The organism is Sphingobium sp. S6 (genome assembly GCF_905120495.1).
GTDB classification, from domain to species: domain Bacteria; phylum Pseudomonadota; class Alphaproteobacteria; order Sphingomonadales; family Sphingomonadaceae; genus Sphingobium; species Sphingobium agri.
In genome coordinates this window covers 1-55881 of record NZ_CAJHOG010000012.1, presented here as the reverse complement: position 1 = coordinate 55881, position 55881 = coordinate 1, and the positions used below count along the sequence as shown (strand labels likewise).

The following is a 55881-nucleotide window of genomic DNA, read 5'->3' as shown; positions in this document are numbered from 1 at the left end:
CGTCAGCGCAGCACGGATCGGTCCTGCGTGCGTGAGGATGAGGGTGGGCTCCCCTACGTCGCCCAGTGCCGCGCTAACACGGTGGCAGAGGCCGGACCAGCTTTCGCCGCCTGGCGGAGGATAGTCGTCGGGAGACGACCAGAAGCGGGCAGTGTCGCCGGCTGGAAGCGTGGTGGGGTCCATGCCCTCCCATTCGCCAAAGTTCAGTTCGCGCCAGCGCGGGTCGATCCGGTGGGCGGCTTGACGATCGATGGCGATCAGCGTGGCGGGCGTGCTGGCGCGTGCCAGGCCGGAGCTGGTCAGACAGTCGAATGTGAGCGCGCGTGATCGATCGATGCACAGCTGCATGGCGGCTGGATCAGGCGGCATGTCCGTGTGACCGAGCAGAAGTCCGGGCGTTTGTGGTGCTCCATGCCGCATCAGGTGGAGCGTCAACGGGCTCATAGCGCGCCCGCGACGGCGGCTTGCGCGAAGGTCGCCATATGCGCATGCGCCGCGAGGGCCGAGCGGACGAGCTGTGCCGCGACGGCCGCGCCGCTTCCCTCGCCCAAGCGCATGCCGAGGTGCAGCAGCGGGTCAAGGCCCAGCTTTTCGAGCAACCGGGCATGGCCTGCTTCGGCTGAGCAGTGGGCGGCCAGGCAATGTTGAGTGATGGCGGGATTGTCGCGCGCGAGGGGAGCGATCGCGGCGCCGCAGATAAAGCCGTCGAGCAGCACCGGCACGCGCATCATCCGCGCGGCTAGGATCGCACCTGCCATGGCGGCGATCTCCCGACCGCCGAGGCGGCGAAGCGTTTCGAAGGCGTCGGTGCAATGGGATGCGTGCAGGGCGAGCGCGACGCGGACGGCTTCCGTCTTGCGGGCGAGGGCTGCTTCGTCGATGCCCGTTCCCCTCCCCGTCCAGTCCTGCGCCTCGCCGCCGAAGGCGTGAAGGCACAGCGCGGCGGCGGGGGTGGTGTTGGCGATGCCCATCTCTCCGGCGAAGAGCAGTTCGCAATCTTCAGGCACCACGGCAGCGCCTGCGTTCAGGGCTTCGAGGCACTCGGCCTCCGTCATGGCGGGGGCTTCGCATATGTCGGCGGTGGGCTGTTCAAGGGAAAGCGGGACGATCACCAGATCGGCTCCGCAAGCGCCCGCAAGCGCATTGATCGCCGCGCCGCCAGATTGGAAGTTAGCGACCATCTGCGCAGTGACGGACGCCGGAAAGGCGCTGACGCCACGCGCGGCAACGCCGTGATTGCCGGCGAAGATGGCGGCGCGGATACGGTCGGCGCGCGGACACTCGCGGCTCTGCCAGCCCGCCATGAAGAGGGCAATTTCCTCCAGGCGGCCTAGTGATCCGGCGGGCTTCGTCAAAGAAGCCTGCCGCGCCGCCGCAGCGTCGATCGCCGTCGCGTCGCTGCCAGGAAGTGTGGCGAGCGCGGCCTGAAAACCGTCGCGGTCCTCAAAACGGATCATGTGCAGACAAAGCCCTCGGGCGGCGTCCGGACGATGAAGTGCCCCTTCACCCCTTGCGGCCATTCGGCGTAGCGCACGACGCCCTCTTCGCTGGCGCCATGGCGCAGGGCATAGTCAAGGATGGCGCGCGCGGCATCCGCGTCCGGGGTGAAGTCGCCCAGCACATAGCCGACCTTGCCAGGGCCGCGCACATGGACGGTGCAATGCCGCTGGCAGGCGAAGAGGCAGGGCATTTCCTGCACGGCGATCGCTTCATAGGCAGGCTCCTGCGCCTGAAGCCCGCGCATGGCATCGACCAGCAGCGCACCGCCGCGCCGCCCTTCGCTGTCTTCCCGTTGGTCTGCGGACAGGCGGCAGGTCGAGCAGACGACCACCGACGCGCTGTTTTCGACGGCACGCAGCATCAGCGGCACGCTTTTATAATCATCTGAACATGAAAGACCGGCATCATGGCCCTCCCTGCAAAATCGAACCGCAACGGCCCTGACCGGCCAGTGGCGGGCAAGGCGATGGCTGTCGTCCGCGGGGAACCCCGTTCGTCCGGCACACCCTGTCCGGTCGAAGAACGACTGCGGCAGGCAGGTCTCCTGGCTCACGGGTCGATGCGCATCGGCCGCCTTCTCGGGAGATACTCCCCCAATGGCTGCGTGGCCGGTCCACTCACCGCTTACAGTTGCAGGGGCAGCGCGGGCATTGCACCCGACTTCCCTTTTGATCCCCAAACGGGGAACCTGTCGCGGCGCTGCTGATAATGAGGCAGGACCAAGCCCGCAAGCGGTAGATGAAGCGGCGCCTCGTCAGCCGGGCAGCCCGCCTGCCGCCAGCATGGCGTCTGCCCGGGCCAGCACGATGATCGGCAACCCGGCGCTGGCGGCGCGTTCGGCAGCGAGGCGGGTGGGGGCGGATATGGTGACAAGCAGCGGGCAATTAGCGAGCGCGGCCTTCTCCACCAGCTCATAGGAACAGCGCGAGGACAGTAGCGCAAAGCCGCCATCCCATGACAATTGCCGCCGCCGCATCGCCCCGATCAGCTTGTCGAACGCGTTGTGGCGGCCCACATCCTCATAGGCGAGGCGGATTGCGCCATCTGCCCCCGCCAGGGCAGCGGCATGGACAGCACCGGTTTGCCGATTGAGCGGTTGATGCGCGGCAAGATCGCCCAACGCCCGGAAGATAGCCGCCCGGCCTGCGGTCGAGCGGGCTGTCACGGCGGGCAGGGGCCGCAGCGCCTGCTCCAGATTTTCGACGCCGCATAAGCCGCAGGAGGAATCGGAGACGCGGTGACGGACGCGGCCGAGCAGTCCCTCCACCCGCTCCGGCGGCAGCGTGGCGCGGGCGACCAGGCCCTGCTCCGTTACATGGACGTCAACGTCGAGCGGCGCGTCCGATGGCAGGACCAGCCGCTCGGCAAGCGCGAAGCCCTGAACCAGTTCGGCCACGTCCCCTGGCGTCGCCATCAGCACCGCATAGCCGATGCCGTTGAACTCGATCGCGACGGGCATCTCCTCCGCCAGATCGCGCTCCACGAACGATGCGTCGCCCTTTGGGCTAATGCGGGTGAAGGAGAAGGGAAATGGCATAGCGCCGGTCTAGGCGGGCGGGATGCGCCCTGCAATATGACGCAACCATGCAACTGCCGCTTTCCTTTGCCGGTCAAGCCATCTATGCACAGCCCCGATCGCGCCGGTGCCCGAACGGGCTTCAAAGGGAATGCGGTGCGGGCTGCCGGTCAGGCGCCCAAATCCGCGGCTGTCCCTGCAACTGTAAGCGGTGAGCGAGACGCATAGCGACTTTCCGTTACCGCCGGAGGGTCAGCCACTGGGCCGGACGCTAAATCATGCGAGGCCTGGGAAGGCCATGTGTCGAGCGATGACCCGCAAGCCAGGAGACCTGCCGGCGTCTGGTCGCTCTTGCTTTGGCCCAGGGGATGGCCGGGGCACGGTATTCCGTCTGAGCGACGCGTGCGGCGGGACCGCACCGGCATGCGTGCCGGGCGCTAAGATGCGTCCGTCCGGCGCGTCGTGCTGGCCGCATAGCGGAGGTCCCGTCCAGTCTCGCTGACGCAGACGGGAGCCAAGCCGTCCGATGGTTATGCAAGTTCCGGCGCTGCGCCGCCGCGCGACATGGATGTTCGCGCTGCTGATCGCCGCCAATATCGGCCTTTGGATATGCGCCCTGATGATCTTCTCGGGCGATACGATGATGCTGGGCACCGCCCTGCTCGCCTGGAGCCTGGGCCTGCGTCATGCGGTGGACGCCGACCATATCGCCGCCATCGACAATGTGACCCGCAAACTGATGCAGGACGGGCAGCAGCCGCTGACCGTGGGCCTGTGGTTCGCGATCGGGCATAGCGCGATCGTGCTGATCGCGGCGGTCCTCATCGCCTTTGCCGCCAGTGCCCTCAGCCGCGTCGAGGCGGCGGGGGAGATCGGCGGCACGATTGCCACGATCATCTCCGCAAGCTTCCTCTTTGCTATCGCGGCGATGAACCTCATCATCCTGCGATCTGTCCTGAAGACGTTCAATCATGTTCGCAACGGCGGAACCTATGTCGATGAGGACATGGACATTCTGCTGGGCAATCGGGGCATGTTGTCGCGCCTGTTCCGGCCGCTGTTCCGCCTCGTCACGCGTAGCTGGCACATGGCGCCGCTCGGATTTCTCTTTGGCCTGGGGTTCGACACGGCGACGGAGGTGGCCATCCTCGGCCTGTCGGCGGGTCAGGCGGCGAGCGGCCTTTCGATCGCAACGGTACTGATCTTCCCCTTGCTGTTCGCGGCGGGCATGGCGCTCATCGACACGGCGGACGGCGCGCTGATGATGGGCGCCTATCAATGGGCGTTCGTGAAGCCGATCCGCAAGCTTTACTATAACATCACCATCACGCTGGTGTCGGCGCTGGTCGCCATCGTCATCGGCGGGATCGAGGCGGCGGCGCTGCTGGGCGACAAGCTGGGCCTGACCGGCGGCATCTGGTCGATCGCCGCCCGCATGGGCGAGCATTTCAACAGCCTCGGCTTTTTCATCATAGGCCTGTTCGCCGCCTGCTGGCTGGTGAGCTGGATCATCTACCGCTGGAAGCGCTTCGACGAGATCGACGTGCTCATCCCCAAAAAAGGACAGACATTATGAGCAAGGTTCCCGCCACGGTCATCACGGGCTTTCTGGGTGCCGGAAAGACGACGCTGATCCGCCACCTGATCGAAAATGCGGGCGGGCGTCGGCTCGCCCTCATCATCAACGAATTTGGCGATGTCGGCGTAGACGGTTCGCTGGTGAAGGGCTGCGGCGACGAAGCCTGCCCGGACGAGGATATAATCGAGCTTGCCAATGGCTGCATCTGTTGCACCGTGGCGGACGATTTCCTGCCCACCATGCAGCGGCTGCTGGACCGGGACGTGCCGCCCGATCACATCATTATCGAAACCTCAGGGCTCGCACTGCCCAAGCCACTGGTGAAAGCGTTTCAGTGGCCCGATATCCGGACGCGGGCGACCGTGGACGGCGTCATTGCACTCATCGATGCGGATGCGCTCGCAGCCGGGCGCTTTGCCCATGATGAGGCCGCGCTCGCTGCGGCGCGGGCGGCCGACCCGACGTTGGACCATGACAGCCCCATCGAGGAGCTGTTCGAAGACCAGCTGGCCTGCGCCGACCTGGTGCTGCTGAACAAGACCGACCTGGTCGCGCCTGAAAAGCTGGCGGAACTGGAGCAGCAGCTGGGCGGGGAAGTGCGGCCGGGCGTCCGCCTCCTGCGCACTGCGCGTGGCGAGATCGACCCCGCCGTCCTGCTCGGCCTTGGCGCGGGCGTCGAGGATCAGATCGACGCGCGCCCGTCCCATCATGATGATGAGGAGGATCATGATCATGAGGATTTCGACAGCTTCGTCCTGCAACTGGAGGAAATCGGCAACCCTGCGCCGCTGCTGGCGGCTTTGGAGGAGGTCATCACCGGTCATGACATCCTGCGCGTGAAGGGCTTTATCGCCATCGCGGGGCGCCCCGCGCGGCTGGTCATCCAGGCGGTGGGGCCGCGCATCCAACATCATTTCGACCGGCAGTGGCAGGCGGACGAGGTGCGCACGTCGCGGCTGGTGGTGATCGGTCAGGCCGGATTGGATCGCGCCGCCATCGAAGATGCGCTGTCAGGACAGCTGGCAGACGCCTGATGCATTTGCTGACCGCCACGCCCGGCACCGTTTCGAACGGGGATGAAGCCATCGATCTTGGCCAGTCGCCGGGCGACATCGTGCTGCTGACCGTGGCGGACAGCGACCTTGCCTGCTTTGCGAGCGCGGCGGCGATGCTGGGCGATGGCGCGCCTTCCATCCGGCTCGCCAACCTTCTGCAATTGAAGCATCCCTATTCGGTCGATCTCTATGTCGAAAAGGTGATTTCCCACGCGAAGTTTGTCTGCGTCGTGTTGCTGGGGGGCAAGAGCTACTGGCCCTATGGCATTGAGGAAATTGCCAATGTCACGCGCGAGAAGGGCGTAGCGTTCGCCGCGATCGCCGATGGGCGGGAGGATGATCCGGAACTGCGCCTCGCGTCCACCCTGCCACCCGAAACATGCGATCTGCTGCGGGATTATCTACGGCAGGGAGGCGTCGCCAATGCGATCGCCTTCTTGAAGACGGCCGCGGGGATCGCGGGACTGGATGCGGGCTATGCCGACCCGCCGGTGCCGGTCGCCGACGCGGGGCTGTATTTGCCGGGTGTCGAGCGTCCCGTGCTGGATCAGGTGAAGGCGGGCTGGACGGATAGGCAGCCTGTAGTGCTGTTCCTATTCTACCGTGCGCTGCTGATCGCCGGCACGCTGGAGGCGGTGGACGCAATGATCGCCGGGCTGCGAGCGGCGGGGCTGAATGTGCTGGCGGTGCATGTGCGGGCGCTGCGCGAACCCTTTGCGCGGGATTTCCTGGAAGGGGTGATGGCGTCGGTGGGTCCTGATGTCATCCTGAACGCGACCGCCTTTGCTGCATCCGCGCCGGGCGAGCCGCGCACGCCGTCGATATTGGAGCAGGCGGACTGCCCTGTCCTCCAGACGATGTTCGCCAGCGCCGAACAGGCGGCATGGCAGGACAGCGCGGGGGGACTGGGACCGCGCGATCTGGCGATGCATATCGCCTTGCCCGAGGTGGACGGGCGGATTTTCACGCGGGCGGTCGCTTTCAAGGCGGCGGCGCGATTCGACGCGCGCACCGAATGCAGCATCATCGTGCCGCAGGTGCTGGCGAACAGAGTGAGCTTCGTCGCGCAACTGGCTGGAAATTGGGCACGGTTGAGGCGCACGCCCGCAGCGGAGCGGCGCGTGGCGCTGGTGCTAGCCAATTACCCGAACCGGGACGGCCGGATCGGCAATGGCGTCGGACTCGACACGCCGGAAAGCGCGGCGGCGATCCTGCGGGCGCTGGGAGAGGCTGGCTATGCCATTGGCGGTGCGCCCGCGGAGGGCGCGGCGCTGATGCAGCTGATGACGGGTAGCGAGACAACGTGCGCGCTGCCCCTTGCGGATTATCGTGCTGCGTTCGCAGGCCTGCCTGGAAGCGTTCGCCAGCTGGTGACGGACCGATGGGGAGAGCCGGAGGATGATCCATTCTGCAAGGATGGCGCGTTTCGCCTGCGCGTGCATCGCTTCGGCCATGTCGCGGTCGCCGTGCAACCCTCACGCGGCTATGATGTCGATCCCAAGAGCAGCTATCATGATCCAGCGCTGCCGCCGCCGCATGCCTATCTCGCCTTCCACATCTGGCTGGCCCAAGAATTTGGCGTCCACGCAGTGGTGCATGTGGGCAAGCATGGTAATCTAGAATGGCTGCCCGGCAAGGCGATCGCGCTTTCGGAAAACTGCTTCCCCGAAATCTGCGCCGGGCCGATCCCGCAAATCTATCCCTTCATTGTCAATGATCCGGGCGAAGGCACGCAGGCGAAGCGCCGGATCGGCGCATGCATCATCGACCATCTGACGCCGCCACTGACACGGGCAGAGACCTATGGGCCGCTCAAGGAATTGGAGGCGCTGGTCGACGAATATTATCTGGCGGCTGGTATGGACCCGCGCCGGCTGGAGACGCTGCGGCGGGACATATTGGCGCTGGCTGCGGCGCAGGGGCTGGACAAGGATGCAGGGGCTCAGGGCAGCGGTGATGATGCACTGGCGGCGATCGACAATTATCTGTGTGAGTTAAAAGAAATGCAGATCCGCGATGGTCTGCATGTCTTCACCCTATCGCCCGAGCGGGCATTGCGCCGCGACTTGCTGATCGCCTTGGCTCGCTGCCCCAGGGGATTGGACGGAGGGCAGCAATCGCTGCTGCGGGCGTTGGCTGATGATCTGGCGCTTGGGTTCGATCCGATCGACTGCGGCATGGGCATGCCGTGGACGGGACCGAGACCGCAGATTCTGGCGGATACGACGCCGGGCATTTGGCGCAGCATCGGCGATACGGTCGAGCGACTCGAGCTCTATGCCATGCAGCTACTCGATACGGGAGAAGCCGGTCCCGGGCCTGCAAGTGCGCAGGTTCTAGAGACGATCCGCAATGACCTCGCGCCCCGCGTCGACGCTTGCGGAGAGGCGGAGAAGACGGCACTGCTTCAGGCGCTCGACGGAAGGTTCGTGGCGCCCGGTCCCTCCGGGGCACCGACACGGGGACGGCCCGATGTATTGCCGACGGGACGGAATTTCTATTCGGTCGATACGCGCGCGGTGCCGACCGTCGCGGCGTGGAACCTGGGCCAGAAATCGGCAGAGCTGGTCGTGCAGGACTATCTCCAGCGCGAGGGCGATTATCCGCGCTCCATCGCCCTGTCCGCCTGGGGTACGGCAAACATGCGCACCGGCGGCGACGACATCGCGCAGGCGCTCGCGCTGATGGGAGTGCGGCCGCGGTGGGACTGGGGATCGGGACGGGTGGTCGGGTTTGAGGTGATGACGATCGCCGAACTCAACCGGCCCCGCGTGGACGTGACGTTGCGCGTGTCCGGATTCTTCCGCGACGCCTTTCCCGAACAGATCGACCTGGTCGACAGCGCCGCCCGCGCCGTCATGGGACTGGACGAGCCGGAAGAGGATAATCCCGCCGCCGCGCGTCACCGGGCGGAAGCAGCGGCACTCATAGCCGAGGGCGCAGCTGAAAAGGCAGCGCTGCGCCGTGCTGGGACGCGTGTCTTCGGATCGAAACCGGGCGCCTATGGCGCGGGATTGCAGGCGATGATCGACGAGCGGCTGTGGCATGATCGTTCGGACCTGGCGAACATCTATCTCGATTGGGGAAGCCACGCCTATGGCGGCGGCGTCGAGGGCGATGCGGAACGCGACCTGTTCGCCCGGCGGCTGGGCGAGGCTGATGCTCTCATCCAGAATCAGGATAATCGCGAGCATGACCTGCTCGACAGCGATGATTATTATCAGTTCGAAGGCGGGATCGCAGCGGCGGTCGAGCATCTGTCGGGCCGCCAGCCACTCAGCTATCATAATGACCATAGCAGGCCCGAACGGCCGGTCATCCGGACGCTGGAGGACGAGATCGGCCGGGTGGTGCGGGCGCGCGTCACCAATCCCAAATGGATCGCGGGCATGATGCGCCACGGCTACAAGGGCGCGTTCGAGATCGCTGCCTCCGTCGATTATCTCTTCGCCTTCGCCGCGACGACGCATGGCGTCAAAGACCATCATTTCGACGCCGTCCACGCCGCCTTCATCGAGGACGAAGCCGTGCGCGCCTTCATGGCCGAAGCCAACCCCGCCGCGCTGCGCGAAACCGCGGCACGCCTCCACGAAGCGCTGGACCGGGGGCTGTGGCGCCCACGTTCGAACAGCGCCGCCATGATCCTTGCCCAACTGAAGGAAGATCGCCCATGATCGAACGCACGCCGGAACAGCATGCCGAAAAGATGAAGAAGAAGCAGGCCGCCCATGACAAGATCATGGCGACCAAGACGCAGGAAAAGGGCCTGCTGATCGTCCATACCGGCAAGGGTAAGGGCAAGACGACCGCCGCGCTCGGCATGGTCATCCGCGCCATCGGCCATGGCAAGCGGGTCGGCGTCGTCCAGTTCGTAAAGGGCGCGATGACCACCGGAGAAAAAGCGGTGTTCGATGCGTTTCCCGATAATGTCACATTCAAGCCGATGGGCGAAGGCTTCACCTGGAACACGCAGGACAAGACCCGCGACATCGCCCTTGCCCGCGAAGCATGGGATGAGGTCAAGCGGATGATTGCCGATCCGGCCTATGATATGGTGCTGGCGGACGAACTGAATATCGTCCTGCGCTACGATTATCTGCCGGTGGAAGAGGTGCTGGAAGCCGTGACGAACAGGGACGAGATGAAGCATGTCCTCATCACAGGCCGCAACGCGCCCGAACCCCTGATCGAGGCGGCGGACCTCGTCACCGAAATGACACTGATCAAGCACCCCTTCCGCAGCGGCGTGAAGGCGCAGGCGGGGATCGAATTCTGACATGAGCGGTCCCGCCATCATCCCGATCGACAGCGCGCAGTTCGAGGCGTTGGTAAGGGCGCGGCGGGACATTCGCCATTTCAGGACGGACCCGATCGATGAGACGGACGTCGAATGGCTGCTCAGCATGGCGCATCGCGCGCCGTCAGTGGGCTTGTCGCAGCCGTGGCGTTTCGTGCGTGTGGAAACCGTGGAGCTACGCGAGCGGCTGGCCTGTCATGTCGACCGGCAGGTCAAGGAAGCGGGCAAGGAATATGATGGCGATCAGGACAAGCTCTATCGCAGCCTGAAGCTGCATGGCTTGCGCGAGGCGCCGGTCCTGTTCGCCGTCTATTGCGACGATGGGACGGAGACGGGCCATCATCTGGGCGCCGTCACCATGCCCGAGGCGCGGCGCTACAGCTGCGTCATGGCGGTGCATACGCTATGGCTGGCGGCGCAGACACGGCGCATCGGCATGGGTTGGGTGTCGATCATGGAGCCCGAAGGCGTGAACGCGATGCTCGATATTCCCGCAAGCTGGGAATGCCTGGGGCTGCTCTGCCTTGGCCGGGCTGTCAGTGAAGAGGATGTGCCGGAACTGGAACGGCGGGGCTGGGAGCAGCGGACCGACTGGCATTCCGTGGTGGTGCGGCGTTAGTTCCGCATCCGCATCCGCTCCCCCGTTCGGACCGAGATCAGCTATTCACCCCGGAGGAAATCCAGCGCCAGCGTTTCGAAACGGTCCTTGTGCTCGATCATCGTCCAATGGCCGCAGCGCGGGAAGACGTGCAGTTCGGCATTGGGGATGATGCGCATGGGCAGCAGCGCGCCGTCGAGCGGACTGACCTTGTCATCGCGGCCCCACATGATGAGCGTCGGCGCCTGGATTTTGCCGAGATAGTCGATACGTTGGGATACGCCCGGCCCGCTCATCGACTGCGCGATGAAGCCGAGGGCGGCGCGCGTGTACATCTTGCGGCTGCTTTCCATCGTCACCGGTTCCAGCGCCGCCTTGTAGCGCATGTCGATCAATTCATCGGTGATGATCGATTTGTCGTACACCATGGATTCGAGCCAGGCGATGATGTTCTCCCGCGTCGGGTCTTCGATGAAATCGACCAGGCGGGTCAGCCCCTCATTGGGGAAGGTCGAGGTGATGTTGAAACCGATGCCGCCGATCGTGATGTAGCGCAGCACGCGGTCGGGATGAGAGGCCGCCAGATGTCCGCCGACAATCCCCCCATAGCTGTTGCCAACAATATGGGCACGGTCGATGCCAAGGCCGTCCATCAGCGCGACGACTGCGTCGCGGGCTACTCCTACCGGGTCGCCATCCACGGGATCGCTCTTCCCATATCCCGGTGCGTCCAGGATGATGGTGCGGAAATATTGGGAGAAGAAGGGCAGATTGCCCCGAAAATTCGCCCAGCCGGTGACGCCGGGGCCGGACCCATGGAGCAGCAACAGCGCAGGGCCGGATCCCGCTTCATGATAATGAAGCCGCCCCTTGTCCGTTTCCAGGAAGCGGCTGGTGCCTTCGAAGCTGAAATCGCCCATCTTTTCCTCTCCATTTTTGCACTATTTGGCGAGGGCGTAGCGGCGATGCGCGATGGACGCAAGGAAGCGGGCGTTGACTACTTCCCTTTCGCTCGCATCGCCATTATGAAGCGCGTCGAGCCGGTTCGCCCGGTTCATCGATCGCGCCGGTGCCCCGGTATAGGGGCTTAAATGGGAATGCGGTGCGGGAGGCTCTCTCCCAAATCCGTGGCTGTCCCTGCAACTGTGAGCGGCGAGCGAAGCATGGACCGGCCAGTTCTGACAATGGGACGGCCAGCCACTGGAGCGATCCGGGAAGGCCCCATGCCAAGCTGTGACCCGCAAGCCAGGAGACCTGCCGGAGCAAAGGTCGCTCTTGCCATGATCCAGGGGATGGTCACGGCTCGGTTCTCCGTTTGAGCGACGAATTTGGTGCGGCTGCGGCCGTGCAGGCGAGCGGCTTGGCCGCCTTCCTGCGCGCGCCGTCCGCTGGTCGTGGCGCAAGTGCTGGAGGGCTGAAGCAATGCAGGAGCAGATGCGGCGGGATACCGCCAGCACCGGCACGCGCCACGGTGTACGCGGCTGGTGCCCGACGGCATGGCGGCCGATGATGGCGGGCGACGGGCTGCTGGTGCGGGTGCGTCCGTCGCTTGGCCGGATGAGCCGGGAACAGGCGATAGGATTTTGCGAGGCGGCGCTTACCCTTGGCAGTGGCCATATCGACGTCACGAACCGCGCCGCCTTTCAGATCAGGGGCGTGCCGGAGGCTGACCATCGTGCGCTGATGGAGCGATTGATCGCTATTGGGCTCGCGCATGCCGATGAGGAGCGAGACGCTCACGTTCCTATACTGATCAACCCGGATTGGCATGAGGGCGATGATAGCGCGCTGATTGCGACGGAACTGACGGCGCGCCTGCGCGAACTACCGGACCTTCCCGCGAAGGTCGGCTTCGCGATCGACGCTGGCCCTGCCCCGGTGCTGAGCGACGCGTCGGCCGATTTCAGGGTGGAACGGGCCGCGAGCGGCGCGCTCATCCTGCGGGCGGACGGGCGCATAAAAGGTACTCCGGTCAACACGGCAGACGCGGCGGAAGGGTTGATCCGCATGGCCCATCGGTTCGTGGCAAGCGGCGGCGTTCAGGCTGGCCGCATGGCGCGGCACAATGTCCCGCTGTTTGAAGAGGCGATCGAGGCGCCTGCCCCGGCACGTTCCCGCGCCACGGCTTTGGCGGATGCACCCGGCCCCTTTCATGCCGCGCCCTTCGGCCGGATCGAGGCGGCGGAACTCCTCGCCATCATCGCCGATGACGCGCGTGCGGTGCGGGTCACGCCATGGCGAGGGTTGGTGCTGGAGGGCAGCGGCGCACCTGCCGACGATCCGTCCGACCCGCGCCTTGCCGCCGATGCCTGTCCGGGCGCTCCCGCCTGCCCGCAATCGAGCGTCGCCACCCGTGAACTTGCCGCCCGTCTCGCGCCCTATGTGCCGGGGCTGCACGTGTCCGGTTGCGCCAAGGGTTGCGCCCGGTCTTCACAAGCAGCGGTCGTCCTGACCGGGCGAGAGGGCGTCTTCGACCTTGCCTTCAATGCGCGCGCGGGTGCGCCGCCGCTGCACGCGGGCCTGTCACCTGATCAGATATTCGCCCATTTCGGAGCCCATTGATGCCGCATCTTTATGAAACAGACGGCGCTGAAATCTATCGCCAGTCCTTCCGCATGATCCGCTCGGAATCGGCGCTGGACCGCTTCTCCACCGAGGAAGAGCGGGTTGCCGTGCGGATGATCCATGCGGCGGGCATGGTGGGTCTGGCGTCGCATATTCGCTTCTCACCGGGATTTGCCAAAGTCGCGATCGCCGCGCTGGAGGCTGGCGCGCCGATCCTGTGTGATGCGCGAATGGTGTCGGAAGGGATCACGCGCGCCCGCCTGCCTAATGGCAACGCGATCATCTGCACCCTGAACGATCCACAAGTTCCAGACCTCGCCCGGTCGATGGCGAACACCCGGTCGGCGGCCGCGCTCGAATTGTGGCGCCCCCGTCTGGCCGGAGCGGTTGTCGCGATCGGCAACGCTCCTACCGCGCTATTCCACCTGCTCAACATGCTGGAAGACCCTGCATGTCCGCGTCCGGCGGCGATCGTCGGCTGTCCTGTCGGTTTCGTCGGCGCGGCGGAATCGAAACAGGCGCTATGGGAAAGCCAACCCGTGCCCTGCTGCATCGTGGAAGGACGGCTAGGCGGCAGCGCGATCACGGTCGCGGCGGTCAACGCTCTCGCGAGTGCGGCGGAATGAGCGGGACGATCCATGGCGTGGGGCTCGGTCCCGGTGCACAGGACCTGATGAGCGTACGCGCGGACCGGCTGATCCGCGAGGCGCGCCACATCGCCTATTTCCGCAAGCCCGGCCGTCACGGCCATGCTCGGAAAATCGTGGATGGGCTGTTGCGCCCGGATGCGGTCGAATATGCGATGGAATATCCGGTGACGACCGAAATTCCGGTAAGCGATCCGCGCTATAATCAATGCCTGTCGGCCTTTTACGCCGAATGCACCGCACATCTGCACGGCTTGGTGGAGGCGGGCGAGGATGTGGTCGTGCTCTGCGAAGGCGATCCCTTTTTTTACGGCAGCTTCATGCATTTGCACAGCCGCCTCTCTCCGCTCGCGCCTGTCCGGATCGTGCCCGGCATCACCGGCATGTCGGGCGCCTGGACCGCGAGCGGCACGCCGATCAGCTGGGGCGACGATGTATTGACGGTGCTGATGGCGACCTTGCCGGAAGAGGAGCTGGCGCGGCGCATCCGTGACAGCAATGCGTTGGTCGTCATGAAGATCGGCCGCAACCTCGCCAAGCTGCGCCGCGCGGTGGAGGCGGCGGGCAAGGACGACTGCGCCTGGCTGGTCGAATATGCGACCATGGCGGATCAGAAGATCACGCCATTGGGGCAAGCGCAGGCGGTCACAAGCTATTTTTCCATCCTGTTGATCCATGGTCAGGGACGGCGGCCATGAGCGGATGGGTAGCGGTGGCGGGCCTTGGTCCGGGCGCTGGCGCACTGGTGACGCCGGAGGTGACGGAAGCATTGGCCGAGGCAACCGATCTGGTCGGCTATGCGCCTTATGTCGCGCGGGTGGCGGATCGCGCGGATCTGGTGCGCCATGCATCGGACAATCGGGTTGAGCTGGACCGGGCAGCGCATGCGCTGGAACTGGCGGCGGCGGGGCGGCGCGTGGTGGTGGCGTCCTCTGGCGATCCCGGCGTGTTCGCCATGGCGTCCGCGTTGTTTGAGGCGCTGGAGGCCGGGCCGCGAGCATGGCGCGCGATCGACGTTCGTGTGCTGCCGGGCATCACCGCCATGCTCGCCGCCGCCGCGCGGGCGGGCGCGCCGCTGGGCCATGATTTCTGCGCAATCAACCTATCGGATAATCTGAAACCATGGGCGCTGATCGAACGGCGGCTGCGCCTTGCCGCGCAGGCCGATTTCGCCATGGCATTTTACAACCCCCGGTCGAAGGCGCGGCCTGATGGCTTTGCGCGCGTGCTCGATCTGTTGCGGGAGGAATGCGGCGGGGATCGGCTGATCCTCTTCGCTCGCGCGGTATCGACGGCGGAGGAGCAGTTGCGCGTCGTGACACTGGCCGAGGCGGCCCCTGAAATGGCGGATATGCGCACGATGGTGATCGTCGGGTCAAGCCGGACGCGCTTTATCGAAGGAGCGCCTCGCCCGATCCTCTACACGCCACGATGGGCCGAATGATCGATCCACGCCAGCACATCGCCGATGTCATGGACGGCTCGCGCCTGCGGCATGGGCGGGCGATCGATCATGATGACCGGCAGGCCGAGCGCTCGGGCGGCGTCGATCTTGGCGCGGGCACCCTCCCCTCCCGCATTCTTTGCGACGACCAGATCGATGCCGTGATCCCTCATAAGGGCAAGGTCACCCGCTGGTGTGAAAGGGCCACGATCCACCAGCAAATGGTGGCGCAGCAATGTGGGCGGCGCATCAGGCGCATCTACGAACCTCAACAGATATTGATGCTGTGGCTGCGCGGCGAAGGCTTCGACATGCATCCGACCCAGAGCGAGCATCACGCGCCGGGGCGGGCCATCGAGCGCGCGGACGGCGCTGGCGATATCAGGGACGTGGGTCCAGCGGTCGCCGTCCACTGCCTGCCATTCCGGACGGGTGAGCATCAGATGGGCGACATCAGAAGCACGCGCGGCGGCGGCGGCATTGGCGCTGATCGCAGCGGCGAAGGGATGGGTGGCGTCGACAAGGTGGGTGAAAGCCCCCGCCTTCAGGAACGCCGCCAAGCCGTCAGCGCCGCCAAAGCCGCCGACGCGGATCGGCACCGGCTGTGCACGGGGATTGCCGGTGCGCCCGGCATAGCTCAGCGTCGCCTGTTCGCCGCGCTCGGCCAAGGCTCTGGCGAGCGCGCTCGCTTCCATGGTGCCGCCAAGGATCAGGATGTTGCGCATGGCGGCTGAAGTTCCCTGGCTGACGATCATCGGCATAGGCGAGGACGGGGCGGAAGGCTTGTCCGACATCGCGCGCGCGGCGCTGGAACAAGCGCGCGTCATCATGGGCGCTCCGCGCCAGCTGGCGCTGCTGCCACCCCTTAAAGCGGAACGGCTTAGCTGGCCAGTGCCATTCGAGGATGGGGTAGAGGCCCTGCTTGCCCGGCGTGGGGAGCCGACGGTGATGCTGGCGTCGGGCGATCCCTTCTGGTTCGGCGCTGGCACGAGCGTCACGCGGCATCTGACGCCCGGCGAGTGGATTGCGCATCCCGCGCCGTCGACCTTCTCGCTGGCGGCTTCCCGTTTGGGCTGGGCGTTGCAGGATGTGACCTGCCATGGCCTCCACGCCACGCCGCTCGATCGGTTGAGACCAGTGCTTGCGCCGGGACGCCGCGCGCTGGTGCTGCTGCGCGACGGGGCAGCGGTGCAGGCACTTGCGGCCTATTTGGCAGCGACGGGTTTTGGCGCGTCAAAGCTGCACATCATGGAAGCGCTCGGTGGACCGCGCGAGCGTATCCGGTCGGAGGAGGCTGACAAGCTGGCCTTCGAAGATATCGCGCATCCCGTGGCGGTGGGCATTGAAATTTCGGGCGACGGCGAGGCGATGCCCCGCGCCAACGGACTTGCCGACAGCTGGTTCGAACATGACGGACAGATCAGCAAGCGGCCAGCCCGTGCCCTGACGCTATCATCACTCGCGCCGCGCCCCGGTGAGACATTATGGGATATCGGGGCGGGATCAGGATCAATCGCAATTGAATGGCTGCTGAGCCATGCGTCCACGCAGGCGCTGGCTTTCGAGGCTGACCCAGTACGCGCCAAGCGAGCGGCGGCCAATGCACGGCGGCTGGGCGTGGATCGGCTCCTGCTGGTCGAGGGACGCGCTCCGGCGGCGCTGGCAGGACGGGTCCGGCCCAACGCGATCTTCATCGGCGGCGGTCTGAGCGATGCACTGATCGAAACGATCATCGCCTTGCCAGGCGAGCGCACAAGGCTGGTCGCCAATGCGGTGACGTTGGAATCGGAAGCGCTGCTGGCGCGATGGCATGAACGACTGGGCGGCGAGCTGCTGCGGATCGAAATGGCACGTGCCGCGCCCATCGGCACGCGGCGCGGGTGGAAGGCCACCTATCCGCTGGTGCAGTGGAGCGTCATGCTATGATCGTCGCAGGTTTCGGTTGCCGCAGCGGGGCTAGCAAAGAATCCTTGCAAGCGGCGCTCGGCGCGCATCGCGAAGCCGTCGCGGCGCTGGCGACGCTGACGCATAGGCAAGCGCTGCTCGCTCCCCTCGCCGCCGCCTTGGGTCTACCACTAATCCTTGTCGATCCGGCGGCGGTCGCGGCGGTGAACACGCCAACCCAATCCGCCGCCAGCCTCGCCGCCCATGGCACCGGCAGCGTCGCCGAAGCGGTCGCCCTGATCGCCGCAGGCCCCGGCGCACAATTGGCCGCATCCCGCATCATTTCGCCCGATGGCCAAGCCACCTGCGCGCTTGCCCGAGGAGTATCGTCATGACCGTCCATTTTATCGGCGCTGGCCCCGGCGCGCCCGACCTCTTGACGCTACGTGGCCGCGACCTGATCGCGGCCTCCCCCGTCTGCCTCTATGCCGGGTCGCTCATACCCCGGGCGCTGCTCGACCACTGCCCGGCGGGCGCGCGGATCGTCAACAGCGCGCCGCTGACACTGGACGAGATCATCGCCCTCATCGCTGAGGCGGATGCGGCGGGCCAGGATGTCGCCCGGCTGCATTCAGGCGACCTGTCAGTGTGGTCGGCGATGGGCGAGCAGATCCGCCGTCTCAAAGCGCTGGGCATCAGCTATACGGTGACGCCGGGCGTCCCATCCTTCGCCGCCGCCGCGGCCGCTCTGGAGGCGGAGCTGACCCTGCCGGGGCTAGGCCAGTCGCTGATCCTCACGCGCACGCCAGGCCGGGCAAGCGCCATGCCGCCGGGCGAAACGCTGGCGGCCTTCGGCGCGACGGGAGCGACGCTGGCGATCCATCTTTCGATCCATAATCTGGCGCAGGTGGTGGCAGACCTCATACCGCTCCATGGCCCAGACTGCCCGGCGGCGATCATATGGCGAGCGAGCTGGCCCGATCAACGCGTGGTTCAAGGAACACTCGCCACCATCGAGAGTCTGGCGGCCGGCGGGCCAGAGCGGACGGCCATCATTCTTGTCGGGCCGGTGCTGGGCGACACCGATTTCGCAGAAAGCCAGCTTTACGCGCCCGGTTACGACCGGCGATTTCGGCCAGCGACGGCGGACTCGCCCTTCGCCGGATCGGACGAATGACGCCCGGCATCCTCATCGCCGCACCGCGATCGGGCTCCGGCAAGACGGTCATCACACTGGGGCTGCTGCGATCACTCAGACGCCAAGGCGTGGCCGTCCAGCCCTACAAATGTGGTCCGGATTATATCGACACGGGATTTCACCGGCTGGCGAGTGGGCGATCTTCCCTCAATCTCGACAGCTGGGCAATGGATGCGGCTATGCTCCACGGTCTCTCCGGTGAAGCGGCGGAAGCAGAGCTGATCGTCGCGGAAGGCGTGATGGGGCTGTTCGACGGCGCGCCAGCACGGGGGGCGAGCGGCAATGGCAGCAGCGCCGACATAGCCGCCTTGCTGGGCTGGCCTGTCATCCTGATCATCGACGCGTCGGGGCAGAGCCAGTCGGCAGCCGCCATCGCCCAGGGATTCCGCACGCTCCGCCCCGATGTCGGCGTGGCAAGCGTCATCATCAACCGTGTCGCCAGCCCGCGCCACGAAGCGATGATCCGGCAGGCGATGGAGGACATCGCCGTGCCAGTGCTTGGCGCTATCCCAAGGTCGCCTGCCCTCGCCATTCCCGAACGGCATCTGGGGCTTGTTCAACCGAGTGAGCAGGGAGAGGCGGACCGGATGATCGACGCCATCGCAGACCTGATCGAAGCGCATATCGATGTTGCAGCTCTCCAGGCGGCGGCGCACGCCCTCCCGACCCTGCCTCCTGCCGCATATCAATGTCCGCCGCCGGGGCAGCGTATCGCGCTGGCCCAGGACGCGGCCTTTTCCTTCACCTATGCCCATATGCTGACTGGCTGGCGCGCAGCCGGGGCGGAGATCATCCCCTTCTCCCCCCTCGCAGACGAAGCGCCCGATCCTGTGGCCGACGCCGTCTGGCTGCCCGGCGGCTACCCCGAACTGCATGCGCCAAGGCTTGCGCGGGCGAGCCGCTTTCTGAACGGCCTGCGCAGCCATGCAGAGGGTCGGCCGATCCATGGCGAATGCGGCGGCTATATGGTGCTGGGGCAGGCGATCATCGATGCGCAGGGGCAATCCCACGCCATGGCGGGACTGCTCGGCCTGGTTTCCAGCTTTGCAGAGCGGCGCTTGCACCTGGGCTATCGTCAGGCGCGGCTGCTGGCGCCGATGGGCGGTCATAATTCAGGCGCGCCACTGCGCGGGCATGAATTTCATTATTCGACCGTCGTCGAACAACCGGACGAGCCGCTCGCTCATGTGACTGACGCGATGGGCGTGCCGGTGGCGAGCAGCGGTTCGCGCAGAGCCCGGGTGACGGGCAGCTTCTTCCACTTGATCGCGAGTGCCACATGATCCACCTGTCGCTAATTGGTATCGGGACAGGTAATCCCGATCATCTGACACGCGCCGCCATCCGCGCGATGAACGCGGCGGACCTCATCCTGCTGCCGCACAAGGGTGAAGCAAAGTCCGACCTTCTCGACCTGCGCCGCGCCATATGTGCGGAGGTGCTGACCCGGCCCGTGCGCATCGCAGAGTTCGACATGCCCAGCAGAGAGGAGCAGGGCATATATGTCGATGTGGTTATGGAATGGCATGACGCGATCGCCGCGATCTGGATGGAGCAGATCGCCCGGAACCTGCCCGATGGCGGCACCGTGGCGCTGCTCGTCTGGGGCGACCCTTCGCTGTACGACAGCAGCCTGCGCATCGCCGAGCGGCTAGGTCCCTCCGTCGAGATAAGCGTCGTTCCAGGCATCACCAGTATTCAGGCGCTGACGGCCGCGCATGGCATTTGCCTCAACCGCCTGGCCGGTCCGGTGCTGATCACCACAGGCAGGCAGTTGCGCGATCACGGCTGGCCGAACGGCGTGCGCGACATCGTCGTCATGCTGGACGGACATTGCGCCTTTCAAACGCTGGAACCGGAGCATCTCATGATCTGGTGGGGCGCCTATCTCGGCATGGAACATCAGGCGTTGGCAAAGGGGCCACTCGCGCTGGCGGGACCAAAGATCATCGAGCGCCGCGCAGCATTGCGGCAGAAGCATGGATGGATCATGGACGTCTATCTGCTGCGGCAGGACGCCTGACGATTCAGGATCAGGCGGCCGGAACTCTCAACTCGATCATTGGCTTGCTGATCATCGGTCCACTACCGTCGATCGAACCCATCGCAGCGCGGCGGCGAAATTCGGCGGCCATGGCCTGATGCATGGTTCGCGCTGACGCGTCGGCGGTCGTCGCCGCCAATTGCTCATGCATCCGCGCTCTTTCCAGGCATTCCTGTGCATTGAGGGCATGTGTCATGAAAATGCTCTCCTGCTAAAGCTTCGAGCTAATCCCAAGCGGCGCAGGGTGCGGCCAGCCAAGGAAGCCACTTACGAAACCCGGCGGAATTTACGCCTTTCCGCAGAGCTTTGGAAATGGAATCTTCTTGTCGCCGTTGGGCCTGCCGCCGCCGCGCACCGCTTCAGCCGATCCATCCCTGCTGCGGCTGGCAACGATGGCTTTTCAACTCCTTGCGGCTCTCGCCATGAACCTCGCTCAAGGCGACTTCATAGCCCCACAGATTGGCCAGGCTTTGCAGCACCATCGTCGCGTCCGAAGCGTCCAGCACCACACCGTCATTCACCACATGCTCCAGCATCAGCGTACGGTCGCCAGCCAGATCGACATCGACCACCTGGATGTCGGGCTCCTGCCGGGCAATGTCATATTCGCGGGCGAGCGCGCGGCGAATGCGCCTGTAGCCGCGCTCGTCATGAATGGCATCGACGCGCAGTTCCGACTCGCCTTCATGGTCGAGGAGCTTGAAGAGCCGCCACTGGCGTATGAGATGGGGGCTGAGAAACTGTGAGACGAAGCTTTCGTCGCGATAGTTGATCCAGATGTCCTTCAGCACCTCTACCGGATCGCGTGACCCGGCAATGTCGCTGAACCACTCGCGATCCTCCGCAGTCGGGTCCATGCAGATCCGCTCGATGTCGGACATGATGCCAAAGCCCAAAGAATAGGGATTGAAGCCGCCGAAATGGCCGGAATCGAATGTCGGCTGATAGACGACATTGGTATGCGACTGGATGAACTCCATGAACGCGCCATCGGTAATCCAACCGCGATCATGCAGGATCGTCATGATGCGATAATGGGTATAGGTCGCGCAGCCCTCATTCATCGCCTTGGTCTGGCGCTGCGGATAGAAATATTGCGCAATCAGCCTGACGATCCGCAGGATTTCCCGCTGCCAGCTTTTGAGGCGCGGTCCGGTCTTTTCCAGGAAGTAGAGGATATTTTCCTGCGGCAGCCCAAGCGCTGCGCGGCGTTCGTCCGACGGCACGGCGGCCGCCTTCGCGCCCACCGGGACCGTGCGCCAAAGGTCATCATAGATGCGGTCGCGATAGGCTTGCCGTTCTGCCTCGCGCTCGGCCTCCGCCCGCATGTCCCGCGGGCGGATGCGCGGATAGCGGTGAACCCCCTGGTTCATCAGGGCATGGGCGGCGTCCAGCACCCGCTCGACCGCAAGTTGCCCGTAGCGCTCTTCGCATTGCGATATGTAGCGCTTGGCGAACTCCAGATAATCGAGAATGCCCTCCGCATCCGTCCATTGACGGAACACATAATTATTCTTGAAGAAATGATTATGTCCAAATGCCGCATGGGCAATCACCAGCGTCTGCATGGTGGCGCTGTTTTCCTGCATCAGATAGTTGATGCAGGGATTGGAGTTGATCACCAGCTCATAGGCAAGGCCGCGAAGTCCCTTGCGGTACAGCATTTCATTGGTCACGAACTGCTTGCCGAATGACCAATGTTTGTAGAACAACGGCATGCCGATGGACGAATAGGCGTCCAGCATCTGCTCGGCACTGATGATCTCTATCTGGTTGGGATAGATGTTGAGCTTCATCTCCTGAAGCGCGATCGGCTCCACCGTATCATAGATGCGGTTGATCAGCGAAAAGTCCCAGTCGCTGCCGGTGAACAGCGGAGCGGGAGCAACCGACGCCATCAGGCAGACGCCCTTTCACCCACGCCGCGCCGCTGGAAAAGCTCGCGGAAGACGGGATAGATTTCCCGGCGATGCGACACTTTGCGCATCGTGAATTGCCGATTGGCCTGCGAAACCGGCAGATAGGCGTCCCACAAACCGGTGGTGGAGGTCGCGGACTCGATCGAAGCAAACTCCTCGCGCCCCACCTCCAGATAAGCGAAATATTGGCAGAAGGGCAGGATTTCGTCCTGCATCAGGCCGACCACCCGCGCATTGTCGGATGCCAGCGTGTCGCCGTCCGAAGCCTGCGCCACATAGATGTTCCAGTCGGTGGGACTATAGCGGTCCTTCACCACCTCGATCAACTTGTCGAGCGCGCTCGACACCAGTGTGCCGCCGGTTACGCTACTGTAGAAGAAAGTCTCCTCATCCACCTCCGCCGCGCGGTCAGTATGATGGATGAACACCACCTCCACATGCTCATAACAGCGCGACAGGAAGAGGTGCAGCAACGCGAAGAAGCGCTTGGCAAGGTCCTTCATATGCGCGGTCATGGAGCCAGACACGTCCATCAGGCAGAACATGACCGCTTGGGCGACCGGCCGGGGCACGGGTTCGAAACGGCGGAAGCGCAGGTCCACCGGGTCGATATAGGCAATGAGGTTGCGGCGACGAATGATGTGTGCCCGCTCCTCCCGCAGCCGTTCCAGCGCAACGTCATCATCCGGCAGAGGCACAGTGCGCCCCTCGATCTCGGCAATGGCATCTTCAATGCGGCTCAAGTCACGCCCGCTCGGGCGACGCAGCGCGATACGACGGGACATCGCCTTTTGCATCGTGCGCGGAACCGAAAGATTGGACGGGTTGCCCATGGTGGAATAGCCTGCCCGGCGTACGCCTTCGATCTTGCCAGCGACCAGCTTCTTCTTGGCCATGTCGGGCAGTTCCAGGTCCTCCAGGAAAAGGTCGAGAAACTCCTCCCGGCTGAGCGCGAAACGGAAGTCGTCCTGATCCTCGCCCTCACCCGGCTGCGACCCACCGCCACTACTACCATCCGGCCGCTTGATCCGGTCCCCTTCCAGAAATTCGCGATTGCCGGGCAGCACCCGTTCCCGGTTACCGCCCTTTTCCGCCCGGTGCAGCGTGGGCTCATGGATCGCGTCGCGGCGGATTGTCACCTCGCCTTCCCCGGCCAGGTCCTTGATGCTGCGATCCTTCAGGCTGTCACGCACCGCCTGACTGACATAGGCTTTCGCCCTCCTCAGGAACCGTTGCCGGTTTACCAGGCTCTTGCCCCCCGGGTTCAGCCGTCTGTCGACTATGTGCATGGTGGCCACTGCGCTGTCACGAAGAGGGCGCCTCCATCTGTCTATCCCGCCTGCTTGACCCTGATATACCATTCGACGAGCCGCCGGACCTGCCGCTCGGTATAGCCGCGCTCGACCATGCGGGCGACGAACTCGTCATGCTTGCTGGCGGTATCGCCATCCTTCTTAGACCCGAAGCTGATGACGGGCAAAAGGTCCTCGACCTGGCTGAACATCCGCTTTTCGATGACTTCGCGGATCTTTTCATAGGAGGTCCAGCCGGGATTGCGCCCGTCATTGCTGGCCCGCATCCGCAGGGCGAATTTCACAACCTCGTTCCGGAAATCCTTGGGATTGGCGATCCCGGCGGGCTTCTCCGTCTTGGTCAGTTCCTGATTAATGACTTCGCGGTCGAGAAGCTGCCCCGTGTCCGGGTCCTTGAAATCCAGATCCTCTATCCACGCGTCGGCATAGGCGACGTAGCGATCAAACAGGTTCTGGCCATAATCATTGTAGGATTCCAGATAGGCTTTCTGGATTTCGTTGCCGATAAATTCGGCATAGCGCGGCGCCAGTTCGCCCTTGATGAACTCCAGATATTTGGCCTCGACATCGACGGGGAATTGTTCCTGCCGGACCATCTGTTCCAGCACATACATGAGATGGACCGGATCGGCGGCGATCTCGCTACTGTCATGATTGAACGTCGCCGACAGCGCCTTGAAAGCGAAGCGCGTCGATGTGCCGGACATGCCCTCATCCACGCCAGCGGCGTCGCGATATTCCTGGATGCTCTTGGCGCGCGGATCGATTTCCCGCAGCATTTCGCCATCATAGACGCGCATCTTGGAATAAAGGTTGCTGTTCTCATGCTCCCGCAGCCGGGTAAGCACCGAAAAGCGCGCCAGCATGTCCAATGTGCCCGGCGCGCACGGAGCCTTGTTCAGGTCGGACTCGCGCAGCAGCTTTTCATAGACGTGCCGCTCCTCGGTCGCCTGCAAGCTATAGGGCACCTTGATGACGTAGATACGGTCGATGAAAGCTTCGTTATTCTTGTTATTCTTGAAATTCGCCCATTCCGATTCATTGGAATGGGCCATGATGATGCCGTTGAAGGGGATAGCGCCGATATTCTCGGTGCCGATATAATTGCCTTCCTGAGTCGCCGTCAGCAGCGGGTGCAGCATCTTGATCGGCGCCTTGAACATCTCGACAAACTCGAGCATGCCCTGATTGGCGCGATTGAGCCCACCCGAATAGCTGTAGGCGTCAGGATCATTCTGCGACAGCATCTCCAGCTTGCGGATGTCGACCTTGCCGACCAGCGAACTGATGTCCTGATTATTTTCGTCACCCGGCTCGGTCTTCGCGATCGCGATCTGCCGCATGCGCGACGGCATCAGGCGGATGACCTTGAATTGAGAGATATCGCCGGAAAACTCGTCCAGCCGCTTGCGCGCCCATGGGCTGATCATGCCGGTCAGCCGGCGGCGGGGGATGCCGTAATTATCTTCGATAAAGCCGCCATGCTGTTCCGCATCGAACAGGGCGAGCGGGCTTTCGAAGATGGGGCTGATCTCGTCCCCAGCCTTCAGCGCATAGATAGGGTGCGCCTCCATCAGCGACTTCAGTCGTTCGGCGAGCGAGGACTTCCCGCCACCGACGGGACCGAGCAGATAGAGGATCTGCTTGCGCTCTTCCAGGCCTTGGGACGCGTGGCGCAGGAAACTGACGATATGCTCGATCGTCGCTTCCATGCCGTAGAAATTGGCGAAGCTCTTATAGCGGCGAATGGTGCGGTTCATGAAGATCCGACCGAGCCGCTGATCGCGGGAAGTATCTATGATCTCCGGTTCGCCGATCGCCGCCAGCAGGCGTTCCGGTGCTGATGCGTGCATGAGAGGATCATTGCGGCATCCCAGCAAATAATCCTCGATCGACATTTCGGCTTGACGCCGTTCGTCAAAATTCCGCGTGAAGCTCGAAAACAGTTCGTTTTTCGTCACTGACGACTCCCGCCGCAGTAGTCATGTTACGAATATAATACGCACGAGACTGCAAAAACAGGCCCTTGCAGTTGGACAATTGCAAAATTTTTATTCCTGCACATCCGAATAGTTCGCAATAAGCAACCGGCAGGCAGACATGTTTCCGCGCCGTTCCGCTCCAAAAGGGAGGGCAGCGCGCCGGAAGCGGCTAAAAGCCTCTAACAAGGACCGGCAAAAAGAGGGTATAAGGAAACGGCTTGGGAAAGACGTTTCGCCAGGCAGCAGCATATGGAGAGATGCGATGACATCCATTCTGCTTCACATCCATGACGATAGCGGCATGGAAAGCCGATTGCAGGCCGCCTGCGACATTGCCCGCGCGACGGACGCGCATATTCACTGCGTTCAAATCACCGCCATGCCCAATCTGGTGGCGGGGGATGTCTATGGCGGGGCGGCCATGGCGCCATCGATCATGGCGGAATTGCACGAGATCGATATGCGGATGCGGCAGCGGCTCGAGCAGCGGCTTCATCGTGAGGGCGTGAGTTGGAGCTGGCGGCACGCGGATGGCGATATCGTCAGTGGTCTGTTGTCCGCCTCCCCCCTGTGCGACTTCATGGTCGTGACCCTGCCGGGCCGTCCCCGCCGCGACATGAGCGATCCGCTGGATCTTGCGGCAGATCTGGCGATAGGCGGGCGCACGCCAGTCCTTGCCGTGCCGGATGCGGCGCGGGGCGTCATGATCACGGGCCGCGCGCTTGTCGCCTGGGACGGCTCGCGAGAAGCTTCCGCCGCACTCCGGCTAGGTGTGCCGCTGCTTAAACATGCCGGTGAAGTGCATGTGGTGACGGTCGAGGAAGCGGGCAAATACCCCTTCCCGGCAACGGATGCGCCAGAATATCTCTGCCGCCACGGCATCAAGTCACAATTTCATAGCTGGCCGCAGGATGGCCGCACCGTGGAAGCGACTTTGAAAGCTGCGATCGGCGTGCTGAAGCCGGACTGGATGGTGATGGGCGCTTTTGGACATAGCCGCTGGCGGGAGCTTGTGTTCGGCGGCGTGACGCGGACGATGCTCCGCGACGCACAGGTTCCCTTGTTGCTGGCGCACTGACCGTCCGCAGCCATCCGGCCCTTTGGAAATTGCGCCAGATCGGACCTTTCCCGTCCATGGCCCGACGGACCAAATGCCGTTGCTACCGATGCTTCACATAAAGCAGCAGGTCAGAGGTTAACGCGCGGCAATCTTTGCCCATCCGATCCCCTCAAATCGGCGGCATCTCCGATCCCATGTCCGTAGCGTAAAGCATAATATCCCCTTCGAAACAGGATCTTGTCTGTCCCGGCGACCCGCTTTGCGTGGACGCAAGATCAAGGGGGAATTGATGCATTTGGGATGGAAAGCCAGGATCATGATGGTGGCAGGGACGCTGTGCGCCCTGCTGTTCCTGATGCTCGGCATGCGGGAAATGCAGCGGTCCTCCGCCGCCGAAATCGCGCCTGACCAGTTGGCCCAACGCATATCGCCGCAGCCGGTGGTCCTTGCGGCTGCTGCACGGCCGATCCGGACTGGCGAGACGATCACCGCCGCCATGATCCGCAATGCCATGGCCGACCCTGCGCGCCATCCCGCTGCCGCCACGCCCGCCGAACTGATCGGCAAGGTCGCCACCCGCGCGATTGCGGCAGGCGCGCTCATCCCGCGTGATGCGATCGGCGGCGAGGAAAAGCTCGCCATCCGCGTGCCGGTTGGCATGCGGGCAATCAGCATAGACACTACGGCGGAGATCGCGGTCGCAGGCCTGGTCCGCCCCGGTGACCGGGTGGACGTGCAGGTCGTCTATCCCGGCGCAGACGCCATCAGCGGCGCCCGCGGAGCAGGGCGCAGCCGTGCCCAGACATTGTTGCAGATGGTCCAGGTACTCGCAGTCGGTGACGCGGTTCTTGGCACCCCTCCTGTTTCCGGCGCGAAGGACGCCTTGTCCGCAGCGCCAGTCCCCGCACGAACGGTGACGCTGGCGCTCAACCCGGAACAGGTCTCCACCCTGTCACTCGCGAAAAGCACCGGCGCGCTCACTCTGTCGCTGCGCAACCCCGTAGACAGCGAGCAAGTGGCAGTCGCGCCCGCAAGCTCCAGAGGCCCTGATCCAACCCCGGTCGCCGCAACGCTCCCGGCGCAAGCCCTGACCGCGCCCATGCAGGCACGTCCCGCCCCCGCCCCGCGGCAACCCATAGAGCTGGTCATCGGCGACCGGCGCGAAACCATCTATTCGGGGAGCGCCCAGCGTTGAAGTGCATCCACGCCCTCGCAGCAGTGCTTGCCATGACTGCTCCCGCAATCCTGCGCGCACAGGAACAAAGGCCGCTTGCCATCCAGCAGAAGCGCACGCTCAGCTATCCGCGCCCCATCGGGAGGATCGAGGTGGATCGCGATGACGTGATTTCGGTCACCGCGCCTACCGCGCGGTCCTTGAGCGTGACTGGCATCGGCGCGGGAAGCGCGACGATCAGCGTCTTTGGAAGGGACGGTACGCTGATGGCGGAGACGCGCTTCGCCATATCGCCGCCAACCGCAAGCGCCCGGGAGCCGGGCGCTCTTGTCGGCCCCCGCATCGTCGCAGGCGAGCAGGTCGTCGCCGTCGATGTGCAGTTCGCCGCCGTGTCCTCCTCTACCCTGAAGGCATTGGGGTTCAACTTCTCAAAGCTCAGCGGCGACATACAGGGCGCGGTCGTATCGCCCAGCAGCTTCAAGAGCGCCAGCTTCGCGCCCGTTGGCTCATCACTCGACGCCAGCGTCCCGATCCAGAACGCGTTCAACCTGTTCCTGTCCGCACCCAATCGCGGCATCAATGCGGTGCTGAGCGCCCTCTCCTCCAACGGGCTGTCCGAATTGCTGGCCCAGCCCACCCTGTTGGTGCGCTCCGGCGAACAGGCGAGCTTCCTTGCTGGCGGCGAGATTCCCGTGCCCGTGCCGCAGGCGTCGGGAACCGGCAATGCCATCTCCATCCAATATAAGGAATTCGGCGTCCGCCTGTCCGTCACCCCTTTCGTCCTGTCGCCCGATCAGATCGTGCTGAAGATCGCGCCGGAAGTCAGCGAACTCGACTATAATAGCGGCGTCCAGTTGCAGGGCTATGTCGTGCCGGGCCTGCGCCGCCGGTCGGCCGAAACCACGGTAGAACTCGGCAGCGGCCAGAGCTTTGTGATCGCAGGCTTAAGCTATTCGAGCCAGTCGACAACGCGGGAGAAGACGCCGCTGCTGGGCGACATCCCGGTGATCGGCGCCTTCTTCCGGCGGCAACAGATGCAAAAGGAACGGCAGGAACTGGTGATCGTCGCCACCCCCCGCCTGGTAGGACCGGTGCAGGCGAAGGACATCCCCGCATTGCCCGGATCGCTGCTCGACACGAAAGACCCGGTCGTGCCCTTCGGCGTGGTGAGGCCATGACCATGGCACGGATCATCCTTCTATCGGTCGATCACAGCCTCGCCGGGCGGATCGGCGACGCGATGCAGGGCCGCGCGGCGGTCGAACTGGCGCAGGCGGTCACGCCGGATCTGGTCGAAGGGCCCTGCGTCATTCTGGTGGACAGAGACGCCGTGCCGCCAGAGCGCTCGATAGCCACGGCCTTGTCGGCAGCGACGGAAGGCGCAGCCGGGCGGCCGGTGGTGCTCGTGACCGGGGAAACCGCCGCGGAAGAAATATTGCACGCCATTCGATCCGGCGCTGACGACGTCATCCGCCGCGACGCAGGAGGCGACGAAATCGCCACCATAATCGGACGCCTGCTCAATCGCTCGACCGCCGATCATGGCAAGGGCGGCCGACTGACACTGATCCTTGGCGCCGACGCCGAAGCCGCCGCGCTAGTCGCAACCGACATGGCGGTCAGCCGCGCCCGCACCGGGTCTTCGACGCTGCTGATAGACTTCACCATGCCGACCAGCGCGGCTGAGGCCTATCTCGACCTGCCGGTAAGCTACGGCATCGCCTCAGCCATCGCCGACATAGAGCGGCTGGACGCCAGCTTGCTGTCCAGCACCTTGGCCCGGCATGATCCAAGCGGCCTGATGCTCCTCACCCTCGACGGCGGTTCGGGTGCCGAGCCTGCAGGCATCGCGCCTGCCGACATCGCCGCGCTGGTCCGGCTGCTCCGGGCATGCTGCGGCGATCTTGTCATCTGCGCGGGCAGCCTGCGCCACCCGGGGCTGCTGCGCACGCTGGCTTCGCTCGCCGACCGCGTCGAACTGGTCTGCGCGCAGTCGATCCGCGAGATGGACGCCTGCCGCCGCCTGCTGGAGCGCATCGGCGATGACGAGGCGAGCTTGTCACGAACGCGGCTGCTGGTGTGGGATCATCAACCCGGCATATTGCTGGACAGCCGCCGGATGGGCGAGATCTTGCGCACCAGCAGCACCCTGCCGCTTCCCATCGACCAGATACGCCTGCGCAATGCCCTGAACGCCGGTCGCCCGCTTGGCCTGGAGGCTGCGCCCGACCGCTACATCCGCGCGATCCGCACCGCCTGCGGCATCGAACCGCAGCGATCGTCCAAAAGCCTCGAACGACTTCGCCGCCTGCTCCAGCGAACCGAGGAGCCAGCGGCATGAGCCTGCTCTTCGACACAAGCCTGCCGGGCGGCGCGGCACGGCCCGCTCCAGTGGCACAGCCAGCCGCCCAGCGGATGAGCGACAGCTATCAAGCGGTGATGGCCCAAACCTGCGCGCAGGTCATCGAACAGCTGGAAGCACGCGGCAGCACCGCTGAAACCCTTGGGCCGCGGGCGTTGCGTTCCGAAATCGAGCAGGTCATCACCAGCCGCAGCAGGCGCGGGCAACTCGCGCTCAATGCAGCGGAAAGGCTGCTGCTGATCGAGGATGTGGAGGACGAGGTCGCCGGGCTAGGTCCGCTCGCGCCGCTGCTGCGCGATGGCAGCATCGACGACATCATCGTCAACGGCCCCGGCACCATCTATGTCGAACGCAGCGGCATGCTGGAGAAGGTCGACCGGCGCTTCCGCGACGACGCCCACCTGATGAACATCATCCAGCGGATCGTCGGCCCGATCGGCCGCCGCGTGGATGAAGCCAGCCCCTATGTCGACGCCCGATTGGCCGACGGATCGCGCGTCAACATCGTCATCCCGCCGGTCGCGCTCGACGGGCCGCTGCTGTCCATCCGCAAGTTCCGCATGCAGGCGCTGGGGTTGGAGGATTTCATCAATCGTCAGGTGATGAGCGCCGAAATGGCCGCCTACCTCGCCGCCGCCGTGCGGTCGCGGCTCAACATCCTGATCTGCGGCGGCACGGGCGCGGGGAAATCCACCCTGCTCAACATGCTGTCCCATTTCATCAGCGACCGCGAGCGGCTGATCACCATAGAGGATGCCGCCGAATTGCAGTTGCGGCAGGATCATGTCGTCCGGCTGGAAACCCGCCCGCCCAATGTCGATGGCAACCGCGAAATCAGCGCGCGGGAACTTGTCCGCAACGCGCTGCGCATGCGGCCCGACCGCATCATCCTGGGCGAAGTGCGCGGGGTGGAAGTGGTGGAAATGCTGCAAGCCATGTCCACCGGCCATGATGGGTCGATGGCGACGCTGCACGGCAATTCCCCGCGCGACGCCTTTGCTCGCCTGGAGATGCTGATGGGCTTTGCCGGGGTTCAGAATGACATTCGCGCGATCCGCCGCTTTATCGCCAGCAGCGTGCATGTCGTAGTGCATATCCAACGCCTGGCGAACGGCAGCCGCCGCGTGACCGGCGTGACGGAAGTCACCGGCATCGAGGGCGACGCCTATTCCTTCAACGAGTTGTTCAGCTTTCACGAACAGCCCGCGATGTCCGGCATGGGCGAATTTCGCAGCCACTCGCCCCGCCCCTATTTCGAGGCGCGTCTGCGCGACTACACGGCGGCTGCTGTCCGGCAGGGCATATTGTGAAGGCGGCGGCGTTCGTCCTGCTCGGGCTGTTGACGCTGGCGGCGGCGGTCTCGCCGCTGCTCGCCCTGCGAGCGCGGGAAAGGGCGCGGCTTTCGCGGCGGCTGGCGGCGATCGCGCCCGGCGACGCCCCGGCTCTTCGCCAAAGCGCCCGCCTGACAGTGCCCAGTCTCGCCGCGCCGATACTGGCGCGGGCACAGCTGGAAGTGACGACGCGCGCAATCGGTATCTTCGGCGGGTGCATGGCGTTGTTCGCCCTCGCCATTTTGCTCGCCACCGGACCGGTTGCGACTATTCTCCTTTTGCCGCTGCCCCCCGCCATTGTGTTCCTGTGGATCAGGGCACGGGCGCAGCGCCGGGTGAACGCCCTCATCGAAGCGTTGCCCTTCTACATCGATGCCGTGCGGCAGATGCAGGCGGTCGGCAGCTCCTTGCCCCAGGCGCTGGAACGGTCGCTCCCCAATGCCCCCGCGATCGTGCGCAGCTATCTTGCCCCAGCCGCACGGCGGCTTGAACTCGGCGCGCCGGTGAGCGAGGCGATGCAGCAGCTCGCCGACCGTCTCCACGTTCCTGAAATGTCGATGCTGGCAGCGGCGATCCGCACCAACATGCGCTATGGCGGCCCGGTCAGCGCCGTCCTGTCGAACCTTTCCGCGATCCTGCGCGAACGCATCCGCATCGCCCGCGAACTGAAAGCTGCGACGTCCGAAGCCAAGGTCAGTTCCCGCGTGCTCATCGCCATGCCGATCGTCGCAATGGCGCTGCTGATGGCATCCAACCCCGCCTATATCGATTTCTTCCTCGACGATGCGCGGGGGCATCGAATGGCGGTCATCGCGATCGGACTCCAGATCGCGGGCATGCTCGTCATGCGCCGCGTGATGAGGCTCGCCTTCTGATGCCTTCGCCCTTTCTCCTCGCCTGCTTCCTCATGGCGCTTTTGGGGCTTGGCATAGCCGTACTCGGCGGCCGGATGCTGATGGCCGATCGGCGGCTGGAGGCGCGGCTGTCGCGATTGGCGCCCTCAACGTCGGCGCACGCGAAGACAGCCATCCGCCTGCCAACGATTTTGGGCGCGGAAGGCCGCAACCGGTCGAGTCTGGAGCGCCAGTTGCAGTTGGCAGGCTATCAGGATCCCCGCGCGGTCAACCGGTTCCTCTGGCTGCGGCTGGCCGGGACGATGCTGGCGGCGCTACTGGCCGCGCTCCTGTGCCGCATCGCATGGGGCGAATTTCTGTCACGCCCGATGCTGATCGTCATCGCCGCAGGGCTTGCCTTCGTCGGCGCGCGACAGATGCTGAACCTGCTCGCTTCGGGACGAGCACGGAAGATCACCGCCGAATTTCCCTTTCTGCTCGACCTCATGCTGATGATGCTGGAAAGCGGCGTGTCGCTCGACCAATGTTTCCGCTCCATCGCGCGGGACGAGCAGGTAGCGGTGCCGCATCATGGCGAGTTGATCGGCCTGCTGGTAAGCGATCTTGATCGGGGCATGCGCTATGAACTGGCGCTCGACCGCTGGGCCGCGCGGGTAGCCGTCAGCGGCGCTAAGGAACTTGCCTCCCTGTTCCGCCAGGCCATGTTCCAGGGGATCGAACTTGCCCCGGTCCTGCGCGAATTCGCCCGCGAATTCACCCAGCGCCGCGTTGCGCGCGCGCGGGAGGCAATGGGCGGGATCACTGTGCGCATGGTTGTGCTGATGATCCTCTTCTTCATGCCTGCCCTCTTCATCGTCCTGGGCGGGCCGCCGGTCGTCGCCATCCTCGACACTTTGCGGGCAAGCGCGCGATGATCTGGCTCCTCCCCCTGCTGCTTGCAGCCGCCGACACCTCGGGATCGACGCGCAGCCTCTATCTGCAACTCACCCATCAGGCGCGCGCCGATGGCAGGCCGCGCGCCGCCATCGCCTATCTCGACGATTTCGACCGCCGCTACCCGGGCGACCGCGACGCGCGCATCCTGCGCGTCAACAGCCTGCTCGACCTTAACGATCTCAACGGAGCGGAAGCAGCGGCAGCGGCGCTCCCCGATGGCGGCGGCAGCGCGATACGCGGCCATCTGCTCGCCGCGCGCGGCCGCTGGGCAGAAGCGATAGCGCCCTACCAGCAAGCCGTTCAGGCGAGCCCCGCCGACTCCATGCTCCGCAACGCACTCGGCTTCGCCCAGCTGCGCGCTGGCTTGGCGGCAGAGGCGATAGAGAGCCTGCGCGGCGCGCTGGACCTGTCGCCCGGGACCGCGGTGATCCGCAACAATCTGCTGCTGGCACTTAGCGCTGCCGGTCAGAATGCCGAGGCCGAAGCCCTCCTCTCCACCCTCCGCGATGGGAGCGAACGCGACGCCTTGCGCCGTCAGATCGCCTTCGAAGCCGCTCACCTCCCTACCCCGAAAGACCGCTGATGTTCTGCCTGTGTCTCCTGCTGGCTTCCGCCCCCACGCTCCCCCAGCCCGATCAGGCGCGCCGCGTCGTCGAATGGCAGCTGCGCTCACCGCCCCGCGCCGAGGAAAGCACCGGCCTCAGCGCCGAAGAGGCGCAGGTCATCCGCAACCGCTACCTCCAATCCATCGGCCAACCCCTTCCCCGATCCGCCGATCAGGACGCCACCACCATCCCATGATGCTGCTCCGCCGCCTCCCTGCCTTGTGGCACGACCGGCGCGCTTCCGTGGTGCCGATGGTCGCGGCATTCGGGGCCACGCTGTTCGGCGCAATGGGCTTCGCACTCGACGCAGGCCTCTATTATGCGGGGAGCCGCGACCTGCGCGCCGCGACCGAAAGCGCCGCGCTCGCCGCCGCCATGTATCCCGCGCAGGCAGAGGCGCGCGCGCGCGACAGCCTCAGCCGCAACGGCTATGATCCGGCAATCCTGCGTTCGGTGGAGCTTGGCCGCTATTGCGCTGACGCAGCCCTTTCCTCGCCGCAGCGGTTCGACGCCAGCTTCGCGCGCTGTCCCGGCAACGGCCAGACCACCGCCGTCCGCATCCGCACCGGAAAGCCCAGCCGCCAATTCTTCACCCGCGTCCTGGGCGGCGCCGATCCCATTCCGGACCTGGCCGCCACCGCCACCGCCGCGCGCATCGACGAAGCGGGCGTGGGCGTCAGTTCCGGCATCCTGACCGTCACCACCGCGCTGGTAAACAGCGTCAACGACCTGCTCGGCGCTCTTCTTGGCATCAAGTTGCAGCTGGGCGCGAATGACGTTCAGACCCTTGCGAACGGCTATGTCGATGCCGCGCGTTTCTTCGACGCTCTCGCGGCGCGGGTGGGCGAGACCGGCACCTATGGCGCGCTCACCAGCCGCACCGTGGACCTGCGCGCGCTGATGCTGGCAGCGGCGGAGGCTGCCGATCAGCCCGCGACCGCTGCCACCCTGAGCCTCGTCGCTGGCCGGATCACCAACGGCTACCCCGTTCCACTTGAGGGCCTGTTCGGGCTCGGCGTGTGGAAGAACATGCCCGTGGGAGAGGCGAACGAGCAGCCGGGCCTCCGCGCCGGGATCAACGCCTATCAGCTGTTCACTTTCGCCGTGCAGGCGGGGGAGGGCAGCATCGACCTCACTGACGCGATCAGCCGCGTCGCGTCGGGCAGCACGATCCGCCTCGCCGCCGTCGCCACTGGCCCGATCGACAGGCCGCGCTTCTCCTTCGGCCCGGCAGGCGAGACCAGCGCCAGCACTTCGGCGCTGCGGTTACAGCTCAACCTGGGCCTCAACCTCAACATTCTAGGCATCAGCGTCGGCGCGGTGCCGGTCCTGATCGATGTCGCCGCAGCAAGGGCGGAGGTCAGCGCGATCGATTGCGCCAGCACAGCCGAGCAAGCGCGCGACAGCCGGGTCAGCGTGCTTGCCAGCTCGGGACTCGTCAACGCCTATATCGGTCAGGCCCCTGCCAGCGCCATGACCCGCCCGATGCCGCCGCTCTCAGCCAGCGACATAGCGCCTGCACGAATATTGAACGTCCTCAACCTCATCACCGCTGACGTCCGCGCGATCGCCCAGCCAGTCACCGGCAACAGCGGGACGCTGGTCTTCGGCCCAGGCGGCCCGGGCACGATCGGCCGCCCCGGAACGCCGGGCGCGGCCGCCAGCATCGGCAATGGCGCGCAAACCGGAACGCTGCTGACGTCCCTCACCAACAGCCTGGGGGCCCCAAGCGGCATTCAGGTGAAAGCGCTCGACCTCTGCCTATGGCCGGTCTGCGACGCCACCGCCACGCGATCCCAACTGCTCGGCGCGATCACGGCCCCGCTGGGGGCGCTGCTCGGCAGCACCGCCGATCCCCTGCTCGACAATCTGCTGGCTGCGCTCGGCATTCAACTTGGCCATGCGACGGTGTGGGTCACGGGAGCGCGCTGCGGCGTGCCGGTGCTGATTTAGGGAAATCGGCGGCGCGACCCCCTCCACGCGCCGACGATCTTTAGCCGGAGGGATATGAGGAGAATCAAGATGAAGATCGATACCGTACGCAAGTTCATGAAGCGGCTTGCACGCGACCAGAAGGGCCTGACGGCGGTGGAATATGCCGTGCTGGGTGGCGTGATCGTGGCCGCAATCACCGCGCTTCAGACCGACTTCACCACCGGCTTGCGCGGCGCCTTCACCGCCCTGTTCAACAGCGTCAGCTGACCCGCCAATGACCCCCCGCCGCAGGAGGAGCCGCACGCCCGCGCTCCGGCTCCTCCACTGTCAGAAAGGCATAGCAGCGCTGGAGTTCGCGCTCGTCACTCCAGCGCTGCTGATGCTCATCTTCGCGGTCATCATCTATTCCTTCTGGTTCTCGGCGCTGCTCGGCGTGCGCCATGCCGCCGCCGAAGGAGCAAGGGCGGCGATGGCGGGCCTTTCCAGCAGCGAGCGCGCCGACCTCGCGCGCAGCCGGGCCCAAGCAGTGATCAACGGCTATGGCGCGCTGCTCGGTTCCGGCGGAGCGCCGGACATTCAGGCGCAACCCGAGGGCGTAGGCCAGTTCAAGGTGCAGGTCCGCTACGACATGAGCAGGTCGCCGCTGATACGCTATGCAAGCTTCATTCCGTTGCCCTCGACCACGCTCGGCGCGACCGTCATCGTCACCAACGGCAGCTATTGACCGGCTGGGCGCTCCACCCTTCCGTAACGTCTACGAATATGAACAATCCCCCTTTCCTTTTCCCCAACTGCTGCGTAACTGTCCGCTCTCGCCATGACGCGCGCAACAAGGGTTGTCTGTGCGTCGCGGGATGTCCGGAACGGCGCTGAGCGCTAGTTCGGATGCGATCCGGTCCCGGTTCGCGGGGTAGTTTAGGGCACGCTTTTGCACCCGCAAGAGACGCCGCCATGCAGGAGTTAGCCATGCTTTCAAAGGTCACGCTCGCCAATACCGACCTCTCGGTCAGCCGTCTGTGCTACGGCACCAACATGCTCGGCTGGTCGATCGACCGGGACCGCAGCAACGCCATTCTCGACAAGTTCCTGGAGCTGGGCGGCAATTTCGTCGACACCGCCCGTTCCTATGGTGACTGGATGCCCGACGCGCCCAAGGGTGCCAGCGAACGCGCCATCGGCGCTTGGCTGAAGGGCAAGAAGCGCGAAGACGTGATCGTCGCGACCAAGGGCGGGCATTTCGACATGCGCGCTGGCGACTATCGCAACCGCGTCAACCCGGCCGACATCGGCAACGACCTGAACGAGAGCCTTGAGCATCTCGGCGTCGACACGATCGACCTTTACTGGGTCCACATGGACAATCCGGAAACCCCGGTTGCCGAACTGGTCGACTTCCTCAACGAAGCCAAGAATGCGGGCAAGATCCGTTATTTCGGCGCGTCCAACTGGTCCGACGCCCGCGTGCTGGAAGCCAATGACTATGCCAAGGCGAACGGCAAGGCTGGCTTCGTCGCCGTCGAACCCTTCTGGGGCCTCGCCAAGCCCAATGAAGAGGCTGCCACGGCACAGGGCTACCAGATGTATTTCGAAGATCATGGCGGCAAGCTCAAGGACGCTGGCCTGGCCATCATCCCCTATTGCTCGCAGAGCCGCGGCTACTTCGCCTTCGCTGAAAAGGGCGAAGTGCCCGAGCATCTCCAGGGCTTCTACGACAACCCGGTCAACAAGGACCGTCTGGCCGCTGCCAAGGACGTGGCCGCCAAGCATGGCGTCAGCGTTTCGGACGTCGTGCTCGCCTATCTGCTGAACCAGCCGCAGCAAGTGATCCCCATCTTCGGCGCGTCGAGCCCGGCCCGTATCGAGGAAGCGGTCAAGGCCGCCTCGCTCACCCTGTCGGCCGACGAACTGGCGGCGCTTAAGATCGGCTGATCTTCTAAGCCTGAAAGAATGGAAAGGGGAGCGATCGATACGATCGCTCCCCTTTTTATTGTCAGATCCGATCATTCTTTTGCGAATCGATCAATCGGGAAAGAATCGTACAAATTCTTACGCGATCGCCGTTATTTTCGCCTGACTAACAGTGAACAAGGCGGTAAAAGACGAGCAGACCATACGCATGTGGCGAATTAGGAGACTCTCATGACTGCTGCCCCTGCCCTTTCACAATCCCGTTCGGGCGCAGCGCCTGCATCTCTCACCACGCCCGGCCAGATCGGCACGCTCACCCTTCCCAACCGCATCATCGTCACCGCCATGGGCGTCAGCCTGGCAGAAGCCGACGGTACGGTCGGCCAGCGCCTTATCGACTATCATGTCGCCCAGGCGAAGGGCGGCGCTGGCCTCATCATCATGGGCGTAACCGGCGTCGCGTGGCCGGTAGGCGCGGTCCAGCCAAACCAGACCGCCATCTCGGACGATCGCTTCCTGCCCGGCCTGACGAAGCTGACAGAGGCCGTACATGCGGCAGGCGGGCGCATCGCTGCTCAGCTTCACCATGGCGGCCTTGTCGCCGGGCACAGCGCGCAGGATGGGCACCCTCTCTGGGCTCCGGCATATCCGCCCCCCTTCGCGGGCGACTTCCCAGACTTTTTCCTGCCCGAAGAGATGGCTGCGTTCGCTGGAGGCGTGGTGCCGCAGATCAAGGTGCTGGAGAAGGCCGACATCGATCATGCGATCCGCCAGTTCGCCGACGCCGCGCTACGCGCCAAGCGCGCCGGAATGGACGGCCTGGAGATCCACGGTGGCCACGGCTATCTGCTCTCCTCTTTCGTTTCGCCCTACACCAACACGCGCGAGGATGAATATGGCGGCGACGTGGCAGGTCGCGCGCGCCTGCTCCTTGAGGTGGTGCGCGCGGTGCGCACCGCGGTCGGCCCGGATTTCCCCGTCTGGGTGAAGATGGATTCACGAGAGCTGGGCAAAAACGGCATCACCATCGACCATGCGCTCGAACTTGCGCCTATGATCGAAGCGGCCGGTGCTGACGCGCTTACCGTCACCGCCTATCATGACGTCGGCCAGGGCAAGCTCCATTCGGGTTCCAACATCCCGCATGAGCCCGCCTTCAACCTGGAAGCCGCCGCCGCCATCCGGAAGGTGGTTTCGATCCCCGTGATCGCGTCGGGTCGGGTCGAGCTCGATCGTGGTGACAAGGGGCTGGCGCAGGGCGAGTTCGACTTCCTTGCCATGGGTCGCAAGCTCCTCGCCGACCCTGATCTGCCCCGCAAGCTGACCGAAGGCCGGGTGGCCGATATCCGCCCGTGCATCTATTGCTACACCTGCGTCAGCACCGCCTATCTTCGCGAACAGGTGCGCTGCGCCGTGCGGTCGGAAACCGGTTATGAGGATCTCGACTGGTCCCCGGCCAAGGTTCCCGGCCATGTCGTGATTATCGGCGGAGGCCCCGGCGGCATGGAAGCCGCGCGCAGGCTGGACCTTGCGGGCGCCAAGGTCACGCTTCTTGAAAAATCCGATCGCCTGGGCGGCACGCTGCGCTTCGCAGGGCTCGCCTATGAACCCAATGAACGGCTGCTCAACTGGCTGCGTGACCAGATCGGTCAGTCGAAGGTCGATGTGCGCCTGAAGACTGTCGCGACCCCGGACCTAATCGCCAGTCTGAAGCCCGACAAGGTCATCGTCGCGACCGGCGCCGTGCGCGACATGCCGCCGATCCCCGGCAATGATCAGGACTTCGTTCTATCGGGCGACGATCTGCGCGGCATGATGCTGGGTGAGGACTCTGCTGAAATCCGCCGCAAGACCAGCTGGACCACCCGCGTCGCGACGAAGCTCGGCGCAGCGACCGGCGCCACCGCCAATCTCGATCTGGTGCGCAAGGCGACCCATGCCTGGATGCCGCTCGGTAAACGCGTCGTGATCATCGGCGGCGAGTTGGTCGGCGTTGAGCTGGCCGAATTCCTGATGGAACGCGGCCGTGAAGTCACGGTCGTCGGCGAAGCACCCAGGTTCGGCGGCGGCCTGCTGCTGGTGCGCCGCATGCGCCTGCTCGCGGAACTGCGCGAACATGGCGTGGCCATGTTCCCCGGCGCGAGCGGCATCGCGATCGGCAAGAACAGCGTCACCTTCACCAACGCAGACGGTGAGCAGAAGAGCGTTGCTGCCGATCATGTGGTGGTTGCCATGGGCGCGCATGGCGACTCCACCCTTGCCAATGCGCTCCGCGCGCAGGGCCATGATGTGGTGGAGGTCGGCGATGGCACCGGCGTCACCTATATCGAAGGCGCAATCCGTGGTGCGGCCGAAGCCGTGGCCGCCATGGGCCGCTGATCGGATCTTCAAGCTCAAAGAAAAGGGGAGCGCCGCAACGCTCCCCTTTTTGTATCTGAGCTGCCCCTTATCGAGACCGCCCGACAACCGTTCGCCCTGAGCCTGTCGAAGGGCCTTACTTTTTTATAGCAGCGAGGGGCTTCGACAAATTCAGCCCGAACGGATTTGAGGGATTAAAAGCCCCTCACCGCTCAACCAGTTCAGCCGCAGCCTCAACTCGATAATCCGTCAGCACCGGAGCCGCCATGGCATCGGCAAATGCCTCATAGCTCCAAGGCCAGCTTGCCGGAACGCCGGTGGCATCCAGATACCAGCTGTTACAACCCGATCCGAAGATCGTCGTGCGCGCCGCCGCGATCCGCCGCTCCTCATAATCGGCGTGAGCGTCAGCGCTCGGTTCGATCGTCCGAGCCTCACCAGAGCGCAGAAGATCGATCAATTGATCCACATAGGCCCATTGCTTCTCCGCAATGTCGATCAGGGAGAAGTTGCCAACAGGACCGGTCGGACCATTCAACATGAAGAAGTTCGGAAAGCCCGGGATGGTCACGGCATAATAGGCCGTCGGACGAACAGACCATATATCATCCAGCGAAACGCCACCCCGGCCCAGCACCGTTGTCGGGCGGATGAAGCGGTCCGCATGGAAGCCGGTCGCCAGCACCAGCGTATCAAGTTCGTGCAGCCGCCCGTCTTCCATCCGCACGCCCTTGGCCTCGACGCGGGCGATGCGATTCCGCTCCACCTCTACGTTCGGCGATTGCACGGCGTCATAATAGGACCAGCTGTAGATCAGTCGTTTGCACGCCGCGCGATAATTGGGGCGCAGCTTTTCCTTGAGCTCAGGATCGCGAATGCTGTTCTCCAGATTATCGAGGCAGATTTGCTCGATCGCCGCGATCTCCGGACCATGCGTATCCGTGATGGCATGGGTGAAGCGGAAGATGCTGTCCCAATATTCCTTGTTGTTGCGAATATCCTCGATCAGCGCAGGGTCGCGGCGGAAGGCTTCCTTTTCTTCCTCGCTATACTGGAAATAGGGGACAGGCATGATCCACTGCGGCGAGCGCTGGAAATGCACCAGCTTCGATGCACGCTTGCTCAGCGCGGTGACGATCTGCACGCCGGTGGACCCGTTGCCGACCACACCCACCCTCGCGCCGTCGACCAGCGCATCATCCTGCCAGCGGGCGCTGTGGAACGCCTGCCCCTCGAAGCTGTCCAGCCCTTCGATATCGGGGAGCTTGGGATGGTGCAGAACGCCCGAAGCCGCGATGACGACCTCCGCCTCGACCTCTTCACCGGTGATCAGTCCCAGACGCCAGACGCCAGCGCCTTCGTCCCATACCGTGGACACGACTTCGCTGTCGAAGCGGACGTGCGGCATGATGCCGTATTTCTCCGCCGTCTTCTCGAAATAGGTCTGGATCTCGCCGCCCTTGGCATAATAGGCGTCCCATTCCGCATAGGGCTCGAAACTATAGGTATAGGCGTGCGCGGGCACGTCGCAGGTCAGGCCCGGATAACGGTTTTCCCGCCAGGTGCCGCCTAGCCGCCCGGCCTTTTCGAAAACCGTGAAATCCTCGCCCGCCTGGCGCAGGCGAATGGCGGCAAGGATGCCGGCCATGCCTGCTCCGATAACGGCGAAGCGCAGGCCTTTGCGGCCCTGATCGATGGACAAGTCACTCTCCTGTTGGCTGTGTTCCTGACCATCATGATGCCGCAACCGGCAATACCGCACATCATTCAAATGGATCAGGCCATGACCTACAGGCGAAGATCAGCCCCGCGCTGCTTTCCGACCAGCCTGACGTCCGAAAAAGGTGCAGTCGGCAAGGCTGAGGCCGGAGCTATACCCATGCCCCCATGCCGGCAGCCCCGAAGTACAGCGCCCCGCCGCGAACAGGCCAGCCACCGGCGCACCAGCCCGGTCCAGCACCTCGCCATCGGTCGAGGTCCTCAAGCCCCCCAGCGTGAAGAAGCTGAAATAGCTGGTCGCGAAATTCAGCTCCAGCGCCACGAACGGCCCCTGATCCAGCGGCGTCAGGATCGGCGCCCGCTTGTGGAACAGCGGATCACGCCCTTCCCGCGCATGAGCATTGTAGAATGCCATGGTGGCAGAGAGCGTACCCGGCGCCATTTCCAGCTCGGCCTCGACTTCTTCCCAGCTGTCGCCCGTGCCCGCTATCGTCATCCCAGCCATCGGCAGCGGCTCGTCGAAATGAGCGATGTCGAGCAGCAGATAGACCCTGTCGCCCATCTGGTCGATGGCAACGCGGCTGACCCGGCCGTGATAGCAATCCTCATTGATGAAGCGCTGGCCCATCTGGTTGACGAACACGCCATGCGCCTGCGGCTCCGGCATGGTCCAGGGGCAAGTCGTGAAGAACTGTTCCATATGGATGGCGTCGCCGCCCGCGCTGACGCCCAATTCGATGCCCACGCCGTCATCCTGATCGCCGATCGGGCTGCTGATCTTGAACGTGTCGGGGCAATAGCGCCGCCGCATATCCTCGTTGAAGGCAAAGCCGCCCGTGCAGAGGATGACGCCCTTCGCCGCACGGACGAAGCGATTGACATTGTCGATGCGTACGATGACGCCGACCACTCGCCGATCGTCATCCTGCACCAGCGCAACGGCGCGCGCATCGGTTGTCACTTCAACGCCCAGCGCCTTTGCCCGAGCCTCCAGCAGATCGACCAGCGGCCGACCCCCGCCCCAGCCCATATGAGCGATCACATGGCCGCGCGGCGCAGGCTTCGCGATGTCGCAGAAGGGCCATGCCGCCTCGCTCCCCGACCAGATCAGCGTGGAATCGTCGGTCGGCTCGATATGCTTGCCGGGCAGGAAGTTGCCGCGATAGGGGATGCCCTGCTCCTTGAGCCAGGCATAATGGCCAAGCGATTCCCGCGCATAGAGGTCGCACTTCGCTTCATCCGCGCACGGCCCGCCCGCCGCCTTCAGATAGGCGGCCAGATCCTCCGTGCTGTCTTCGAACCCCGCCGCGCGCTGGGCATCCGTGCCGCCGCCACCGCCGATGTAGATTTCGCCACCCGAGAGCGCCGACGCCCCGCCACTGCCCGACCCCCGTTCAAACAGCATGACCCGCGCACCACCGGCTGCCGCTTCGATCGCCGCGCATGCGCCGGTCGCGCCAAAGCCGATAACCGCGACGTCGGTTTCGAAATCCCACCGTTCAACCTTGCTGGCGGGATAGGGGCGATGAAGCGAAATGTCGGCCACGAAAGACTGTCCTCTCCTTGTGCGATCGGTATCAGAAAGCCTTTGTCTGCCCCCCATCCACCATCAGCGTTTGCCCGGTGATATAGCCTGCCGCATCGCTTGCCAAGAATACGGCGGCTGCTCCAATGTCTTTTTCGCAATCGCCAATGCGCTTCAAGGAAACCTTGTTGATCTGCGTATCATAATCGGCGGGCGCCCATTCTTTCCACGCCATCACGCCCGGAGAATTGGCGAACGGGCAGATGATGTTCACCCGCACCGCTTCCGCACCCCATTCGCTGGCTGCGATCTTGGAAATGGCGCGGATCGCTTCCTTCGCCGCGCAGTAGGAACCCTGCGTCGGGATCGCGTCGAACGCCGCGCCAGTCGCGAAGTTGATGACGGATCCCTTGGCTCTAACCAGATGCGGATAGGCCTCGCGCATCAACACGAAGGTCGGCCAGAAGCCCGTATCGAACGCGACCTCCATGGCCTCGTCAGTCGTTTCGGCAAGCGGCAACTGGCGCGAAGCCTGCGCCGCGTTCACCAGCACATCAAGCCCGCCGAAATGGCCGATCGCCGCCTCGACGATCTTCGGTAACTCGGCTCGCTGCGCCAGATCAACCGCCAGGAAATGCGCTTCTCCGCCCAGAGCGCGCAGCTCAGCCTCGGTCGCGCGGCCAAGCTCCTCCTCCCGGTCGACGATCAGGACACGCGCGCCCGCCTTGACGAAGGCGGTCGCTACACCTTTGGCCACCCCGCGCGCGCCGCCGGTTACGATCGCTGCCTTGCCTTCCAGTGCCTTCATGTCCTGCTCCCATCAGCCTTGTTTATGTGAAATAGGCCCCGCCGTTCACCGTCACGATGCTCCCGGTGGCGAAGCTGCCGTCATCCCCGGCCAGAAACGCCACCGCCCCGGCGATCTCGTCCGGATGGGCAAGACGCTTCATCAGGCTGTCGGCGGCGATCATGTCCTTCATCTCGGCAGGCAAAGTTGCATAGATCGGCGTTTCGGTAGCGCCGGGATTGACCGCATTCACTCGGATGCCGCGATCGGCAAGCTCCCGGGCCATGGCCCTCGTCATGCCCAGCACCGCTGCCTTCGCCGCGCAATAGGGGATAGGTCCATCGCCCTTCACGCCGGACGTCGATCCGATGTTGACGATGTTGCCGCCGGTGCCTTGCTCCGCCATCAGCCGAACCGCAGCCCGGCTGCATTTGAACGTACCGTCCAGCGTCACCGCCAGCACGCCCGACCAGCCATCATCCCCGCAATGGATGGTCTGGTCGACAAAGGTGGTCGGCTCCTCGCCACGCGCGATCTGCTCGGCCCTCTCCGCCTGTGCCGCATAATAGCGGTCCATGCCGTCACCCGCCGCGCTACCCCGCCCGGCATTGTTGACCAGCACATCAACGCCGCCCAGCGCCTGCTTCACCTCGGCAAAGGCCCTGTCCACCGACGCCGTGTCCGCCACGTTGCAAGCGATGCCGACATGCGGCGCGGGCAGCACTGCGCCAGCCGCCGCCGCATCCAGGTCCAGCACCGCGACCGTTGCGCCTTCCGCGGCAAGACGGCGCGCGATGGCAGCGCCAATCCCTTGCGCGCCGCCCGTCACGACCGCGCGCTTTCCCTTCAGCCTTTCCATGGGATCAATCCTCTACTTCAGGCCGCCAGGCGACGCCGTTCACCTGCGCGCCACCATCGGCAAAGAGGGTGTTGCCGCTCATATAGCCGCCGCCTTCGCTGGCCAGGAAGACGGCGACCGGGCCGATATCCTTTTCCGCATCGCCAAATCGGCCTGCCGGAACCTGCTGCAGGATCGCCTGCGTCATTTCCGGGTTGGCGGCGAAATAGTCGCGCGCCTGCGGGCTCGTCGCCGAAGGACAGATGGTGTTGCAGGTGATGCCGTGCGGCCCCCATTCCACCGCCGCAGTCCGGGTCAGCGCCCGCATCGCTTCCTTGCTGGCATTATAGGCGACGGTGAACATATGCGCATTGACGCCGTTCAGCGACCCCAGGTTGATCACGCGGCCATAGCCTTGCGCCTTCATGATCGGGAAAGCCGCCTTCATCGCCCAGAACACGGCATAATAGTTGAGCGCGAAGGAACCCTCCATGTCCTCGTCGCTATGCTTTTCGATCCGCTTGGGGAAGCTGGCTCCAGCATTGTTGACCAATATGTCGAGCCGTCCGAACCGCTGGTGGACCGCCTCAACCATGGCTTCCACCTCGGCGCGCTGCGTCACATCGGTGCGGATGAAAAAGGCGTCCACCCCATGCGTGTCGCGCAGATATTGCGCTTCTTCCTCGCCCTGATCAGCCTTGCGCTGAGCGATCGCGACATTCGCACCGGCGGCGGCCAGCGCGCGGGCGATGCCCTGCCCCACGCCCTGCCCGCCCCCGGTGACGAGCGCCGTGCGCCCTTCCAGCAGCTTTGCCATTTTAGCTCTCCTATATTCTTGTGATGTTTCTCGACGCTTCAGGCGTCCAGCAGCGCATAATCCAGATAGCCGATCCGATCGTCGCCATCCCCGGTGTAGAAATTGGCGCGATTCGCCTTGTTGAGCGCCGCACCCGTTTGGAAACGTTCGACCAGATCGGGATTGGCGATGTAGAGATAGCCGAAGGACACTGCCTCCGCCTTGCCCTCCGCGATCACCGCAGACGCCTTTTCCAGGTTCAGGCCACCATTCTCGATCACCGGGCCGCTCCAATTGGCGCGAACCAGATCGAGCGCGTCCTGCCCCTCCAGCGGAATGTGGATCAAATGGCAGTAGGCAAGGCCCAGGCCATCGATGGCCTTGAGCAATGCCGCATAGGTTTCATGCGGGTTCGCATCGTCCATGCCGTTGAACTTGACGCCGGGACAAATGCGGAAACCGACCCGGCCAGCACCCACGGCTGCGGCAAGTGCCTGCAGCAACTCGACCACGAAACGGATGCGGTTCTCGACCGATCCGCCATAGCGGTCCGTGCGCTGGTTGCTGTTCGAAGACAGGAACTGCATCGGCAGGTATCCGCTGGCGCAATGCAGTTCTATCCCGTCCAGACCAGCCGCGATCGCGTTGCGGGCAGCCTTCACATATTCAGCGATGACGCCGGGAATTTCGTCGGTTTCCAGCGCGCGCGGCACGACCGTTTCCACCGGAACGCCATCGGGTCCGGGAATCTTGTCCGGGCACTGAATGGCTGACGGCGAAACGGTTTCCGCGTCCGCATCCTTGTTCGCCTGCACGGCAGCACGGCCGACATGCATCAACTGCATGACGATCTTTCCGCCCGCGCCATGGACAGCGTCCGCAACCTTGCGCCAGCCTTCGACCTGCGCTTCGCTATGGATGCCGGGCGTGCGCCAATATCCCTTGCCGGTGGGCGAAGGCTGCGTCCCCTCCGTCACGATCAACCCGGCACTGGCGCGCTGGCGGTAATATTCGACCATGATGTCGGTCGGCACGTCGCCCGGCCCGGCCCGGTCGCGGGTCATCGGCGCCATGACGATCCGGTTGGACAGCGCAATGTCACCCAGCGTCACGGGCGAGAAAATATCCGTCATGGCAATCAACTCCGCACGCGCGGCTTGGGCAGCGGCGCGCCCCGACGCATCGTTTCGATGAATTTTTCCAGCGGAGCGGGCGCTTCGACCGGGCCGTCATGCGGCTGGCCCAGACGGTCCCAATAGCTTTTCCAGCTCGGGAACAGGTCGTGAAAGCTGCCATGATAGGGCTGCACGCCGGGCCAGCGCATCTTGCGATCGCCAATCGGCGGCTTGTTGAGGTCGGTCGCGTACCAATAAAGCGGCAGGCGGCGGCGGAAGTACCAGCGGCCTTCGATCCGCTCATATTTGTCGAAATACATCATCTGCATGATGACCCATTCGGCGCCCGTCTCATGCTCGTTCTTCGAATAGACGACGCCCTGCGCATGGTCCGGATCGTCGAAATCGATGACATGCCCGCCAATATGGTGGGACGTGCCGTCGAACTGCATAGAATGGGTTTCGTCGAACCAGTCGCGCAGCGCCTTGCGGCCCTGCTTGCCGCCGCCGACCTTCACATCTTCGGGGAACAGGTTCACCCAGGCATCGGAGTCGCGCATGTCCAGCGCCAGGGAATATTTTGCGGCCAGTTGCCGGATCGCATCCAGCGATTCCAGTCGGTCTATCCGCGCAATCAGGCTCTCGTCCGCCACCCTCTCGATCCTTTCTCGTTGGACCGCTTGTTTCCGCTATCCCCTTGGTTCTGAAAATGCCAAAATAGCTCAAAGGTCATGACAAAAAGGCTCAACACCAAACATCTGTCCCGCCCGGTCGCGACCCGCGTTCCGGTCGCCATCGCCCGCGATCTGCTGCGGCTGGTCGAGGAGATCGGCGTCGATCCGGCAGAGCTACTGCGGCAGGCGAGCCTCGCCCATCTCATTGGGCCGCCGATTGGGGGAGCCGCCGCGCAGCGCGGGCTTGTCCAGGATGACTTCACCCGCCTCTATGCCCATTGCACCTGGGCTCTGGATGCGCAGGCGGCACGGCAGGAAGGACGCGAGCCGCTGACGAAGGAAGGGGTGGACATGCTCTGCCACTGCATCATCACCTGCCGCACATTGGCGGACGTGATCGAGCGCACGGATCGCTTTTCCGCCCTTATCGGCCCGCGCGCCGGTCGACTGCGGCTGAAGGTCGATGACGGCGTTGCGCGGCTCGACATGGCCACGCCACGTAAGATCCGCAACGCAAGCGCCTATGTGTCGGACCTTGCGGGCCTCTCTACCTACTATCGCCTGTTCGGTTGGCTCATCGGTGAGGATATTCCGCTCCTGGGCGCAGCGATGCGCTATCCGCCCCTGCTGGACGAGCAGACCATTTCCTACCTCATGCCCGTCCCCATGCAGCATGGCGCGCCCGAAAACAGCCTGCGCTTCCCCGCCAGCTATCTCGACCGCCCGGTGCTGCGCAGCCATCATGAGCTTGAGCATCTGCTCGAACGCTTCCCTTTCGACGTCGAACAGCCTCAGTCGCTGGATGCCCCGCTGTCGGAACGCATCCAGCATCTCTTCAGCGCGATGCTCGCCAGTGGCGAAGCGCCCGCCACCGCGTCCAGGCTCGCGCGCCAGTTCAGCATCAGCGTCGCCACGCTGAAGCGACGCCTGGCCGATGAAGGCACGTCCCTCGTCCAGCTCAAGACCGAGGCACGGCGCGCCCTCGCCACCCGGCTGCTGGACGATCCCCGCCTCACCATCACCGAAGTCGGTCGCCGGACGCAGTTCAGCGACACAGGCGCCTTCCGCCGCGCCTTCCAGCAATGGACCGGATCATCGCCGAGCCGCTGGCGCGAATTGCGCCAGGGCGGCGGGCAAGCCGATCAATAGCGGGCGATGATATCGTCGGCGAAGCGGTTGAGATCGTCGATCTTTTCCTGCAGAGGCTGGCTGTCCTCTTCCACCGCATAAAGGTTGCGGAAAGAAGCGACGACATCGGTCACGCCCGCATCTTCCTGCCGCCGGATCATATCCAGATCGGCACCCCCCATCGCCGAACCGAAGATGCGGAACGGTGCGTCCTTGCGCCCCAGTTCCTCGCGATAGGTGGACAGCTTCTCCAGCATCGGCAGCATCATGTCCATTCCGCCGCCTGCGAACATCCAGCCATCATTGCGCGCCGCCCGCTTCAGCGCCGCGTCGGAATGGCCGCCGATCAGGATCGGCACCGGCTTGGTCGGGACAGGATTGAGCTTTACCGGCGGCAGATCGAAAAACTCGCCATGATATTCGAAATAGCCGCCATTGGTGAGGCCGCGCACGATGTCGATGCACTCGTCGAAGCGCTTGCCGCGCCCTTCCCATGCCACGCCCATGACCTCATAATCCTCAGGCCAAACGCTCAAGCCGACGCCAAAGTTGAAGCGGTTGTCGTAGAGCGCCTCGATCGATGCCACGATCTTCGCGACATAGAGCGGCGGCCGCACCGGAAGTTTAACGACATTGGTCGTGACCTCCAGCTTCTCGGTCGCCGCCAGCATCGCGGTCACATGGATGAACGACTCCAGGAACGGCTTGTTCTCCAGGAATTCGCGCCCGCCATCGTCGGTATAGCTATATTTGGTGCCAGAGCTTTTCGGGTAGATCAGGCTGTCGGGCACCGTGAAGCCCGCATAGCCCGCCGCTTCCGCCGCCTTGGCAAGCGGCGCGTAATAGTTGATTGCGGTCATCGATTCGCCCAAATGAAAGCGCATCGCCCTCTCCTTCCATCTCGCTTTATTCATCCGCGGCGGCTTTGCTTGCTAGCGCCCGGTGCTCCTCACCTTATCCATTCGGCGGAAAATACAGTCAACAGCAGCGGCAATCTCTTTCGTGCGCGATAGCGCCTACCGCTACGCATATCCCGAATAGAAGCGGGCGCTTCCCGCAAAAAGCGCATTGAACAAATGTTTTTTTCTCTTATCCTGCGCCGCAAAGCTGCCGACCGGATTTCGCGGATCGGCCGCGCAAGCAATGAGAAAGGAAAGAGGATGTTGCTGAAGGACAAAGTCGTGATCGTCAGTGGCGTCGGCCCCGGCATGGGCCAGGCGCTGGCCCGCATAGCCGCATCCGAAGGCGCAAGCGTCGTCCTCGCCGCCCGCAACCAGGCCTTTCTCGATGAAGTATGCGCCGACATCACGGCAAAGGGCGGCAAGGCGATCGCCGTCGCTTGCGACGTCAGCGATGAGGGTCAGTGCAAGGCGCTGGCAGAACGCGCCGCCGCGGAATTTGGCGGCCGGGTCCATGGCCTCGTCAACAGCGCCTATTATCATGGCGACTGGTGCTTCGTCGACAATGCCGACATTGGCGACTTCACGAAGGCGTTCGACGTCAACTGCGTCGGCGCCCTCCGCCTTACCCGCGCCTGCATCCCCTATCTGCGCGATGGCGGCGCAGTCGTGAACGTGTCCACCATGGCGTCGGTCAATCCCTATGGCCACGAAGGCGGCATGGAGATGCCCTATGCAGTGGCAAAGGGCGCGCTCAACACCTTGGGCAAATATATGGCCAGCGATCTTGGCCGCCACGGCATCCGCGTCAACACCTGCCGCATGGGCTGGATTCATGGCGAACCGGTCGAAGGTTTCATCGCGTCGCAGATCGACGCCGGGTTCAAGCGCGAGGATGTGGTCGCTGGCGTTACCAAGAACATCCCGATCGGCATCATCCCGCCGGAAGATGACTGCGCCCGCGCCGTCCTGATGATGATCTCGGACTATTCGCGCGTCGTCAGCGGCGCTTCGCTCGACGTCAACGGCGGCCAGTGGATGGCGCCCTGATCCTTCAAGGGAGGTGCCCGATGTTCAAATGCATCGCACTGCTCAGGCGCAGGCCGGATCTCTCCCGCGAAGCGTTCATCGACTATTATGAAAGGCAGCACGCGCCCCTGATCCGGCGCCTGCTGCCGGGCATAGTCGATTATCGCCGCAACTATGTCGAACTGGAGGGCGCGTTCCTGTTTCCGGACGCCGCCCCCATCGACTTCGACGTCATCACCGAAATATGGCTTGCCGACCGCGCCGCCTATGACCGCTTCACCGCCGCCGCCGCGCAAGAGGACATCGCCCGGCAAATCGCCCAGGATGAGGAAAATTTCCTGGATCGTGCGGCAACCCGCATGATGGTGGTCGATGAAAAGGGCGCGGACAGGGCCAAGGCCATCACCCCTCAGGCGCTGCTGGACGAACGGGAGATCATGCGCGGCTTGTCTCGCTTCGCCCGCATCCTCGACAACAAGCAGTGGGATCGCTTGAGCGATGTCTTCGCCGATGATCTCAGCTTCGATTATGGCACGGGCGGCGATCAGCATGGTATGGCGGCGCTCACCACCAACATGCGCCGTTTCCTTGACCGCTGCGGCGGCACCCAGCATCTGATCGGCAGCATCCTGGTGGACGTCGAAGGCGATCGCGCGACGAGCCGTTCCTATGTGCAGGCCCGGCACCAGCGGGTGGACGACCCGGCTGGCCCGATCTTTGATTCCAATGGCGAATATGTCGACCAGTGGGAACGGCGTGCCGAAGGATGGCGTATCGTGCGCCGCGACGCGATCTGGGCCGCGCATACCGGCGACCCGATGATCCTCCACGCTGAGCCCGGCAATCTCGGCTGACAAGCATCAGGAACTCAGATTCTTCCCCTCTCCCCTTAGGGCTCGGCCAGAGGCACGTGACCCTGGCCGAGGTGGCGAGCGACGCGAAGCCGGGAGAGCGGGACATCGCGACGATCCCCACGTTCCCCTCTCCCCAGCCCTCTCCCCTCAAAGGAAGAGGGAGCACGTACTTAAAACTCTCCGTTCATTAAAAATGGGTAGGCGCTAAACTCACGCCACCTCGGCAAAAGGTAGACACACGCTGTCGAACCCCAGCACATGCGCAACACGCCCCAACCCGACCCAGGCCGCAACACTATGCGCCAGGTCGACGATCTCTTCGTCGGAAAACAGCGCATGCGCCCGTGCCCAGAAATCCTCATCCTGGGCGATGGACTTGGGCTCCTGCGCAAAACGCTCGGCAAATTCGATCGCCGTCCGCTCGCGCGGGCTGAACAGAGGTGATGTCCGCCAATTCTCGACCGCCGCGTAAAACTCCTCATCCGGCGCTGGCCCATTGTCGGCGACCGTATGCGCGGGCCGTTGCCCGGACGCGGCAAACATCGACTGCGCATCCCGCGCCGCCCGAAACTGCTGACAGATCACGCAACCATTGATCTGCGCCGTGCGCGACCGTGCACCCTCGAACTCGCGCAGCGACAACAGGCTGTGCTGATAGACCGCCTTCGAAAAGCCGCCTGCCGCCGCCATGATCTCTCGCGCATGATTACGCGATGCATAGCCATATGGATCGGCGGCGTCCTGCTCGGGTAAGTCGATACGGATCATGGCATCTCTCCTTATGTCGCTATCTTGTTCACCGTTCGCTGTTCAATCGACCCCCGGCGCGCCAGGGAACTGCACATAATATTGGCCGGTCAGCATGCCGCCATCGACTGCGATCTCCGCCCCGGCGAGATAGGAAGCCTCGTCGCTCGCCAGGAACAAGGTCGCGCGCGCGACCTCTTCCGGCGCACCAACGCGCTGAAGCGGCACATTGCCGAAGCGCTCATTGACCTTCTCGCGCGTGGAACCGTCATGATTCGTCATCACCGTGTCCACGCCGCCCGGATGCACGGAATTGACGCGTATGCCTCGATGGCCAAGTTCCAGCGCAGCGACCCGCGTCAGCCCGCGAACGCCCCATTTGCTCGACGAATAGGCGGCAAGGCCGTTGGCCCCCTTCATGCCGTCGACCGACGAGATATTGACGATCGCCCCCTTGCCCCGCGCGATCATGCCCGGTGCGACAGCCTTGATCCCTAGAAACTCACCAGTCAGGTTGACCTTCAACACACGCTCATAATCGGCCAGCGTCGTGTCCAGCAATGTGCGGAACAGCAGGATCCCCGCATTATTGACCAATATGTCGACGGGGCCAAGGTCCGCTTCGACCGTCCGGACCAGATCGGCCCAGCCTTCCTCGCTCGTTACATCATGGCGGTAGAAGCGTGCGGCATCCCCCAGCTCGGCGGCCAGTTGCGCGCCATCTTCCTCCAGCACGTCGGTAATCGCGACCTTCGCGCCTTCCTCGGCGAACAAACGGCTTGTCGCGGCACCCATGCCGCGAGCGCCGCCTGTGATGATTGCAACCTTGCCCTGCAAACGGCGCATCAAGTCCTGCCTCTCCATCGCTTATCCCGCCGACCGTTACGCATAACTGCGTTCTTTTCCGCGTCGGCGGCTCTATACGCGTGGATAAACTCCGGCAGGATCGAGGGCAACTGGAATCAGGGGACTCCCCCTTCAGGGCATCAGGAAGCGCCGGGCAGTTCACCCAAAGCCACATAGCGCGGCGTGCCGTCCTCCCCGATCTCTTCAGTCAGGATCGACGTGATGCGGCTGACCGACTCTGCAATCCACCAGCGGCCGTCCTGCTTGCGATAGACGTCCTGATATTCCACCGCGAGCCGTGTGACCGAACGGGTCGCAAGGATGATCGTGCGGAAATTGAGCGACCAGCGCCCCCGCGCCTCATCGGGGCTGATCAATTCTATGTCCGCGTTCGTCGCATGGTGGATGTCATAGACACCGCCCGCCATCGCCATCTTCTGGAATATGGCGATGAATTCGTCACGATCGGTGAACAGCGGGAAATTCTGGTAATCCAGCCTGATGCCCTGCGGCAGGAACGTCTCGCGCAGTTCATCGACCAGCTTCAGGTCGCAGGCTCGCAGATAGCGCGCCTTGAGCTGGCGGATTGCGCTGACATCTTCCAGTGCCGTGACACGCGCGGCTAGTTCTTCCAGATTGATCGACATGATACTCTCCTTGGGGCTTGGCCCCCTGTTTTTCGCGAAAGGGTCAGACCATGGCTGACCGGCTCGTTTTTTCAGCCTGCGACGACGTCCCGCGTGATCTTGGCGATACCGGCCTCATATTTGAGGTTGTGGACGGACACCGACGTTTCGACGCGCTGCACCCCCGGCATCGGCCGTATGCGCTCCGTCACCAGATCGTTCAACTGCTCGATGTTGGTGAACAGGCCCATCGCCAGCAGGCTGTAACGGCCCAGCAGCACGATGACGCATGTGATTTCCTCAAGATCCGACAGGCTGCGCGCCAGTTCGGACACTTGCGACGGGTCGGCATCGATCCCCATCATGCAAAGATTGGGGGACCCGGCCATGCGGAAGTCGGTGACGACCGTGAACTGGATCAATCCCTCATTCTGCAACCGCTTGACGCGCGTGCGGATCGTGCCTTCGGTAACACCCAGTTCCGCGGCGATGGCCCGGTTAGAAATACGCGCGTCACGGGCAAGCTTTTCGACAATGCCCTGATCCAGCTTGTCCAGGCGCGCCCAATCAGCCTTCCCCGTCACAGCGGCACCACGTTGAATTCATATTTCACGATGTCCACCGCCACCCCCGACCTTATGTGAATGACCCCATCGACGCTGGCAATGCGATCGAACAGCATCTGCTGGACCTCGCCAAAGTCACGCAGCGCGACGAGCAACTCCACATCATGTTCGCCGCTCATGATGTTCACGCTCAGCACTTCGGGAATGGCGGCGAGTTCCTGACCGACATCCTGAACGCTGCGGCCCTGGACCTTGACCCCCAGGGCGATGATCACATTATAGCCATGGGCTGCAAAATCCGTGACGGCCACCACCCGCATGGCGCGGGCATCTTCCATCTTCTGCAGCCGGGCTGAAACAGTGGCAGCGGTGACGGAAAGCCGCTCCGCAATTTCCTGGTTGGTCGCGCGGCCGTTGGTCCGAAGTATCTCTATGATATTCGTGTCGAGCGTATCCAGCGATGGCGGCGTTGTTTTCCGCCCGCTTCTGATCTGCATTCTTGCCCCGCCTTCAAAAATGTAGCTGGTTTGATAGCGCGCACTTACGCACAGCACCAGACTCAATGCTGTTACCGCCGCTATTTGCTCATTTTTTCGCCGCTCCTCCTGCTATATTTCAGCAGGATGGAGCGCCTTGCGCAGGGCGGCGACGGCGTCGCGTTTCATCTGCAGAACGGGCGGCGCATCTGGCAACACGTCGAAACCGTGATAGGCGCCAGGATAGACATGCAGTTCGGCCGCGACGCCCGCTTCGATCAGCCGCCGGGCATAGTCCATGTCCTCGACCAGGAAGAGGTCGAGCGCACCCACGCAGATGAAGGCGGGTGGCAATCCGGCCAGGTCTTCCGCCCGTGCAGGCGCTGCATAGGGGGATATGTCGGCCGATCCGGGCTCCTGCCCCAGCAGGCTCCGCCAGCCAAAGGCGTTGGCCTGCGGCGTCCATACGAACGCGCCCAAATGCGCAGGCAGCCGCGTGATGCAGGTGCGGTCGTCCAGCATGGGGTAGATCAGGTTCTGATGCGCGATCGCCGGGCCGCCCCGGTCACGCGCCAGCAGCGCCAGCGCCGCCGCCAACCCACCGCCCGCGCTCTCCCCGCGCACGGCGATCCTCGTCCGGTCTATGCCCAACTGCTCCGCGCTGTCATGCAGCCATTGTAATGCAACATAGCAATCCTCCACCGCACCCGGCGCCACCGTCTCCGGCGCAAGCCGGTAATCGACCGAAACGACGAGGGCGGAGGCGGCACGCGCGAGCTCGATGTTGGACAGGTGATTGGTCGCCACCGATCCCATCACATAACCGCCGCCATGAATATGCAGCACGGCAGGCAGCACGCCTTCCGCATCGGACGGGCGATAAATCCTCACCACCAGTTCATGGCCGCCAAGCGCGGCGATCCGCTCTTCCCGCCACTCAACCCCGCTACCTTCCGGCTCGGGCACTGCCGCGCTCATCTGCTCCATCCCCGCCCGGATCGCAGGCAGGCTCTCCGCCGTGAGTTCGAACGAGGGCATGAAGTCCAGCCCCGCCAACAAGCTCGGGTCAATCAATTCACGCATTCTTCTCTCCTATTTCCTATTTTCGTTTTCAGCGCGTTCTTCTCACTACTTCCTTCACGCAATCCACCGCATTTTGTGCGCGTTGTTGTGGTGTTGTTCCTGCGTCTAT

Annotated in this window: 55 protein-coding genes and 3 riboswitches (1 of these 58 only partly in view); of the genes, 31 read left to right on the top strand and 24 right to left on the bottom strand. The window is 64.2% G+C overall.

Annotated features, from left to right (window positions below):
• The 4 genes from SPHS8_RS18220 to SPHS8_RS18205 form a co-directional block, all read right to left on the bottom strand.
• Positions 1 to 444, bottom strand: partial view of a histidine phosphatase family protein gene (locus SPHS8_RS18220; RefSeq protein ID WP_201516739.1) — the 5' portion only. It extends 123 nt beyond the left edge of the window; 444 of the gene's 567 nt are visible here — the first part of the coding sequence; the start codon lies at positions 442 to 444; its stop codon lies off the left edge, out of view.
• Positions 441 to 1457 (bottom strand): nicotinate-nucleotide--dimethylbenzimidazole phosphoribosyltransferase, encoded by a 1017-nt coding sequence (cobT, locus tag SPHS8_RS18215; protein ID WP_201516738.1) that lies wholly within the window; start codon positions 1455 to 1457, stop codon positions 441 to 443. The genes SPHS8_RS18220 and cobT overlap by 4 nt, the downstream gene beginning before the upstream one ends.
• Positions 1454 to 1861, bottom strand: a complete 408-nt coding sequence (locus SPHS8_RS18210; RefSeq protein WP_097093394.1) for a DUF1636 domain-containing protein — start codon at positions 1859 to 1861, stop codon at positions 1454 to 1456. The genes cobT and SPHS8_RS18210 overlap by 4 nt, the downstream gene beginning before the upstream one ends.
• 156 nt (positions 1862 to 2017) lie before the next feature.
• A riboswitch (cobalamin riboswitch) is annotated at positions 2018 to 2207 on the bottom strand.
• A gap of 47 nt (positions 2208 to 2254) precedes the next feature.
• On the bottom strand, positions 2255 to 3037 hold the full coding sequence (locus SPHS8_RS18205) for a formate dehydrogenase accessory sulfurtransferase FdhD (protein ID WP_201516737.1): 783 nt from the start codon (positions 3035 to 3037) through the stop codon (positions 2255 to 2257).
• A gap of 87 nt (positions 3038 to 3124) precedes the next feature.
• Positions 3125 to 3369: riboswitch (cobalamin riboswitch) on the top strand.
• Positions 3370 to 3542: 173 nt separating this feature from the next.
• Here SPHS8_RS18205 and SPHS8_RS18200 point away from each other — a divergent pair.
• Genes SPHS8_RS18200 through bluB form a run of 5 tightly spaced genes read left to right on the top strand, consistent with a single transcriptional unit; the run spans position 3543 to position 10566 of the window.
• Positions 3543 to 4592: a HoxN/HupN/NixA family nickel/cobalt transporter gene (locus SPHS8_RS18200; RefSeq protein WP_236575260.1), complete on the top strand. Its 1050-nt coding sequence runs from the start codon at positions 3543 to 3545 to the stop codon at positions 4590 to 4592.
• Positions 4589 to 5629, top strand: coding sequence for a cobalamin biosynthesis protein CobW (cobW, locus tag SPHS8_RS18195; RefSeq protein ID WP_201516736.1), 1041 nt, complete (start codon positions 4589 to 4591; stop codon positions 5627 to 5629). The genes SPHS8_RS18200 and cobW overlap by 4 nt, the downstream gene beginning before the upstream one ends.
• Positions 5629 to 9324 (top strand): cobaltochelatase subunit CobN, encoded by a 3696-nt coding sequence (gene cobN / locus SPHS8_RS18190; protein WP_201516735.1) that lies wholly within the window; start codon positions 5629 to 5631, stop codon positions 9322 to 9324. Before cobW ends, cobN begins: the two co-directional genes overlap by 1 nt.
• A complete protein-coding gene (cobO, locus tag SPHS8_RS18185) occupies positions 9321 to 9926 on the top strand; it encodes a cob(I)yrinic acid a,c-diamide adenosyltransferase (protein ID WP_097093389.1) in 606 nt (201 codons plus the stop codon). The genes cobN and cobO overlap by 4 nt, the downstream gene beginning before the upstream one ends.
• Before the next feature lies 1 nt (position 9927).
• The gene (bluB, locus tag SPHS8_RS18180) at positions 9928 to 10566 is read left to right on the top strand and encodes a 5,6-dimethylbenzimidazole synthase (protein ID WP_201516734.1); all 639 of its coding nucleotides are present in this window, start codon (positions 9928 to 9930) and stop codon (positions 10564 to 10566) included.
• A 41-nt stretch (positions 10567 to 10607) separates the two neighbouring features.
• On the opposite strand, the gene SPHS8_RS18175 is transcribed toward bluB, so the two are convergent.
• On the bottom strand, positions 10608 to 11465 hold the full coding sequence (locus tag SPHS8_RS18175; protein WP_201516733.1) for an alpha/beta fold hydrolase: 858 nt from the start codon (positions 11463 to 11465) through the stop codon (positions 10608 to 10610).
• 130 nt (positions 11466 to 11595) lie between these two features.
• A riboswitch (cobalamin riboswitch) is annotated at positions 11596 to 11821 on the top strand.
• 230 nt (positions 11822 to 12051) lie between these two features.
• Between SPHS8_RS18175 and SPHS8_RS18170 the strand changes: the two genes are divergently transcribed.
• Genes SPHS8_RS18170 through cobJ form a run of 4 tightly spaced genes read left to right on the top strand, consistent with a single transcriptional unit; the run spans position 12052 to position 15201 of the window.
• Complete coding sequence (locus tag SPHS8_RS18170; protein ID WP_201516745.1) at positions 12052 to 13107, top strand: cobalamin biosynthesis protein CobG; 1056 nt, start codon at positions 12052 to 12054, stop codon at positions 13105 to 13107.
• Positions 13107 to 13736: a precorrin-8X methylmutase gene (locus SPHS8_RS18165; RefSeq protein WP_201516732.1), complete on the top strand. Its 630-nt coding sequence runs from the start codon at positions 13107 to 13109 to the stop codon at positions 13734 to 13736. The genes SPHS8_RS18170 and SPHS8_RS18165 overlap by 1 nt, the downstream gene beginning before the upstream one ends.
• On the top strand, positions 13733 to 14455 hold the full coding sequence (cobI, locus tag SPHS8_RS18160) for a precorrin-2 C(20)-methyltransferase (RefSeq protein ID WP_201516731.1): 723 nt from the start codon (positions 13733 to 13735) through the stop codon (positions 14453 to 14455). The genes SPHS8_RS18165 and cobI overlap by 4 nt, the downstream gene beginning before the upstream one ends.
• Positions 14452 to 15201 carry a precorrin-3B C(17)-methyltransferase gene (gene cobJ / locus SPHS8_RS18155; RefSeq protein WP_201516730.1) on the top strand — a complete coding sequence of 250 codons (750 nt, stop codon included), beginning with the start codon at positions 14452 to 14454 and terminating at the stop codon, positions 15199 to 15201. The genes cobI and cobJ overlap by 4 nt, the downstream gene beginning before the upstream one ends.
• On the opposite strand, the gene SPHS8_RS18150 is transcribed toward cobJ, so the two are convergent.
• Positions 15177 to 15926 carry a cobalt-precorrin-6A reductase gene (locus SPHS8_RS18150; protein WP_201516729.1) on the bottom strand — a complete coding sequence of 250 codons (750 nt, stop codon included), beginning with the start codon at positions 15924 to 15926 and terminating at the stop codon, positions 15177 to 15179. The genes cobJ and SPHS8_RS18150 overlap by 25 nt on opposite strands.
• Here SPHS8_RS18150 and cbiE point away from each other — a divergent pair.
• From cbiE to cobF, 5 genes are read left to right on the top strand one after another with little or no spacing between them, the layout of a single operon-like run.
• Positions 15925 to 17127: a precorrin-6y C5,15-methyltransferase (decarboxylating) subunit CbiE gene (cbiE, locus tag SPHS8_RS18145; RefSeq protein WP_201516728.1), complete on the top strand. Its 1203-nt coding sequence runs from the start codon at positions 15925 to 15927 to the stop codon at positions 17125 to 17127. The two genes, SPHS8_RS18150 and cbiE, sit on opposite strands and share 2 nt — an antisense overlap.
• Positions 17124 to 17480, top strand: a complete 357-nt coding sequence (locus SPHS8_RS18140; RefSeq protein WP_201516727.1) for a cobalamin biosynthesis protein — start codon at positions 17124 to 17126, stop codon at positions 17478 to 17480. The genes cbiE and SPHS8_RS18140 overlap by 4 nt, the downstream gene beginning before the upstream one ends.
• Complete coding sequence (gene cobM / locus SPHS8_RS18135; RefSeq protein WP_201516726.1) at positions 17477 to 18262, top strand: precorrin-4 C(11)-methyltransferase; 786 nt, start codon at positions 17477 to 17479, stop codon at positions 18260 to 18262. Before SPHS8_RS18140 ends, cobM begins: the two co-directional genes overlap by 4 nt.
• Positions 18259 to 19566, top strand: a complete 1308-nt coding sequence (locus SPHS8_RS18130) for a cobyrinate a,c-diamide synthase (RefSeq protein WP_201516725.1) — start codon at positions 18259 to 18261, stop codon at positions 19564 to 19566. Before cobM ends, SPHS8_RS18130 begins: the two co-directional genes overlap by 4 nt.
• Positions 19563 to 20306, top strand: a complete 744-nt coding sequence (cobF, locus tag SPHS8_RS18125; RefSeq protein WP_201516724.1) for a precorrin-6A synthase (deacetylating) — start codon at positions 19563 to 19565, stop codon at positions 20304 to 20306. Before SPHS8_RS18130 ends, cobF begins: the two co-directional genes overlap by 4 nt.
• Positions 20307 to 20316: 10 nt before the next feature.
• On the opposite strand, the gene SPHS8_RS18120 is transcribed toward cobF, so the two are convergent.
• The 4 genes from SPHS8_RS18120 to SPHS8_RS18105 all read right to left on the bottom strand — a co-directional run bounded on the left by SPHS8_RS18120 (position 20317) and on the right by SPHS8_RS18105 (position 25520).
• Positions 20317 to 20523 (bottom strand): hypothetical protein, encoded by a 207-nt coding sequence (locus SPHS8_RS18120; RefSeq protein WP_097093378.1) that lies wholly within the window; start codon positions 20521 to 20523, stop codon positions 20317 to 20319.
• A 163-nt stretch (positions 20524 to 20686) separates the two neighbouring features.
• Entirely contained in the window at positions 20687 to 22225 is a 1539-nt protein-coding gene (locus tag SPHS8_RS18115) for a SpoVR family protein (protein WP_236575259.1), read from the bottom strand.
• Complete coding sequence (locus tag SPHS8_RS18110) at positions 22225 to 23535, bottom strand: YeaH/YhbH family protein (protein WP_201516723.1); 1311 nt, start codon at positions 23533 to 23535, stop codon at positions 22225 to 22227. Before SPHS8_RS18110 ends, SPHS8_RS18115 begins: the two co-directional genes overlap by 1 nt.
• A gap of 41 nt (positions 23536 to 23576) precedes the next feature.
• A complete protein-coding gene (locus SPHS8_RS18105) occupies positions 23577 to 25520 on the bottom strand; it encodes a PrkA family serine protein kinase (RefSeq protein ID WP_201516722.1) in 1944 nt (647 codons plus the stop codon).
• Positions 25521 to 25803: 283 nt separating this feature from the next.
• Between SPHS8_RS18105 and SPHS8_RS18100 the strand changes: the two genes are divergently transcribed.
• From SPHS8_RS18100 to SPHS8_RS18035, 14 genes are all read left to right on the top strand, one after another.
• Positions 25804 to 26619, top strand: a complete 816-nt coding sequence (locus tag SPHS8_RS18100; RefSeq protein ID WP_201516721.1) for a universal stress protein — start codon at positions 25804 to 25806, stop codon at positions 26617 to 26619.
• Between the two features lie 271 nt (positions 26620 to 26890).
• Positions 26891 to 27796 (top strand): Flp pilus assembly protein CpaB, encoded by a 906-nt coding sequence (gene cpaB / locus SPHS8_RS18095; protein ID WP_201516720.1) that lies wholly within the window; start codon positions 26891 to 26893, stop codon positions 27794 to 27796.
• Positions 27797 to 27828: 32 nt separating this feature from the next.
• Positions 27829 to 28953 carry a type II and III secretion system protein family protein gene (locus SPHS8_RS18090; protein ID WP_097093373.1) on the top strand — a complete coding sequence of 375 codons (1125 nt, stop codon included), beginning with the start codon at positions 27829 to 27831 and terminating at the stop codon, positions 28951 to 28953.
• Positions 28950 to 30116, top strand: a complete 1167-nt coding sequence (locus SPHS8_RS18085; protein ID WP_236575258.1) for an AAA family ATPase — start codon at positions 28950 to 28952, stop codon at positions 30114 to 30116. The genes SPHS8_RS18090 and SPHS8_RS18085 overlap by 4 nt, the downstream gene beginning before the upstream one ends.
• Positions 30113 to 31447: a CpaF family protein gene (locus SPHS8_RS18080; protein ID WP_201516718.1), complete on the top strand. Its 1335-nt coding sequence runs from the start codon at positions 30113 to 30115 to the stop codon at positions 31445 to 31447. The genes SPHS8_RS18085 and SPHS8_RS18080 overlap by 4 nt, the downstream gene beginning before the upstream one ends.
• On the top strand, positions 31444 to 32343 hold the full coding sequence (locus SPHS8_RS18075; RefSeq protein WP_236575257.1) for a type II secretion system F family protein: 900 nt from the start codon (positions 31444 to 31446) through the stop codon (positions 32341 to 32343). Before SPHS8_RS18080 ends, SPHS8_RS18075 begins: the two co-directional genes overlap by 4 nt.
• Entirely contained in the window at positions 32343 to 33236 is an 894-nt protein-coding gene (locus tag SPHS8_RS18070; RefSeq protein ID WP_201516717.1) for a type II secretion system F family protein, read from the top strand. The genes SPHS8_RS18075 and SPHS8_RS18070 overlap by 1 nt, the downstream gene beginning before the upstream one ends.
• Positions 33233 to 33841, top strand: a complete 609-nt coding sequence (locus tag SPHS8_RS18065) for a tetratricopeptide repeat protein (RefSeq protein WP_201516716.1) — start codon at positions 33233 to 33235, stop codon at positions 33839 to 33841. Before SPHS8_RS18070 ends, SPHS8_RS18065 begins: the two co-directional genes overlap by 4 nt.
• Positions 33841 to 34059 (top strand): hypothetical protein, encoded by a 219-nt coding sequence (locus SPHS8_RS18060; protein ID WP_201516715.1) that lies wholly within the window; start codon positions 33841 to 33843, stop codon positions 34057 to 34059. The genes SPHS8_RS18065 and SPHS8_RS18060 overlap by 1 nt, the downstream gene beginning before the upstream one ends.
• Entirely contained in the window at positions 34056 to 35816 is a 1761-nt protein-coding gene (locus tag SPHS8_RS18055; protein ID WP_236575256.1) for a TadG family pilus assembly protein, read from the top strand. Before SPHS8_RS18060 ends, SPHS8_RS18055 begins: the two co-directional genes overlap by 4 nt.
• Before the next feature lie 69 nt (positions 35817 to 35885).
• The gene (locus SPHS8_RS18050; protein ID WP_201516714.1) at positions 35886 to 36065 is read left to right on the top strand and encodes a Flp family type IVb pilin; all 180 of its coding nucleotides are present in this window, start codon (positions 35886 to 35888) and stop codon (positions 36063 to 36065) included.
• A gap of 7 nt (positions 36066 to 36072) precedes the next feature.
• On the top strand, positions 36073 to 36522 hold the full coding sequence (locus SPHS8_RS18045) for a TadE/TadG family type IV pilus assembly protein (protein ID WP_201516713.1): 450 nt from the start codon (positions 36073 to 36075) through the stop codon (positions 36520 to 36522).
• A 242-nt stretch (positions 36523 to 36764) separates the two neighbouring features.
• On the top strand, positions 36765 to 37727 hold the full coding sequence (locus SPHS8_RS18040) for an aldo/keto reductase (RefSeq protein WP_201516712.1): 963 nt from the start codon (positions 36765 to 36767) through the stop codon (positions 37725 to 37727).
• A 210-nt stretch (positions 37728 to 37937) separates the two neighbouring features.
• A complete protein-coding gene (locus tag SPHS8_RS18035; RefSeq protein WP_201516711.1) occupies positions 37938 to 40085 on the top strand; it encodes an oxidoreductase in 2148 nt (715 codons plus the stop codon).
• A gap of 184 nt (positions 40086 to 40269) precedes the next feature.
• Here SPHS8_RS18035 and SPHS8_RS18030 read toward each other — a convergent pair whose 3' ends face one another.
• The 7 genes from SPHS8_RS18030 to SPHS8_RS18000 all read right to left on the bottom strand — a co-directional run bounded on the left by SPHS8_RS18030 (position 40270) and on the right by SPHS8_RS18000 (position 47497).
• On the bottom strand, positions 40270 to 41766 hold the full coding sequence (locus SPHS8_RS18030; RefSeq protein WP_201516710.1) for a flavin-containing monooxygenase: 1497 nt from the start codon (positions 41764 to 41766) through the stop codon (positions 40270 to 40272).
• Between the two features lie 99 nt (positions 41767 to 41865).
• A complete protein-coding gene (locus SPHS8_RS18025; protein WP_201516709.1) occupies positions 41866 to 43329 on the bottom strand; it encodes an FAD-dependent oxidoreductase in 1464 nt (487 codons plus the stop codon).
• A gap of 31 nt (positions 43330 to 43360) precedes the next feature.
• Positions 43361 to 44116 (bottom strand): SDR family NAD(P)-dependent oxidoreductase, encoded by a 756-nt coding sequence (locus tag SPHS8_RS18020; protein ID WP_201516708.1) that lies wholly within the window; start codon positions 44114 to 44116, stop codon positions 43361 to 43363.
• 22 nt (positions 44117 to 44138) lie between these two features.
• A complete protein-coding gene (locus SPHS8_RS18015; protein WP_201516707.1) occupies positions 44139 to 44954 on the bottom strand; it encodes an SDR family NAD(P)-dependent oxidoreductase in 816 nt (271 codons plus the stop codon).
• Positions 44955 to 44958: 4 nt separating this feature from the next.
• A complete protein-coding gene (locus tag SPHS8_RS18010) occupies positions 44959 to 45750 on the bottom strand; it encodes an SDR family NAD(P)-dependent oxidoreductase (protein WP_097093361.1) in 792 nt (263 codons plus the stop codon).
• A gap of 38 nt (positions 45751 to 45788) precedes the next feature.
• Positions 45789 to 46862, bottom strand: a complete 1074-nt coding sequence (locus SPHS8_RS18005; RefSeq protein WP_201516706.1) for an alkene reductase — start codon at positions 46860 to 46862, stop codon at positions 45789 to 45791.
• A 5-nt stretch (positions 46863 to 46867) separates the two neighbouring features.
• On the bottom strand, positions 46868 to 47497 hold the full coding sequence (locus SPHS8_RS18000; protein ID WP_097093359.1) for a nuclear transport factor 2 family protein: 630 nt from the start codon (positions 47495 to 47497) through the stop codon (positions 46868 to 46870).
• Between the two features lie 78 nt (positions 47498 to 47575).
• On the opposite strand from SPHS8_RS18000, the gene SPHS8_RS17995 reads away from it, so the two are divergent.
• A complete protein-coding gene (locus tag SPHS8_RS17995; protein ID WP_097093358.1) occupies positions 47576 to 48667 on the top strand; it encodes a helix-turn-helix transcriptional regulator in 1092 nt (363 codons plus the stop codon).
• Here the strand turns inward: SPHS8_RS17995 and SPHS8_RS17990 are convergent.
• Positions 48661 to 49530: an LLM class flavin-dependent oxidoreductase gene (locus tag SPHS8_RS17990; protein WP_201516705.1), complete on the bottom strand. Its 870-nt coding sequence runs from the start codon at positions 49528 to 49530 to the stop codon at positions 48661 to 48663. The genes SPHS8_RS17995 and SPHS8_RS17990 overlap by 7 nt on opposite strands.
• A gap of 276 nt (positions 49531 to 49806) precedes the next feature.
• On the opposite strand from SPHS8_RS17990, the gene SPHS8_RS17985 reads away from it, so the two are divergent.
• Positions 49807 to 50595 (top strand): SDR family oxidoreductase, encoded by a 789-nt coding sequence (locus SPHS8_RS17985; RefSeq protein ID WP_201516704.1) that lies wholly within the window; start codon positions 49807 to 49809, stop codon positions 50593 to 50595.
• Positions 50596 to 50615: 20 nt separating this feature from the next.
• Positions 50616 to 51428 (top strand): nuclear transport factor 2 family protein, encoded by an 813-nt coding sequence (locus SPHS8_RS17980; protein ID WP_201516703.1) that lies wholly within the window; start codon positions 50616 to 50618, stop codon positions 51426 to 51428.
• Between the two features lie 210 nt (positions 51429 to 51638).
• Here SPHS8_RS17980 and SPHS8_RS17975 read toward each other — a convergent pair whose 3' ends face one another.
• The 6 genes from SPHS8_RS17975 to SPHS8_RS17950 form a co-directional block, all read right to left on the bottom strand.
• Positions 51639 to 52196 (bottom strand): carboxymuconolactone decarboxylase family protein, encoded by a 558-nt coding sequence (locus SPHS8_RS17975; protein ID WP_201516702.1) that lies wholly within the window; start codon positions 52194 to 52196, stop codon positions 51639 to 51641.
• 42 nt (positions 52197 to 52238) lie between these two features.
• A complete protein-coding gene (locus tag SPHS8_RS17970; RefSeq protein WP_201516701.1) occupies positions 52239 to 53021 on the bottom strand; it encodes a glucose 1-dehydrogenase in 783 nt (260 codons plus the stop codon).
• Between the two features lie 140 nt (positions 53022 to 53161).
• Positions 53162 to 53668 (bottom strand): nuclear transport factor 2 family protein, encoded by a 507-nt coding sequence (locus tag SPHS8_RS17965; protein ID WP_201516700.1) that lies wholly within the window; start codon positions 53666 to 53668, stop codon positions 53162 to 53164.
• Positions 53669 to 53739: 71 nt separating this feature from the next.
• Positions 53740 to 54231: an Lrp/AsnC family transcriptional regulator gene (locus tag SPHS8_RS17960; protein WP_097093353.1), complete on the bottom strand. Its 492-nt coding sequence runs from the start codon at positions 54229 to 54231 to the stop codon at positions 53740 to 53742.
• Complete coding sequence (locus tag SPHS8_RS17955; protein WP_097093352.1) at positions 54228 to 54710, bottom strand: Lrp/AsnC family transcriptional regulator; 483 nt, start codon at positions 54708 to 54710, stop codon at positions 54228 to 54230. The genes SPHS8_RS17960 and SPHS8_RS17955 overlap by 4 nt, the downstream gene beginning before the upstream one ends.
• A 111-nt stretch (positions 54711 to 54821) precedes the next feature.
• A complete protein-coding gene (locus tag SPHS8_RS17950) occupies positions 54822 to 55772 on the bottom strand; it encodes an alpha/beta hydrolase (protein WP_201516699.1) in 951 nt (316 codons plus the stop codon).
• Positions 55773 to 55881 lie beyond the last annotated feature (109 nt).

Coding starts and splice junctions, on each gene's coding strand:
- cobT (WP_201516738.1), bottom strand. CDS start 1,457: ATGATCCGTTTTGAGGACCGCGACGGTTTTCAGGCCGCGCTCGCCACA.
- SPHS8_RS18210 (WP_097093394.1), bottom strand. CDS start 1,861: ATGCTGCGTGCCGTCGAAAACAGCGCGTCGGTGGTCGTCTGCTCGACC.
- SPHS8_RS18205 (WP_201516737.1), bottom strand. CDS start 3,037: ATGCCATTTCCCTTCTCCTTCACCCGCATTAGCCCAAAGGGCGACGCA.
- SPHS8_RS18200 (WP_236575260.1), top strand. CDS start 3,543: ATGGTTATGCAAGTTCCGGCGCTGCGCCGCCGCGCGACATGGATGTTC.
- cobW (WP_201516736.1), top strand. CDS start 4,589: ATGAGCAAGGTTCCCGCCACGGTCATCACGGGCTTTCTGGGTGCCGGA.
- cobN (WP_201516735.1), top strand. CDS start 5,629: ATGCATTTGCTGACCGCCACGCCCGGCACCGTTTCGAACGGGGATGAA.
- cobO (WP_097093389.1), top strand. CDS start 9,321: ATGATCGAACGCACGCCGGAACAGCATGCCGAAAAGATGAAGAAGAAG.
- bluB (WP_201516734.1), top strand. CDS start 9,928: ATGAGCGGTCCCGCCATCATCCCGATCGACAGCGCGCAGTTCGAGGCG.
- SPHS8_RS18175 (WP_201516733.1), bottom strand. CDS start 11,465: ATGGGCGATTTCAGCTTCGAAGGCACCAGCCGCTTCCTGGAAACGGAC.
- SPHS8_RS18170 (WP_201516745.1), top strand. CDS start 12,052: ATGATGGCGGGCGACGGGCTGCTGGTGCGGGTGCGTCCGTCGCTTGGC.
- SPHS8_RS18165 (WP_201516732.1), top strand. CDS start 13,107: ATGCCGCATCTTTATGAAACAGACGGCGCTGAAATCTATCGCCAGTCC.
- cobI (WP_201516731.1), top strand. CDS start 13,733: ATGAGCGGGACGATCCATGGCGTGGGGCTCGGTCCCGGTGCACAGGAC.
- cobJ (WP_201516730.1), top strand. CDS start 14,452: ATGAGCGGATGGGTAGCGGTGGCGGGCCTTGGTCCGGGCGCTGGCGCA.
- cbiE (WP_201516728.1), top strand. CDS start 15,925: ATGGCGGCTGAAGTTCCCTGGCTGACGATCATCGGCATAGGCGAGGAC.
- SPHS8_RS18150 (WP_201516729.1), bottom strand. CDS start 15,926: ATGCGCAACATCCTGATCCTTGGCGGCACCATGGAAGCGAGCGCGCTC.
- SPHS8_RS18140 (WP_201516727.1), top strand. CDS start 17,124: ATGATCGTCGCAGGTTTCGGTTGCCGCAGCGGGGCTAGCAAAGAATCC.
- cobM (WP_201516726.1), top strand. CDS start 17,477: ATGACCGTCCATTTTATCGGCGCTGGCCCCGGCGCGCCCGACCTCTTG.
- SPHS8_RS18130 (WP_201516725.1), top strand. CDS start 18,259: ATGACGCCCGGCATCCTCATCGCCGCACCGCGATCGGGCTCCGGCAAG.
- cobF (WP_201516724.1), top strand. CDS start 19,563: ATGATCCACCTGTCGCTAATTGGTATCGGGACAGGTAATCCCGATCAT.
- SPHS8_RS18120 (WP_097093378.1), bottom strand. CDS start 20,523: ATGACACATGCCCTCAATGCACAGGAATGCCTGGAAAGAGCGCGGATG.
- SPHS8_RS18115 (WP_236575259.1), bottom strand. CDS start 22,225: ATGGCGTCGGTTGCTCCCGCTCCGCTGTTCACCGGCAGCGACTGGGAC.
- SPHS8_RS18110 (WP_201516723.1), bottom strand. CDS start 23,535: ATGCACATAGTCGACAGACGGCTGAACCCGGGGGGCAAGAGCCTGGTA.
- SPHS8_RS18100 (WP_201516721.1), top strand. CDS start 25,804: ATGACATCCATTCTGCTTCACATCCATGACGATAGCGGCATGGAAAGC.
- cpaB (WP_201516720.1), top strand. CDS start 26,891: ATGCATTTGGGATGGAAAGCCAGGATCATGATGGTGGCAGGGACGCTG.
- SPHS8_RS18090 (WP_097093373.1), top strand. CDS start 27,829: ATGACTGCTCCCGCAATCCTGCGCGCACAGGAACAAAGGCCGCTTGCC.
- SPHS8_RS18085 (WP_236575258.1), top strand. CDS start 28,950: ATGACCATGGCACGGATCATCCTTCTATCGGTCGATCACAGCCTCGCC.
- SPHS8_RS18080 (WP_201516718.1), top strand. CDS start 30,113: ATGAGCCTGCTCTTCGACACAAGCCTGCCGGGCGGCGCGGCACGGCCC.
- SPHS8_RS18070 (WP_201516717.1), top strand. CDS start 32,343: ATGCCTTCGCCCTTTCTCCTCGCCTGCTTCCTCATGGCGCTTTTGGGG.
- SPHS8_RS18065 (WP_201516716.1), top strand. CDS start 33,233: ATGATCTGGCTCCTCCCCCTGCTGCTTGCAGCCGCCGACACCTCGGGA.
- SPHS8_RS18060 (WP_201516715.1), top strand. CDS start 33,841: ATGTTCTGCCTGTGTCTCCTGCTGGCTTCCGCCCCCACGCTCCCCCAG.
- SPHS8_RS18055 (WP_236575256.1), top strand. CDS start 34,056: ATGATGCTGCTCCGCCGCCTCCCTGCCTTGTGGCACGACCGGCGCGCT.
- SPHS8_RS18050 (WP_201516714.1), top strand. CDS start 35,886: ATGAAGATCGATACCGTACGCAAGTTCATGAAGCGGCTTGCACGCGAC.
- SPHS8_RS18045 (WP_201516713.1), top strand. CDS start 36,073: ATGACCCCCCGCCGCAGGAGGAGCCGCACGCCCGCGCTCCGGCTCCTC.
- SPHS8_RS18040 (WP_201516712.1), top strand. CDS start 36,765: ATGCTTTCAAAGGTCACGCTCGCCAATACCGACCTCTCGGTCAGCCGT.
- SPHS8_RS18035 (WP_201516711.1), top strand. CDS start 37,938: ATGACTGCTGCCCCTGCCCTTTCACAATCCCGTTCGGGCGCAGCGCCT.
- SPHS8_RS18020 (WP_201516708.1), bottom strand. CDS start 44,116: ATGAAGGCACTGGAAGGCAAGGCAGCGATCGTAACCGGCGGCGCGCGC.
- SPHS8_RS18015 (WP_201516707.1), bottom strand. CDS start 44,954: ATGGAAAGGCTGAAGGGAAAGCGCGCGGTCGTGACGGGCGGCGCGCAA.
- SPHS8_RS18010 (WP_097093361.1), bottom strand. CDS start 45,750: ATGGCAAAGCTGCTGGAAGGGCGCACGGCGCTCGTCACCGGGGGCGGG.
- SPHS8_RS18005 (WP_201516706.1), bottom strand. CDS start 46,862: ATGACGGATATTTTCTCGCCCGTGACGCTGGGTGACATTGCGCTGTCC.
- SPHS8_RS17995 (WP_097093358.1), top strand. CDS start 47,576: ATGACAAAAAGGCTCAACACCAAACATCTGTCCCGCCCGGTCGCGACC.
- SPHS8_RS17990 (WP_201516705.1), bottom strand. CDS start 49,530: ATGCGCTTTCATTTGGGCGAATCGATGACCGCAATCAACTATTACGCG.
- SPHS8_RS17985 (WP_201516704.1), top strand. CDS start 49,807: ATGTTGCTGAAGGACAAAGTCGTGATCGTCAGTGGCGTCGGCCCCGGC.
- SPHS8_RS17980 (WP_201516703.1), top strand. CDS start 50,616: ATGTTCAAATGCATCGCACTGCTCAGGCGCAGGCCGGATCTCTCCCGC.
- SPHS8_RS17975 (WP_201516702.1), bottom strand. CDS start 52,196: ATGATCCGTATCGACTTACCCGAGCAGGACGCCGCCGATCCATATGGC.
- SPHS8_RS17970 (WP_201516701.1), bottom strand. CDS start 53,021: ATGCGCCGTTTGCAGGGCAAGGTTGCAATCATCACAGGCGGCGCTCGC.
- SPHS8_RS17965 (WP_201516700.1), bottom strand. CDS start 53,668: ATGTCGATCAATCTGGAAGAACTAGCCGCGCGTGTCACGGCACTGGAA.
- SPHS8_RS17955 (WP_097093352.1), bottom strand. CDS start 54,710: ATGCAGATCAGAAGCGGGCGGAAAACAACGCCGCCATCGCTGGATACG.
- SPHS8_RS17950 (WP_201516699.1), bottom strand. CDS start 55,772: ATGCGTGAATTGATTGACCCGAGCTTGTTGGCGGGGCTGGACTTCATG.